This is a genomic window from Pseudomonas putida, from assembly GCF_009883635.2.
GTDB classification, from domain to species: Bacteria; Pseudomonadota; Gammaproteobacteria; order Pseudomonadales; family Pseudomonadaceae; genus Aquipseudomonas; species Aquipseudomonas putida_W.
This window is the reverse complement of sequence record NZ_CP026115.2, coordinates 1131336-1186186: the sequence shown is the minus strand read 5'-3', so window position 1 is coordinate 1186186 and position 54851 is coordinate 1131336. Positions and strand designations below refer to the sequence as shown.

The 54851-nt window shown below is 63.0% G+C and carries 55 protein-coding genes, 2 tRNA genes and 4 pseudogenes (2 of these 61 cut by a window edge); 36 read left to right on the top strand and 25 right to left on the bottom strand.

The window, feature by feature from the left end:
- The 15 genes from aspS to C2H86_RS05285 all read left to right on the top strand — a co-directional run.
- On the top strand, positions 1 to 956 hold the 3' portion of the coding sequence (aspS, locus tag C2H86_RS05355; RefSeq protein WP_027919959.1) for an aspartate--tRNA ligase. 820 nt of this gene lie to the left of the window's left edge; only the last 956 of its 1776 coding nucleotides appear in the window; its start codon lies off the left edge, out of view; it ends in the stop codon at positions 954 to 956.
- A 109-nt stretch (positions 957 to 1065) separates the two neighbouring features.
- Positions 1066 to 1812, top strand: coding sequence for a YebC/PmpR family DNA-binding transcriptional regulator (locus tag C2H86_RS05350; RefSeq protein WP_159411723.1), 747 nt, complete (start codon positions 1066 to 1068; stop codon positions 1810 to 1812).
- Between the two features lie 140 nt (positions 1813 to 1952).
- Positions 1953 to 2477, top strand: coding sequence for a crossover junction endodeoxyribonuclease RuvC (gene ruvC / locus C2H86_RS05345; protein ID WP_060510186.1), 525 nt, complete (start codon positions 1953 to 1955; stop codon positions 2475 to 2477).
- Between the two features lie 109 nt (positions 2478 to 2586).
- Positions 2587 to 3204 carry a Holliday junction branch migration protein RuvA gene (gene ruvA / locus C2H86_RS05340; protein WP_027919956.1) on the top strand — a complete coding sequence of 206 codons (618 nt, stop codon included), beginning with the start codon at positions 2587 to 2589 and terminating at the stop codon, positions 3202 to 3204.
- Positions 3201 to 4247 carry a Holliday junction branch migration DNA helicase RuvB gene (ruvB, locus tag C2H86_RS05335; protein ID WP_159411722.1) on the top strand — a complete coding sequence of 349 codons (1047 nt, stop codon included), beginning with the start codon at positions 3201 to 3203 and terminating at the stop codon, positions 4245 to 4247. Before ruvA ends, ruvB begins: the two co-directional genes overlap by 4 nt.
- A 125-nt stretch (positions 4248 to 4372) precedes the next feature.
- Positions 4373 to 4825: a tol-pal system-associated acyl-CoA thioesterase gene (gene ybgC, locus C2H86_RS05330; protein ID WP_054883399.1), complete on the top strand. Its 453-nt coding sequence runs from the start codon at positions 4373 to 4375 to the stop codon at positions 4823 to 4825.
- A 2-nt stretch (positions 4826 to 4827) separates the two neighbouring features.
- Entirely contained in the window at positions 4828 to 5523 is a 696-nt protein-coding gene (tolQ, locus tag C2H86_RS05325; protein ID WP_054883398.1) for a protein TolQ, read from the top strand.
- A 14-nt stretch (positions 5524 to 5537) separates the two neighbouring features.
- Entirely contained in the window at positions 5538 to 5990 is a 453-nt protein-coding gene (gene tolR / locus C2H86_RS05320) for a protein TolR (protein ID WP_008090221.1), read from the top strand.
- Complete coding sequence (gene tolA, locus C2H86_RS05315) at positions 5990 to 7066, top strand: cell envelope integrity protein TolA (RefSeq protein ID WP_159411721.1); 1077 nt, start codon at positions 5990 to 5992, stop codon at positions 7064 to 7066. Before tolR ends, tolA begins: the two co-directional genes overlap by 1 nt.
- 17 nt (positions 7067 to 7083) lie before the next feature.
- Complete coding sequence (gene tolB, locus C2H86_RS05310; RefSeq protein ID WP_152955760.1) at positions 7084 to 8364, top strand: Tol-Pal system beta propeller repeat protein TolB; 1281 nt, start codon at positions 7084 to 7086, stop codon at positions 8362 to 8364.
- Positions 8365 to 8419: 55 nt separating this feature from the next.
- Positions 8420 to 8917 (top strand): peptidoglycan-associated lipoprotein Pal, encoded by a 498-nt coding sequence (gene pal / locus C2H86_RS05305; protein ID WP_023381906.1) that lies wholly within the window; start codon positions 8420 to 8422, stop codon positions 8915 to 8917.
- A gap of 6 nt (positions 8918 to 8923) precedes the next feature.
- The gene (gene ybgF / locus C2H86_RS05300) at positions 8924 to 9739 is read left to right on the top strand and encodes a tol-pal system protein YbgF (RefSeq protein WP_110637196.1); all 816 of its coding nucleotides are present in this window, start codon (positions 8924 to 8926) and stop codon (positions 9737 to 9739) included.
- A gap of 159 nt (positions 9740 to 9898) precedes the next feature.
- Positions 9899 to 10546: a 7-carboxy-7-deazaguanine synthase QueE gene (queE, locus tag C2H86_RS05295; protein ID WP_079229347.1), complete on the top strand. Its 648-nt coding sequence runs from the start codon at positions 9899 to 9901 to the stop codon at positions 10544 to 10546.
- Positions 10547 to 10562: 16 nt separating this feature from the next.
- The gene (gene queC / locus C2H86_RS05290) at positions 10563 to 11237 is read left to right on the top strand and encodes a 7-cyano-7-deazaguanine synthase QueC (protein WP_159411720.1); all 675 of its coding nucleotides are present in this window, start codon (positions 10563 to 10565) and stop codon (positions 11235 to 11237) included.
- A gap of 61 nt (positions 11238 to 11298) precedes the next feature.
- Positions 11299 to 11374 (top strand) — tRNA-Lys (locus tag C2H86_RS05285).
- Between the two features lie 91 nt (positions 11375 to 11465).
- On the opposite strand, the gene C2H86_RS05280 is transcribed toward C2H86_RS05285, so the two are convergent.
- The 4 genes and pseudogenes from C2H86_RS05280 to C2H86_RS05270 form a co-directional block, all read right to left on the bottom strand.
- A complete protein-coding gene (locus C2H86_RS05280; protein WP_159411719.1) occupies positions 11466 to 12425 on the bottom strand; it encodes a cation diffusion facilitator family transporter in 960 nt (319 codons plus the stop codon).
- Positions 12426 to 12581: 156 nt separating this feature from the next.
- Positions 12582 to 13118, bottom strand: a pseudogene (locus tag C2H86_RS28625) (methyl-accepting chemotaxis protein); the annotation flags it as partial.
- A 369-nt stretch (positions 13119 to 13487) separates the two neighbouring features.
- Positions 13488 to 14429: pseudogene (locus C2H86_RS28620) on the bottom strand (chemotaxis protein); the annotation flags it as partial.
- 285 nt (positions 14430 to 14714) lie between these two features.
- The gene (locus C2H86_RS05270; RefSeq protein ID WP_159411717.1) at positions 14715 to 16067 is read right to left on the bottom strand and encodes an APC family permease; all 1353 of its coding nucleotides are present in this window, start codon (positions 16065 to 16067) and stop codon (positions 14715 to 14717) included.
- Between the two features lie 449 nt (positions 16068 to 16516).
- Between C2H86_RS05270 and C2H86_RS05265 the strand changes: the two genes are divergently transcribed.
- Both C2H86_RS05265 and nadA read left to right on the top strand, forming a co-directional pair.
- The gene (locus C2H86_RS05265) at positions 16517 to 18025 is read left to right on the top strand and encodes a YdgA family protein (RefSeq protein ID WP_159411716.1); all 1509 of its coding nucleotides are present in this window, start codon (positions 16517 to 16519) and stop codon (positions 18023 to 18025) included.
- Between the two features lie 216 nt (positions 18026 to 18241).
- Positions 18242 to 19300, top strand: a complete 1059-nt coding sequence (gene nadA, locus C2H86_RS05260; protein ID WP_016711984.1) for a quinolinate synthase NadA — start codon at positions 18242 to 18244, stop codon at positions 19298 to 19300.
- Positions 19301 to 19331: 31 nt separating this feature from the next.
- On the opposite strand, the gene C2H86_RS05255 is transcribed toward nadA, so the two are convergent.
- Positions 19332 to 20768, bottom strand: coding sequence for a M48 family metalloprotease (locus C2H86_RS05255; RefSeq protein WP_159411715.1), 1437 nt, complete (start codon positions 20766 to 20768; stop codon positions 19332 to 19334).
- 117 nt (positions 20769 to 20885) lie between these two features.
- Between C2H86_RS05255 and C2H86_RS05250 the strand changes: the two genes are divergently transcribed.
- Together C2H86_RS05250 and C2H86_RS05245 are read left to right on the top strand one after the other, a co-directional pair.
- Positions 20886 to 21125, top strand: coding sequence for a sulfurtransferase TusA family protein (locus C2H86_RS05250; RefSeq protein WP_159411714.1), 240 nt, complete (start codon positions 20886 to 20888; stop codon positions 21123 to 21125).
- Positions 21126 to 21144: 19 nt separating this feature from the next.
- Positions 21145 to 22215, top strand: coding sequence for an AI-2E family transporter (locus C2H86_RS05245; RefSeq protein ID WP_159411713.1), 1071 nt, complete (start codon positions 21145 to 21147; stop codon positions 22213 to 22215).
- 32 nt (positions 22216 to 22247) lie between these two features.
- Here the strand turns inward: C2H86_RS05245 and C2H86_RS05240 are convergent, their stop codons facing one another.
- Positions 22248 to 22721, bottom strand: a complete 474-nt coding sequence (locus tag C2H86_RS05240; protein ID WP_159411712.1) for a peroxiredoxin — start codon at positions 22719 to 22721, stop codon at positions 22248 to 22250.
- 11 nt (positions 22722 to 22732) lie between these two features.
- A complete protein-coding gene (locus tag C2H86_RS05235) occupies positions 22733 to 23293 on the bottom strand; it encodes a glycine cleavage system protein R (RefSeq protein ID WP_013973793.1) in 561 nt (186 codons plus the stop codon).
- Positions 23294 to 23553: 260 nt separating this feature from the next.
- Here C2H86_RS05235 and dapA point away from each other — a divergent pair, with 260 nt between their 5' ends.
- From dapA to C2H86_RS05210, 5 genes are all read left to right on the top strand, one after another.
- On the top strand, positions 23554 to 24441 hold the full coding sequence (gene dapA / locus C2H86_RS05230) for a 4-hydroxy-tetrahydrodipicolinate synthase (protein WP_159411711.1): 888 nt from the start codon (positions 23554 to 23556) through the stop codon (positions 24439 to 24441).
- Positions 24442 to 24456: 15 nt separating this feature from the next.
- Positions 24457 to 25575 (top strand): outer membrane protein assembly factor BamC, encoded by a 1119-nt coding sequence (gene bamC / locus C2H86_RS05225; protein WP_159411710.1) that lies wholly within the window; start codon positions 24457 to 24459, stop codon positions 25573 to 25575.
- Entirely contained in the window at positions 25576 to 26334 is a 759-nt protein-coding gene (locus C2H86_RS05220; RefSeq protein ID WP_103446262.1) for an MBL fold metallo-hydrolase, read from the top strand.
- Positions 26335 to 26363: 29 nt separating this feature from the next.
- Positions 26364 to 27074, top strand: coding sequence for a phosphoribosylaminoimidazolesuccinocarboxamide synthase (gene purC, locus C2H86_RS05215; protein ID WP_011535129.1), 711 nt, complete (start codon positions 26364 to 26366; stop codon positions 27072 to 27074).
- 91 nt (positions 27075 to 27165) lie between these two features.
- Positions 27166 to 27255 (top strand) — tRNA-Ser (locus tag C2H86_RS05210).
- Between the two features lie 123 nt (positions 27256 to 27378).
- Here C2H86_RS05210 and C2H86_RS05205 read toward each other — a convergent pair.
- A pseudogene (locus C2H86_RS05205) lies at positions 27379 to 27543 on the bottom strand (DUF3077 domain-containing protein); the annotation flags it as partial.
- Positions 27544 to 27676: 133 nt separating this feature from the next.
- Between C2H86_RS05205 and C2H86_RS05200 the strand changes: the two are divergent.
- From C2H86_RS05200 to C2H86_RS05185, 4 genes are read left to right on the top strand one after another with little or no spacing between them, the layout of a single operon-like run.
- Positions 27677 to 27874, top strand: a complete 198-nt coding sequence (locus C2H86_RS05200; RefSeq protein ID WP_159411708.1) for a hypothetical protein — start codon at positions 27677 to 27679, stop codon at positions 27872 to 27874.
- The gene (locus C2H86_RS05195) at positions 27867 to 28721 is read left to right on the top strand and encodes an SH3 domain-containing protein (protein WP_159411707.1); all 855 of its coding nucleotides are present in this window, start codon (positions 27867 to 27869) and stop codon (positions 28719 to 28721) included. The genes C2H86_RS05200 and C2H86_RS05195 overlap by 8 nt, the downstream gene beginning before the upstream one ends.
- Positions 28722 to 28729: 8 nt before the next feature.
- Complete coding sequence (locus C2H86_RS05190; protein ID WP_159411706.1) at positions 28730 to 30616, top strand: hypothetical protein; 1887 nt, start codon at positions 28730 to 28732, stop codon at positions 30614 to 30616.
- A 10-nt stretch (positions 30617 to 30626) separates the two neighbouring features.
- A complete protein-coding gene (locus C2H86_RS05185; RefSeq protein ID WP_159411705.1) occupies positions 30627 to 31841 on the top strand; it encodes a hypothetical protein in 1215 nt (404 codons plus the stop codon).
- A gap of 260 nt (positions 31842 to 32101) precedes the next feature.
- On the opposite strand, the pseudogene C2H86_RS05180 reads toward C2H86_RS05185, so the two are convergent.
- Positions 32102 to 32208 (bottom strand): annotated as a pseudogene (locus C2H86_RS05180) (lysine transporter LysE); the annotation flags it as partial.
- 89 nt (positions 32209 to 32297) lie between these two features.
- On the opposite strand from C2H86_RS05180, the gene C2H86_RS05175 reads away from it, so the two are divergent.
- Positions 32298 to 32489, top strand: a complete 192-nt coding sequence (locus tag C2H86_RS05175) for a DUF4223 family protein (protein ID WP_008097338.1) — start codon at positions 32298 to 32300, stop codon at positions 32487 to 32489.
- Positions 32490 to 32566: 77 nt separating this feature from the next.
- On the opposite strand, the gene C2H86_RS05170 is transcribed toward C2H86_RS05175, so the two are convergent.
- Positions 32567 to 33436 carry a LysR family transcriptional regulator gene (locus C2H86_RS05170; protein ID WP_159411704.1) on the bottom strand — a complete coding sequence of 290 codons (870 nt, stop codon included), beginning with the start codon at positions 33434 to 33436 and terminating at the stop codon, positions 32567 to 32569.
- A 58-nt stretch (positions 33437 to 33494) separates the two neighbouring features.
- Positions 33495 to 34547 carry a proline racemase family protein gene (locus C2H86_RS05165; RefSeq protein WP_159411703.1) on the bottom strand — a complete coding sequence of 351 codons (1053 nt, stop codon included), beginning with the start codon at positions 34545 to 34547 and terminating at the stop codon, positions 33495 to 33497.
- 405 nt (positions 34548 to 34952) lie between these two features.
- Here C2H86_RS05165 and mqo point away from each other — a divergent pair, with 405 nt between their 5' ends.
- The gene (mqo, locus tag C2H86_RS05160) at positions 34953 to 36590 is read left to right on the top strand and encodes a malate dehydrogenase (quinone) (protein WP_159411702.1); all 1638 of its coding nucleotides are present in this window, start codon (positions 34953 to 34955) and stop codon (positions 36588 to 36590) included.
- Between the two features lie 49 nt (positions 36591 to 36639).
- Here the strand turns inward: mqo and C2H86_RS05155 are convergent, their stop codons facing one another.
- From C2H86_RS05155 to C2H86_RS05135, 5 genes are read right to left on the bottom strand one after another with little or no spacing between them, the layout of a single operon-like run.
- Complete coding sequence (locus tag C2H86_RS05155) at positions 36640 to 37083, bottom strand: hypothetical protein (protein WP_159411701.1); 444 nt, start codon at positions 37081 to 37083, stop codon at positions 36640 to 36642.
- 26 nt (positions 37084 to 37109) lie between these two features.
- On the bottom strand, positions 37110 to 37430 hold the full coding sequence (locus C2H86_RS05150) for an AzlD domain-containing protein (protein ID WP_159411700.1): 321 nt from the start codon (positions 37428 to 37430) through the stop codon (positions 37110 to 37112).
- Positions 37409 to 38110, bottom strand: a complete 702-nt coding sequence (locus tag C2H86_RS05145; protein ID WP_240349686.1) for an AzlC family ABC transporter permease — start codon at positions 38108 to 38110, stop codon at positions 37409 to 37411. The genes C2H86_RS05150 and C2H86_RS05145 overlap by 22 nt, the downstream gene beginning before the upstream one ends.
- Positions 38107 to 38589 carry a GNAT family N-acetyltransferase gene (locus C2H86_RS05140; RefSeq protein ID WP_159411699.1) on the bottom strand — a complete coding sequence of 161 codons (483 nt, stop codon included), beginning with the start codon at positions 38587 to 38589 and terminating at the stop codon, positions 38107 to 38109. The genes C2H86_RS05145 and C2H86_RS05140 overlap by 4 nt, the downstream gene beginning before the upstream one ends.
- Positions 38573 to 39319 carry a 2OG-Fe dioxygenase family protein gene (locus C2H86_RS05135; protein ID WP_110637149.1) on the bottom strand — a complete coding sequence of 249 codons (747 nt, stop codon included), beginning with the start codon at positions 39317 to 39319 and terminating at the stop codon, positions 38573 to 38575. The genes C2H86_RS05140 and C2H86_RS05135 overlap by 17 nt, the downstream gene beginning before the upstream one ends.
- 204 nt (positions 39320 to 39523) lie before the next feature.
- On the opposite strand from C2H86_RS05135, the gene C2H86_RS05130 reads away from it, so the two are divergent.
- From C2H86_RS05130 to C2H86_RS05120, 3 genes are all read left to right on the top strand, one after another.
- Positions 39524 to 40393 (top strand): LysR family transcriptional regulator, encoded by an 870-nt coding sequence (locus tag C2H86_RS05130; RefSeq protein WP_103446306.1) that lies wholly within the window; start codon positions 39524 to 39526, stop codon positions 40391 to 40393.
- A gap of 157 nt (positions 40394 to 40550) precedes the next feature.
- The gene (locus C2H86_RS05125; RefSeq protein ID WP_159411698.1) at positions 40551 to 41189 is read left to right on the top strand and encodes a hypothetical protein; all 639 of its coding nucleotides are present in this window, start codon (positions 40551 to 40553) and stop codon (positions 41187 to 41189) included.
- On the top strand, positions 41189 to 41806 hold the full coding sequence (locus C2H86_RS05120) for a helix-turn-helix transcriptional regulator (RefSeq protein WP_159411697.1): 618 nt from the start codon (positions 41189 to 41191) through the stop codon (positions 41804 to 41806). The genes C2H86_RS05125 and C2H86_RS05120 overlap by 1 nt, the downstream gene beginning before the upstream one ends.
- Positions 41807 to 41875: 69 nt before the next feature.
- Here C2H86_RS05120 and C2H86_RS05115 read toward each other — a convergent pair whose 3' ends face one another.
- Entirely contained in the window at positions 41876 to 42211 is a 336-nt protein-coding gene (locus C2H86_RS05115) for an ArsR/SmtB family transcription factor (protein ID WP_159411696.1), read from the bottom strand.
- Positions 42212 to 42259: 48 nt separating this feature from the next.
- Here C2H86_RS05115 and xenA point away from each other — a divergent pair, with 48 nt between their 5' ends.
- Entirely contained in the window at positions 42260 to 43351 is a 1092-nt protein-coding gene (xenA, locus tag C2H86_RS05110; RefSeq protein ID WP_159411695.1) for a xenobiotic reductase XenA, read from the top strand.
- A 43-nt stretch (positions 43352 to 43394) separates the two neighbouring features.
- Here xenA and C2H86_RS05105 read toward each other — a convergent pair whose 3' ends face one another.
- A complete protein-coding gene (locus C2H86_RS05105; protein WP_159411694.1) occupies positions 43395 to 44498 on the bottom strand; it encodes a P1 family peptidase in 1104 nt (367 codons plus the stop codon).
- A 30-nt stretch (positions 44499 to 44528) separates the two neighbouring features.
- Positions 44529 to 45878 carry an APC family permease gene (locus C2H86_RS05100; protein ID WP_159411693.1) on the bottom strand — a complete coding sequence of 450 codons (1350 nt, stop codon included), beginning with the start codon at positions 45876 to 45878 and terminating at the stop codon, positions 44529 to 44531.
- 219 nt (positions 45879 to 46097) lie between these two features.
- On the opposite strand from C2H86_RS05100, the gene C2H86_RS05095 reads away from it, so the two are divergent.
- Positions 46098 to 46871, top strand: coding sequence for a response regulator transcription factor (locus C2H86_RS05095; protein ID WP_430738572.1), 774 nt, complete (start codon positions 46098 to 46100; stop codon positions 46869 to 46871).
- Positions 46872 to 46893: 22 nt separating this feature from the next.
- Here the strand turns inward: C2H86_RS05095 and C2H86_RS05090 are convergent, their stop codons facing one another.
- From C2H86_RS05090 to C2H86_RS05070, 5 genes are all read right to left on the bottom strand, one after another.
- Positions 46894 to 48141 (bottom strand): NAD(P)/FAD-dependent oxidoreductase, encoded by a 1248-nt coding sequence (locus C2H86_RS05090; protein WP_159411691.1) that lies wholly within the window; start codon positions 48139 to 48141, stop codon positions 46894 to 46896.
- 2 nt (positions 48142 to 48143) lie between these two features.
- Entirely contained in the window at positions 48144 to 49721 is a 1578-nt protein-coding gene (locus C2H86_RS05085) for an aldehyde dehydrogenase (NADP(+)) (RefSeq protein ID WP_159411690.1), read from the bottom strand.
- Between the two features lie 71 nt (positions 49722 to 49792).
- On the bottom strand, positions 49793 to 50740 hold the full coding sequence (locus C2H86_RS05080; RefSeq protein ID WP_159411689.1) for a dihydrodipicolinate synthase family protein: 948 nt from the start codon (positions 50738 to 50740) through the stop codon (positions 49793 to 49795).
- 43 nt (positions 50741 to 50783) lie between these two features.
- The gene (locus C2H86_RS05075) at positions 50784 to 51710 is read right to left on the bottom strand and encodes a 4-hydroxyproline epimerase (RefSeq protein WP_159411688.1); all 927 of its coding nucleotides are present in this window, start codon (positions 51708 to 51710) and stop codon (positions 50784 to 50786) included.
- A 23-nt stretch (positions 51711 to 51733) separates the two neighbouring features.
- Positions 51734 to 53344, bottom strand: coding sequence for an APC family permease (locus C2H86_RS05070; protein WP_159411687.1), 1611 nt, complete (start codon positions 53342 to 53344; stop codon positions 51734 to 51736).
- A gap of 325 nt (positions 53345 to 53669) precedes the next feature.
- Here C2H86_RS05070 and C2H86_RS05065 point away from each other — a divergent pair, with 325 nt between their 5' ends.
- Positions 53670 to 54452 carry an AraC family transcriptional regulator gene (locus C2H86_RS05065; RefSeq protein ID WP_159411686.1) on the top strand — a complete coding sequence of 261 codons (783 nt, stop codon included), beginning with the start codon at positions 53670 to 53672 and terminating at the stop codon, positions 54450 to 54452.
- Here the strand turns inward: C2H86_RS05065 and C2H86_RS05060 are convergent.
- On the bottom strand, positions 54440 to 54851 hold the 3' portion of the coding sequence (locus tag C2H86_RS05060) for a LysR family transcriptional regulator (RefSeq protein WP_159411685.1). 476 nt of this gene lie beyond the right edge of the window; 412 of the gene's 888 nt are visible here — the last part of the coding sequence; its start codon lies off the right edge, out of view; its stop codon occupies positions 54440 to 54442. The two genes, C2H86_RS05065 and C2H86_RS05060, sit on opposite strands and share 13 nt — an antisense overlap.

Sequence of the window (54851 nt, the reverse complement as noted above, 5' to 3'; positions counted from 1 at the left end):
CCTTCGAAGAGGCCATGCGCCGCTACGGTTCCGACAAGCCTGACCTGCGTATCCCGCTGGAACTGGTCGACGTTGCCGACCAACTGAAGGATGTCGACTTCAAGGTATTCGCCGGCCCGGCCAACGATCCGAAGTGCCGCGTCACCGCCCTGCGCCTGCCAGGCGGCGCCAGCATGCCGCGCAGCAAGATCGACGAGTACACCAAGTTCGTCGGCATCTACGGTGCCAAGGGCCTGGCCTACATCAAGGTCAACGAGCGCGCCAAAGGCGTCGAAGGCCTGCAGTCGCCGATCGTCAAGAACATCCCTGAGGCCAACCTCAACAACATCCTCGACCGCGTTGGTGCTGTCGACGGTGACATCGTGTTCTTCGGTGCCGACAAGTTCAAGGTCGTCAGCGAGGCCCTGGGCGCGCTGCGTATCCGTCTGGGTCACGACTTCGAGCTGCTGACCTGCGAGTGGGCGCCGATGTGGGTCGTCGACTTCCCGATGTTCGAAGAGAACGAAGACGGCAGCTTCACCGCGCTGCACCACCCGTTCACCGCGCCGAAGTGCACCCCGGAAGAGCTCGAGGCCAACCCGGCCACCGCGCTGTCCCGTGCCTACGACATGGTCCTGAACGGTACCGAGCTGGGTGGCGGTTCGATCCGTATCCACCGCAAGGAGATGCAGCAAGCGGTATTCCGCCTGCTGGGTATCGAGGCAGAAGAACAGGAAGAGAAGTTCGGCTTCCTGCTCGACGCCCTGAAGTTCGGTGCACCGCCTCACGGTGGCCTGGCCTTCGGCCTGGACCGCCTGGTCATGCTGATGACCGGCGCTCAGTCGATCCGCGAAGTGATCGCCTTCCCGAAAACCCAGAGCGCCGCGTGCGTCATGACCCAGGCCCCTGGCATGGTCGACGCCAAGGCCCTGCGCGAGCTGCACATCCGTCTGCGCGAGCAGACCAAGGTCGAGTAATCGGCCCCGGGCGCATCCCGGCGGGTGCGCCCCGGCGCTTCGGCGCAGTATTCCCACGTTCCGCCCTTCGGGGCGGAACCTGTTTCTGTTTCAAGGATTCGGAGTCGTTATGGCTGGTCATTCCAAGTGGGCGAACATCAAGCACCGCAAAGAGCGCCAGGATGCCAAGAGAGGCAAGGTCTTTACCAAGTGGATCCGTGAGCTGACCGTCGCTGCCAAGCAGGGTGGTGCCGACCCAGGCTCCAACCCGCGCCTGCGTCTGGCGCTGGACAAGGCCCTGGGCGCCAACATGAGCCGTGACATCATCGATCGCGCCGTGGCCCGTGGTGCTGGCACCAACGAAAGCGACAACGTCGAAGAACTCAGCTACGAAGGCTATGGCCCGGGTGGCGTGGCGATCATGGTCGAGGCCATGACCGACAACCGCAACCGGACTGCCGCCGCCGTGCGCCATGCCTTCACCAAGTGTGGCGGCAACCTCGGTACCGACGGCTCGGTGGCCTATCTGTTCGAGCGCAAGGGCCAGATCAGCTTCGCCCCGGGCATCGATGAAGATGCCCTGATGGAAGCCGCGATGGAGGCAGATGCCGACGACGTGGTGGCCAACGACGATGGTTCGTTCGAGGTGTTCACCTCGTTCAACAGCTTCTACGCCGTGCGTAACGCGCTGGAAGAGGCGGGCTTCAAGGCCGCCGACGCGGAAATCGTCATGCAGCCGACCACCAGCGCCGAACTGGACCAGGAGGGCGCCGAGAAGGTGCTCAAGCTGATCGACATGCTCGAAGACCTGGACGACGTGCAGAACGTCTACTCCAATGCGCAGATCTCCGACGAGATCATGGAAAAACTCGGCTAAGGTTCTTCCGTTGGCTTTGAAGGCCTATTCGCGGGCAAGCCCGCTCCCACCGGTATTGCATCAGGCTCGGGTTTGGTGCGGTCTCTGTGGGAGCGGGCTTGCTCGCGAATAGGCCGGTACATTTTGAACATGCAGGCGCTATGACTCTGATTCTTGGTATCGACCCCGGCTCGCGCATCACCGGCTACGGTGTGGTCCGCCAGACCGCCCGTGGTTGCGAGTACGTGGCGTCGGGCTGTATCCGCACGGGCAGCGGCGAGTTGCCTGAGCGGTTGCAGATTGTTTTTCGCGGTGTCAGCGAGATCATCGCCCAGCACGGTCCGGTGACCATGGGCATCGAGCGGGTGTTCATGGCGCGCAACGCCGATTCTGCGCTCAAGCTGGGCCAGGCTCGCGGTGCGGCCATCGTTGCTGCCGCTGAAGCCGGCCTGGAAATCGCCGAATACAGCGCCAGCCAGGTCAAGCAGGCCGTCGCCGGCAGCGGCGGGGCGAATAAAGAGCAGGTGATGCTGATGGTGATGCACCTGCTCAAGCTGACCCAGAAGCCGCAGATCGATGCCTCGGACGCCCTGGCCATCGCCCTGTGCCATGCCCACACCCGTTCCAGCCTGGTGCCCCACGGCCTGGCCACGGCGCGGCGACGCGGTGGGCGCTTGCGTCTTTAAGCGCTTCATGCGCTGATACACATTTTGTTCGGGTGAAACGTTCACCCGGTGCATTTGCTGATAGGGTTGAGCGGTCTTCGACCGGCTCCCCGAGAGAAAGGATCGGAACGTGATTGGACGTTTGCGCGGCACCCTGGCGGAAAAACAGCCGCCGCACCTGATTATCGATGTCAATGGCGTGGGCTACGAGCTGGAAGTGCCGATGACTACGCTGTATCGCCTGCCCAAGGTTGGCGAGCCGGTGACCGTGCATACCCATCTGGTGGTGCGTGAAGACGCCCACCTGCTCTACGGTTTTGCTGAAAAGCGCGAGCGCGAGCTGTTCCGCGAACTGATCCGCCTGAATGGTGTGGGCCCCAAGCTGGCACTGGCGCTGATGTCCGGCCTGGAAGTGGACGAACTGGTGCGCTGCGTGCAGGCCCAGGACGCCTCGGTGCTGGTGCGCGTGCCCGGTGTCGGCAAGAAAACCGCCGAGCGCCTGCTGGTCGAGCTGAAGGATCGCTTCAAGGCCTGGGAAACCTCTCCGGCCATGTTCACCCTGGTCTCCGATGGCCCGCTGCCGGTGGCCAGCGAGTCGTCTGCCGAGGCCGACGCGGTCAGCGCCCTGGTGTCCTTGGGCTACAAGCCGCAGGAAGCGAGCAAGGCTATCGCAGCGATCAAGGACAAGGCCGGCCTGAGCAGCGAAGAACTCATTCGTCGCAGCCTTAAAGGGATGATTACCAAGTGATCGAAGCCGACCGCCTGATTGCCGCCAGTGGCCGCGACCGAGAAGAGGTTCAGGACCGTGCGATCCGCCCGCTGCGCCTGGACGAGTACATCGGCCAGCCGGTAGTGCGCGAGCAGATGGCGCTGTTCATCCAGGCGGCACGCGGGCGCGGCGAGTCGCTCGATCACACGCTGATCTTCGGTCCTCCCGGGCTGGGCAAGACCACCCTGGCCAATATCATCGCCCAGGAGATGGGCGTGTCGGTCAAGAGCACCTCGGGCCCGATCCTCGAACGGCCGGGCGACCTTGCGGCGATGCTGACCAACCTCGAGCCGCACGATGTGCTGTTCATCGATGAAATTCACCGCCTGTCACCGGTGGTCGAGGAAGTGCTGTATCCGGCGATGGAGGACTTCCAGCTCGACATCATGATTGGCGAAGGCCCTGCGGCCCGGTCGATCAAGCTCGACCTGCCACCGTTTACCCTGGTTGGCGCCACCACTCGCGCAGGCATGCTCACCAACCCGTTGCGTGACCGCTTCGGTATCGTCCAGCGCCTGGAGTTCTACAGCGACAAGGACCTGGCGACCATCGTCAGCCGCTCGGCCAGCATTCTTGGCCTGGCCATCGAGGACCACGGCGCCTACGAGATCGCCCGGCGCGCCCGCGGCACGCCACGTATTGCCAACCGCCTGCTGCGCCGCGTGCGCGACTATGCCGAGGTGCGCGGCAAGGGCCAGATCACCAAGGCCGTGGCCGACATGGCGCTGAACCTGCTGGACGTCGACGAGCGCGGTTTCGACCATTCCGACCGCCGCCTGCTGCTGACCATGATCGAAAAGTTCGACGGTGGCCCGGTGGGCGTGGACAACCTGGCGGCAGCCATCAGCGAGGAGCGCCACACCATCGAGGATGTGCTTGAGCCCTACCTGATCCAGCAGGGTTACATCATGCGCACGCCGCGCGGCCGTGTGGTCACCCGGCACGCCTACCTGCACTTTGGCTTGAATGTGCCTGGCAGCCTGGGAGGCGCAGGTGAATTTTCCGAGCCAGGCGATGAATGACAGATCAAAACCGGCTTTTCGTGGTCCTACCGCTGGCATGCCGATGGCGCGCTGGCAATTCGACATTAATGAAGAAAAAACAGTTGCCGCAGCGGATTGGCAAGCTGAGGAGTAAGCACTAGAGTATGCGCGCGCAAAATGGCCTGGAACCGTTCGCACACCGTTGTCGCGTCTATTACGAGGATACCGATGCCGGTGGCGTGGTGTATTACGTCAATTACCTGAAATTCATGGAGCGCGCGCGCACCGAGCGCCTGCGGCATCTGGGTTTTTCCCAGGCGCAGTTGGCCGAGGACAACCTGCTGTTCGTGGTTCATTCCAGCGAAGCCCGCTATCACGCGCCGGCACGCCTGGACGACGAGCTCAGGGTCACAGCGCAAGTACTTGAACTCAATCGCGCCAGCCTGCGCTTCGTGCAGCAGGTCTGGCGGGAAAAAGATGAAACGCTGCTCTGCGAAGGGCAGTTCCTGGTGGCCGCCGTGCGCGCCGACACTTTCAAACCCCGAGCCATACCCCCGGAGCTGCGCGACGCCTTTGTGGCGGACGGCTCGGGTAATCAATCGAACGCAGGAGAATAAGCGTGGAAGCTAACGTCGTCGACCATACCTCCATGTGGAGTCTGGTCAGCAATGCCAGCGTGGTGGTACAGCTGGTAATGCTGACCCTGGTGGCCGCCTCGGTCACCTCATGGATCATGATCTTCCAGCGCAGCACCATGCTGCGCGCCGGTCGTCGTGCGCTGGATGCCTTCGAGGAGCGCTTCTGGTCGGGTATCGACCTGTCCAAGCTGTATCGTCAGGCAGGCAGCAACCCGGACCCGGATTCCGGTGTGGAGCAGGTCTTCCGTGCCGGCTTCAAGGAGTTCTCGCGCCTGCGCCAGCAGCAGGGCGTTGACCCGGATGCGGTCATGGAAGGCGTGGCGCGTGCCATGCGCGTGGCCATCTCCCGTGAAGAAGAAAAGCTCGAGCAGAGCCTGCCGTTCCTCGCCACCGTGGGTTCGACCAGCCCGTACATCGGCCTGTTCGGTACCGTGTGGGGCATCATGAACTCGTTCCGCGGCCTGGCCAGTGCCCAGCAGGCCACCCTGGCCACCGTGGCCCCGGGTATCGCCGAAGCGCTGGTCGCCACTGCCATCGGCCTGTTCGCGGCCATTCCAGCGGTCATCGCCTACAACCGTTTCGCGGCGCGCAGCGAAGTGCTGATCGGCCGTTACTACACCTTCGCCGACGAGTTCCAGGCGATCCTGCACCGCAAAGTGCACACCAGCGAAGAGTAATCAGGTAGAAGCCCATGGCCCGAGTTCGCCACAAACGCAAGCCCGTCGCCGAGATGAACGTGGTGCCCTACATCGACGTGATGCTGGTGCTGCTGGTCATCTTCATGGTGACGGCGCCCATGCTCAACCAGGGCGTGAAGGTCGACCTGCCCAAGGTTTCCAGCGAAGCCTTGCCGCAGGACAACAACGTCCAGATCCTCACCATCTCCATCAAGGCCGACAAGACCTACTACTGGAACCTCGGCAGCGAAGTCGACACCGACAAGCAGATGGACAAGGCCATGACCTTGCCGGACATGACCAGCGCAGTGACCAAGATCATTGCCGCCGGTCGCGACCAGGGCAAGCAGACCCAGGTCTTCATTCGTGGCGACAAGGCTGTCGACTACGGCGCCGTCATGGGCGCCATGGGCGGGTTGCAGAAGGCCGGTGTCGGTAACGTTGGCCTGATTACCGAGGCGCCCTGATGCAACAGCGAGAGCCATCCGCCTCGGAAAGCTACTTCTGGCCCAGTGTCTGGGCCATCGGCCTGCATGTGCTGGTGTTCGCCCTGCTGTTCGTCAGCTTTGCCATGACGCCTGAACTGCCGCCTTCCAAGCCGATCGTTCAGGCTACCTTGTATCAGCTCAAGTCCAAGAGCCAGGCGACTACCCAGACCAATCAGAAGATTGCCGGGGAAGCGAAGAAAACCGCCTCGCGCCAGACCGAAGTCGAGCAGCTGGAGCAGAAGAAGGTCGAGCAGGAGGCCATCAAGGCCGCGGAACAAAAGAAAGCCGACGCCGCTCAAAAGGCTGAAGAAGCACGCGAAGCCGCCGAAGCCAAGAAGGCCGAGGAAGCTGCGAAAGCTGCCGAAGCGAAGAAAGCCGCCGAGTCCAAGAAGGCCGAAGAGGCGAAGAAGGCCGCCGAGAAGCAACAGGCCGACATCGCCAAGAAGAAGGCCGAGGAAGAGGCGAAGAAGCAGGCCGAGGAAGAAGCCAAGAAAAAAGCAGCCGAGGAGGCCAAGAAGCAGGCCGCCGAGGACGCGAAGAAGAAAGCAGCCGAGGACGCCAAGAAGAAAGCGGCGGCTGAGGATGCGAAGAAGAAGGCAGCTGAAGAGGCCAAGAAAAAGGCCGCTGCAGATGCTCAGAAGAAGAAGGCACAGGAAGCGGCCCGCAAGTCGGCGGAAGACAAGAAAGCCCAGGCCTTGGCCGAGCTGTTGTCCGACACCACCGAGCGGCAGCAGGCCCTGGCTGACGAGCAAGGTGACCAGGTGGCCGGCGACTTCGACGACCTGATCCGCATGCGCGCGGCCGAGGGCTGGGCACGTCCGCCTTCCGCGCGTAAGGGCATGACGGTGACCCTGCAGGTCAACATGTTGCCGGACGGCACCGTCACCGGTGTCAGCGTGATCAAGTCCAGTGGCGATGGTCCGTTCGACAGTTCGGCGGTGGCGGCAGTGAAGAATATCGGTCGTTTGACCGAGATGCAGGGTATGAAGCCGAGCGATTTCAATCGTTATCGTTCGTTCAAGATGACATTTACTCCTGAGGATCTAGCGTTGTGATTAAACTCCTTCGAGGAATGCTGGTCATGCTCTGCTGCGTGGCCGGCATGGCCATGGCAGAGGAAAAGAACATCCTGGTCACCAGCGGCAGCGATCGGGCCACGCCCATCGCGGTAGTGCCGTTCGGTCTGCAGGGTGGCAGTGTGCTGCCAGAAGACATGGCCGATATCATCGGCAACGACCTGCGCAATTCGGGCTACTACTCGCCGATTCCGCGTCAGAACATGATCAGCCAGCCTACCCAGGCCAGCGAAGTCATCTTCCGTGACTGGAAAGCGCTGGGTGCCCAGTACGTGATGGTTGGCAGCATCGTGCCTTCAGGCGGTCGCCTGCAGGTGCAGTACGCGCTGTTCAACGTCGCCACCGAGCAGCAAGTGCTGACCGGTAGCGTAGCGGGCAGCACCGATCAGCTGCGCGACATGGCGCACTACATTGCCGACCAGTCGTTCGAGAAGCTCACCGGCATCAAGGGTGCGTTCTCTACCCGCATGCTGTACGTGACGGCCGAGCGCTTCTCCACCAACAACACTCGCTACACCCTGCAGCGCTCGGACTACGACGGTGCCCGTGCGGTGACCCTGTTGCAGTCGCGTGAGCCGATCCTGTCGCCACGCTTCGCGCCGGATGGCAAGCGTATCGCCTATGTTTCGTTCGAGCAGAAGCGCCCGCGTATCTTCGTCCAGAACATCGATACCGGTCGCCGCGAGCAGGTGACCAACTTCGAAGGCCTGAACGGCGCGCCAGCCTGGTCGCCTGATGGTTCGCGCCTGGCGTTCGTGCTGTCCAAGGACGGCAACCCGGACATCTACGTGATGAACGTGGCTTCGCGCCAGATCAGCCGCGTTACTGCAGGCCCGGGCATCAACACCGAACCGTTCTGGGGCAAGGATGGCAACACCCTGTACTTCACCTCTGACCGTGGCGGCAAGCCGCAGATCTACAAGCAGTCGGTCAGTGGTGGTGGTGCCGAGCGTGTGACATTCGTGGGTAACTACAACGCCAACCCGAAACTGTCGGCGGACGAAAAGACCCTGGTGATGATCCATCGCCAGCAGGGTTTCACCAACTTCAAGGTGGCGGCACAGGACTTGCAGCGCGGAAGTGTAAAGATTCTCTCGGAAACGAGTCTTGATGAGTCGCCCACTGTCGCGCCTAACGGCACCATGCTAATCTACGCCACCCGCCAGCAGGGCCGGGGAGTCTTGATGCTCGTGTCGCTTAACGGCCGTGTGAGGCTCCCACTTCCTACCGCTCAAGGCGAAGTCAGAGAACCGTCCTGGTCCCCTTACCTGAACTGATTGCGGCGTAATACGTTTTTGCTTAACACACTGGGGTTTCATTAGGAGTTTCACGATGGAAATGCTGAAGTTTGGTAAATTTGCTGCGCTGGCTCTGGCCATGGCCGTAGCTGTAGGTTGCTCCTCGAAAGGCGGTGACAACGCTGGTGAAGGCGCTGTTGACCCGAACGCTGGCTACGGTGCCAACACTGGCGCTGTTGACGGTTCCCTGAGCGAAGAAGCCGCCCTGCGCGCAATCACCACCTTCTACTTCGAATACGACAGCTCGGACCTGAAGCCAGAAGCCATGCGCGCTCTGGACGTTCACGCCAAGGACCTGAAAGCCAACGGCAACCGCGTTGTCCTGGAAGGCAACACCGACGAGCGTGGCACCCGCGAGTACAACATGGCTCTGGGTGAGCGTCGTGCGAAAGCCGTTCAGCGCTACCTGGTTCTGCAGGGCGTTTCCCCTGCTCAGCTGGAACTGGTCTCCTACGGCGAAGAGCGTCCAGTTGCCACCGGCAACGACGAGCAGTCCTGGGCTCAGAACCGTCGCGTAGAACTGCGTAAGTAAGTTCTTATGCGTATGTGCCGTCGTGCTGTAACCGTCCTCGCACTCAGCCTGCCGCTTTCGGCGTGGGCTGCGGTTCCTGTAGTTGATGACAACGGGGGTGCTTACCCACCTTCCGGTTATGGCACGAGCGGCGCCTATGCCGGCGCAGGGGCTTCGACCCCTGCCTCGGCACAGGGCCAGCTGTTCATGCAGCTGCAACAGATGCAGGATCAACTTTCCCGTCAGCAAGGCATCATCGAAGAGCTGCAGAACGATGTGTCGCGCATGAAGCAGGAAAACCTGGAGCGTTACCAGGATCTTGATCGTCGCATCAATAGTGGTGGCGCGCCTGCCGCGACCCCCGACAATTCTTCCACCGGTGGTGCATCCAATGCCGCCGCCGGTGCAGCAGCAGGCGCCGCTGGTGCCGCTGCACAACAACCGGCCGCCAGCAGCGAGCCCGGTGATCCGGCGAAAGAAAAGCTCTACTACGACGCGGCTTTCGACCAGATCAAGCAAAAGGACTTCGACAAGGCCAGCCAGGCGTTCAACGCCTTCCTGCGCAAGTACCCGAACAGCCAGTACGCTGGCAACGCCCAGTACTGGTTGGGTGAGGTGAACCTGGCCAAGGGCGACCTGCCAGCGGCCAGCCAGGCCTTCGCCCAGGTCAGTCAGAAGTACCCCAAGCACAGCAAGGTGCCAGATTCGCTGTACAAACTGGCTGACGTCGAGCGCCGCATGGGCCACACCGACAAGGTCAAGGGCATCCTGCAGCAGGTCATCACCCAGTACCCCGGCACCTCCGCCGCGCAACTGGCGCAACGCGACCTGCAGAAGCTCTAAGTTGCACCTTTGCAAGAAACCCGCGCCTGTCGCGGGTTTTTTCGTTAGAATCACTGCCCTTTTTTTATAAACACGCTGTAGCGGATAACGCCATGTCGAGTCCGCGACAGTGCCTGACGGAGGCGGACAGCCTGTTTAGCTGTCACGCCCGTGGCGAGCATGCAAGACACATTACGCATCACCGAAGTCTTTTACTCTTTGCAGGGTGAAACACGAACGGCTGGGCTGCCCACGGTATTCGTGCGCCTGACCGGTTGCCCCCTGCGCTGTCAGTACTGCGACAGTGCCTACGCCTTCACCGGAGGCACCATTCGCACTCTCGATTCGATCCTTGAGCAGGTGGCCGGCTTCAAGCCGCGTTATGTCTGCGTCACCGGAGGCGAGCCGTTGGCCCAGCCGAACGCCTTGCCGCTGTTGCAGCGCCTGTGCGATGCCGGTTACGAGGTCTCGCTGGAGACCAGCGGCGCCCTCGATATCTCGGGCACCGATGTGCGCGTCAGCCGGGTGGTCGACCTCAAGACCCCGGGGTCGGAAGAGTCGCACCGCAACCGCTACGAGAACATCGAGCAGCTGACTCGCAACGACCAGGTCAAGTTCGTCATCTGTTCCCGCGAGGACTACGACTGGGCGGTGTCCAAGCTGATCCAGTACAACCTGGCCGAACGTGCGGGCGAAGTGCTGTTCTCGCCCAGCCACCACCAGGTGAGTGCTACTGACCTGGCCGACTGGATCGTCGCCGACAACCTGCCCGTACGCTTCCAGATGCAGTTGCACAAACTGCTGTGGAACGACGAACCCGGACGTTGATTGAGGAGTAAAAGAGATGACTGAGAAACGCGCGGTAATCCTGCTGTCTGGCGGCCTCGATTCGGCCACGGTCGTGGCCATGGCCAAGGCCGAAGGTTATAGCTGCTACACCATGAGTTTCGACTATGGCCAGCGCCATCGCGCCGAGCTGAATGCCGCCGCCCGCGTCGCCCGTGACCTGGGCGTGGTCGAGCACAAGGTCATTGGCCTCAACCTCGATGGTATCGGCGGCTCGGCCCTGACCGACAGCAGCATCGATGTGCCGGAGACCCCGGGCGAGGGCATTCCGGTGACCTACGTGCCGGCCCGCAACACCGTGTTCCTGTCGCTGGCGCTGGGCTGGGCGGAAGTGCTGGAGGCGCGCGACATCTTCATTGGCGTCAACGCCGTGGATTATTCCGGTTACCCGGATTGCCGCCCGGAATTCGTCGAGGCGTTCGAGCGCATGGCCAACCTGGCTACCAAGGCGGGCGTCGAAGGGCAGGGTTTCCGCATCCAGGCGCCGCTGCAGAACATGAGCAAGGCGCAGATCGTGCAGGCGGGTATTGCCCGTGGCGTGGACTACAGCCTGACGGTCTCCTGCTATCAGGCCAATGATGAAGGCCAGGCGTGTGGCAAGTGCGACAGTTGCCGCCTGCGTGCTGACGGTTTCAAGGCGGCGGGTGTAGAAGACCCGACTCGCTACTTCTGACAAAAGGTTTGCTCAGGTATTGATTTCCCGTTAGAAATCAGTATTATACGCGCCATCCAACGGGTCGTTAGCTCAGTTGGTAGAGCAGTTGGCTTTTAACCAATTGGTCGTAGGTTCGAATCCTACACGACCCACCATATGCAGTAAGACAAAGCCCGCAACCAGTCATGGTCGCGGGCTTTGTCGTTCATGGCTGGCTGGTGCCGGGGCGCAGGGCGCCCCTCCTGATTACTCAGCCCACTCTGGGTCCCCGGTAAACACCACGGTAATCCAGCGGTCCGGCCCTTCGCCGCCTACCGCATCGCCGATCTCATTGCGCCACGCATCCCATTCATCGATGGTCTTCGCCGCCATGGTCTTCGGCACGATGAAGTAAAGCTCGATCTCCCGCGAGCGCCCGACCTTGGCCACATAGGCCCTGTATGACTGCAGGCCGTGCCGCGCCACGAACTCGCGTGCCACCTCGTCCACGTGCAGCTTCAGGTCCCCCGGCGTCACCAGGAAGATCTCCGACAGTGCCTGGCGCACGACCGACAGCGGCAGCGGAATGATCACCAGGCACACCAATGCCAGTACCGCCGGGTCGATGTACGGCGACACCCACTCCCACTGCGTACCTTGCACTGCGTAGCCGAAGCAGAAGGCAATCAACAGCGCGGCGGTGATGCTGGCCGACATCACCCAGCCTTTGACGTCCATGCGCACGAAGTCCGACTTCAGTTTGCGGTTGGCGCGGTTCTCGACCACGGCGATGGTCGCGCAGGCGACCACGGTCAGCAGCGCATAGACCATCGCGATGCCGAACTCCAGGTGGCGACCACCTTGCAGCAGGCTGCTGACCGCGTTGATCAGCGCGTAGATGGCGACGCCGCTGAGCAGGATGCCATTGAGTGCCAGAACCATCGGTTCCAGGTGCCAGAAGCCCATGGTGAAGCGCTCGCGCAGCTTGCGCGAGAGTTGCAGGCTGGTGGCGTGGGAAGTGATCAGTTTGACCACCACCAGTGACAGGCCACTCATGCTGGCATCGACCAGCGAGTAGACGCCGTCGAAGACGATCGAGAACGAGCCGGAGGCCAGGCCGAAGCCGATGCCGATAGTGGCGATGAACAGGGTGACGGCGATCGAGGTGCGTAACAGGCCCTGTTCGCTGGTGATGTCGAAGAAAGAAGATCGGGTTGCGGTTTGCATGTGTTTTGCTCGGTCAATAACGATGTTGCTGTGTTGGCTGTGCCGGCCTCTTCGCGGCGGTTCGGCGCTCCGATAAACCCCACAGGGACAGCGCAACACTCAAGGCTTGCGTTATTCCTGTGGGAGCGGGCTTGCCCGCGAAGAGGCCCTTACAGGCTAGACGCGAAACTGCTCCATCAGCGCCTGTTGTTGGTTGGCCAGTCGATTCAGCGCCTGGCTGATGCGTGCCGATTCATCGGCCTGGCCCGACAGTGACTCGGTCACGTCGCGAATCCCGGCCACATTGCGGTTCACTTCCTCGGCCACCGCACTCTGTTCCTCGGCCGCCGAGGCAATCTGCAGGTTCATGTCGCTGATCACCGCCACGGCCTCGCCGATGCGCTCCAGTGCGGGCAGCGCCTGTTCCATGCGCGTGGCGCTGGCCTGGGCCTGGCGCTGGCCTTCATGCATGGCACCGACCACGTCCTGGGTGCCTTGCTGCAGCCCTTCGATCACTTGGCGAATCTCTTCCACCGACACCTGGGTGCGCTGGGCCAGGCTGCGCACTTCGTCGGCGACCACGGCAAAACCACGCCCGGCCTCGCCTGCGCGTGCGGCTTCGATGGCGGCGTTGAGGGCCAGCAGGTTGGTCTGCTCGGCAATCGCGCGGATCACCTCGAGCACCGAGCCGATCTGTTCGCTGCGCTGCTCCAGCGCACGGGCCTCGTCCATGGCGGTGTCCATGCCGGTTGCCAGCTGGTCGATGGTCTGGCGGGTGCTGGCAATCAGCTGCAAGCCTTCGCGGCTGGCCTGATCGGCACCGCGTGCTGCCTGTGCTGCCTGGGCTGCGTTGTGGGCGACATCCTGGGCGGTAGCGCTCATTTCGTTGGCGGCGGTGGCGACCTGTTCGATTTCCCGTTGCTGTTGCTGCATGCCATTGCTGGTCTGGCTGGCGATTGCGGCGGACTGGTCGGCGGTGCCGCGGGCTTCGAGCAGCGAACCTTTGACCTGGGCGATCACCGGTTGCAGCTTGTCGAGGAAGCGGTTGAACCAGCCCGTCAGCTGGCCCAGTTCGTCCTGGCGGGCGTAGTCCAGGCGGCGGGTCAGGTCGCCTTCGCCGCTGGCGATGTCCTCCAGGCGGGCGGCCACGGCGAGGATCGGCCGGGTAACGCCACGCGCAGTCAGCCAGACCAGCAGCAGGCCGATGATGGCGGCGCCCAGGCCGATCAGCAGGCTGGTCAGGTTGGCGCTCCGATTATGGCTGTCCAGGCGCTGGTTGAGGGCCAGGGCCGGCGCTTGCAGCACTGCTTCTGGCAGTTCCAGTTGCACCTGCCAGGGGGTGGCGTCAGGAATCGGCGCGAACGGCCGTGCCACGCGCAGCAGGCCCTGATCCACCTCCTTGTCAAGTGGCTGGCCCAGCTTGCTGGCGTCACGGCTGTGCCCGGCGAGCAGGCCGGCAGCGCTGACGATGCTGACCTGGCCTTGGCCGTCGAACAGTTCCTGGCGGCCATCCAGGCTCAGTTGCTGGAGGTTGTCCAGGCCGATGTCCAGGCCGACCACACCGACCACCTTGCCGTTTTCCAGCAGGGGCAGGGCGATGCTGGTCATCAGTACCTGGTGACCATTGACGTCGTCGAGGTAAGGCTCGAGTACACAGGCCCTGGCGGTTTCCTGCGGGCAGGTCAGCCAGCGGTTCTTGGCCAGGCCATTGGTGCCAGGGCTGCTGTCGTTCAGCATCGATTCGGGCATCGCCTCAAGGTCCAGGGTGCCTGGGCGAGGTTGCGACCAATACAGTGAGAAGCGCCCGCTTTCGTTGCTGCCGCTGGTCTCCTGGCCGATGAACTGGTTATCCAGGTGGTCGAGCGCATTGGGCTGGAACACCAGGTACAGGCCGATCACGTCCGGGTTGCCGGCCAGGCTGGCGTGGGCCTGACGGGTCAATTCGGCACGCAGGTCGGTGCCGCCCTTGGCCTTGAGCACCTGTACCAGGCGGGCGAAGCCGTTGCCGTACTGGTAGGCGTCCATGAAGTAGCGCTGGATGCGCAACGCCTGGGTCTCGGCGTGGGCCTGCAGGCGCAGGCGTGCGCTGTGTTCGAGCATTTCGGTACTGGCCTGGTTGACCAGCGCCGCGCTACGCCGCGACTGAGTCAGTGAGCTGGCGACCAGCAAGGCGACGATGACCAGCAGGCAGAGGCCGGTGAGCAGGGTGATCTTCCACTGGATGGACAGGCGACGCAGCAGCATGAGGACTTTCCTTATCGTTCAACAACAACGCCCGCGTTCAGGCGCGGGCGTTGTCGGTGGCTGGTGTCAATCAGCGACGTAGTTCGGTGGCGAGACCCGGAAGGCCTTGGTCAGCCAGGCCAGGTGCAGCAGCCCCGCCAGTGCCCAGAGGCCGCCGAAGATCAACGAGTTCTCGTTGAGGTCGAGCCAGAGCTTGGCGATGATGCAGAAGCCGATGGTCGGCAGCACCAGGTACTTCATCTTGTTGGCCAGCCCCTGGCGTTTACCCTCGCGCAGATAGCAGTGGTTGATCACCGACAAGTTGACGAAGCTGAACGCGACCAGAGCGCCGAAGTTGATGATCGAGGTGGCGGTGACCAGGTCGAAGAAGATTGCCGAAAGGGCGATAACGCCGACCACGGCAATGTTCACGATCGGGGTCTTGTAGCGCGGGTGCAGGCGGGCGAACACGCTGCTCGGGATCACGTTGTCGCGGCCCATGACGTACAGCAGGCGCGACACGCTGGTTTGCGAAGCCAGGCCCGAGGCGATGGTATTGATCACCGTGCAGGCGATGAAGATCGACTGGAACAGCTTGCCACCGACATACAAGGCGATTTCAGGCAATGCTGCTTCCGGGTCCTGGAAGCGTGCGTTGGTCGGGAAGTACGCCTGCATGAAATACGACACAGCGATGAACACCACGCCGCCGATCAGGGCAGTGAGGAAGATTGCCCGTGGGATGATCTTGCCCGGGTCCTTGGTTTCTTCGGACAGGCAGGTGACAGCGTCGAAGCCCAGGAACGAGAAGCACAGGATGGTTGCGCCGGCAGCCAGGGCGCTGAGGTGCGTCTGCGAGTCGGCGAATGGCAGCAGGCTCCAGGTGGTTCCCAGCCCTTCGCCCTGGTCCAGGCCACGAACGCAGAGGTAGATGAACACCGACATGATCATCAGCTGCACGACCACGAACAGCAGGTTGAAATGCGCGACCAGGTTGATACTGCGCATGTTGATCAGGCTGATCAGGGTGACGAAGCCGGCCACCCACATCCATGCCGGCACTTCAGGGAACATGGCCGAAAGGTAGAGTTTGGCCAGCAGCGCGTTGACCATGGGCAGCAAGAGGTAATCCAGCAGCGAAGACCAGCCGACCAGAAAGCCCACGTGCGGGTTGATGGCGCGTTGGGTGTAGGTGTAGGCGGAGCCGGACTGCGGGAAGCGGCGGACCAGTGTGCCGTAGCTCACTGCGGTGAACAGAACGCCGGCCAGGGCCAGCAGGTAGGCGCTGGGGACGTGGCCGTTGGTAACGCCGGACACGATGCCGAAAGTGTCGAACACGGTCATGGGCGTAAGGTACGCCAGACCGATGATGACCACGTGCCAGAGGCGCAGGGATTTACGGAATTGGCCGTTGCCGGTGGCGTTGTGGTCATGCTGCATGCTGGTGTGGCTCCATGTTGTTCACCTTTTTGTTTGGAGCAGAGATAGGCGCGTGCTAGGCGCCGGCGTCAGGCTGGCAGTGCCTTGGCGAGGAGGTTGAAGTGTGCGGGCAGGGGCATCCGAGCATCATGACGGCGCGACTTTTTCTTCTTCGTGGATCGGGCGCTGGGCGAGGTGGTGAAAATAAAAAACGATTGATAGGTAGGCGTCAAGTTAAACATGACAAGATGTTGCTAAATTGAAATATTTATCGGTTAAACGGCTTGAATGTTCGGTTTTTGCGCGTTTTTTTGCGGTTTCGATCGACTTGAATGTTCGTAAAAATTAACGATCTGCTGGATTGTCGGACATTTCCCAAATCGCCATTTCTGCCCAGGCGTCGTCACCCGCCTGTCACCGCAGTGATATCCTTTTGCACCCGCCCATATGGACATCGATCGGTTCTATTCATGAAGAAATCAGTAGGCATCCTTTCCGGCCTGGCCATCGCCATCGCCGTCGTGACCACCGCTGGCGCCTGGTACACCGGCAAACAGCTGCCTGGCGAGCTGGACAACGCCGTTAGCCGCAGCAACGAACAGCTCAAGAAGGCGCTGACCAACTATGGCGGCAGCATGACCGTCGAGCTGGTCTCGCTCGATCAGCATTTCTTCAGCAGTACTGCGCAGTATCGGCTCAAGGCCAAGGACATCAACCTTGGCCACGGCGAAGTGGTCAGTTTTGACCTCGGCATGACCGACCAGATCGAGCATGGCCCGTTCCCGTGGTCGCGGGTCAAGGCGCTGAAACTGGTGCCGGTGCTGGCCGCGAGCAGCAGTAGCCTGCAGAAGGATGACCTCACTGCGCCGTGGTTCGCTGCCGCAGGCGAGCAGTCGCCGATCAGTGCGCATACCAGCCTGGGCTTCTCGGGCAACGTCGACAGCAACATTACCGTGGCACCGCTCAAGCGTACCGATGCCGACGGCAGCAGCCTGGATTTCTCGGGGATGTCGCTGGAGGTCAGCGGCGATCAGGAAGGCAAGGCGTCGAAGTTCCATGGCAGCGCGGATCGCTTCGTGATGAAGCTGGTTGGCGAGGACCATCCGCCGGCCACCCTCGAGCTCTCGGGGTTGAAGGTGGGTGGCAACCTGGCGGCCAGCAAGCATGACGCCGTGTACGTCGGCAATGTCGACCTGCTGCTGGCCGAGGCCAAGGCGACCTTGGGTGACAAGCAGCAGGTGCTGGTGCTCAAGGGCCTGGAGCAGAACCTTCTGCAAACCTTGGATGGCCCGGACACCGTGGGTGGCCGCGTGGACTACCGGGTCGCGGACATCACCTGGGATGGCCGCGCAGTGGGTAATGCGCAGATGGGTGTGAGCATCAAGTCGCTCAATGCCCCAGCCTTGCAGTCGCTGTCGAAGTGGTACCAGGCCCACCTGCCGGAGTTCGAAGCGGCTCAGGCGGCCGGGCAGCCGGTGCCGGAAATCCAGATGGATGAGGCGGAAAAAGCCAGGTTCCACGGCGACCTGCAACAATTGCTGGCCTCCAAGCCCAAGCTGGCCATTGAAAACCTGGCGTTCCGCACTGCCAATGGCGAGAGCCGTTTCGACCTGTCGATGGATTTCGCCAGCCCGGCCTCGTTCGACCTGCCGCCTGACCAGTTGAGCAAGCAGCTGATCACCGAGGTGAAGAGCAAGCTGTCGTTGTCCAAGCCGATGATCGGTGACCTGGCGACCTTGCAGGCGCTGCTGGAAGGGCAGACCGATGCCCAGGCGATTGCTTCGCAATCGAGCCAGGCTGGGGAGATGGTCGGCATGATGGCGGTGCAGAGCGGCATGGCCACCGTGCAGGGCAACGATGTGGTGTCGAGCCTGCACTATGCCGATGGCATGGTCGACTTCAACGGCAAGAAGATGACCGTCGAAGAGTTCGCCATGCTGCTGGCCGCACATTTTGCCGCCATGCAGCCGCAGGGCTGATGTTCTGCCTGTGCTGGCTTCTTCGCGGCCAGCACAGGCATCACAAAAACCGCTTTTGAATTCTCCTGATTGTCTGTAGCCTTCGGCGTCCGATAATAATCCGCGCCCGCAGAGGGCCGTGGCGGCACGCCTGCCGTCCGGCACCCCTAGCCGATCTGCCAGGGCCGGGTGATACACTCGATTTGACGCGCACGCGCGCCTGCAGGTCCAGCGATCATGACCCAGATTTCCGAACGCCTGTTGGTTCAGGCCCACCTTGACGCCAAGCAGCCCAACCCGCTGACCGCCGAGCAGGAGGCCGAATACCGTGCGGCCATTGCTGCCGAGCTGAAAGCGCAGAATGCCGTGCTGGTAGCCCATTATTACTGCGACCCGGTCATCCAGGCGCTGGCCGAAGAAACCGGCGGCTGCGTGTCCGACTCGCTGGAAATGGCCCGCTTCGGCAAGAACCACCCGGCCGAGACGGTGATCGTCGCCGGTGTGCGCTTCATGGGCGAAACCGCCAAGATCCTTACCCCGGAAAAGCGCGTGCTGATGCCGACCCTGGAGGCCACCTGTTCGCTCGACCTGGGCTGCCCGGTCGAGGAATTCTCGGCCTTCTGCGACCAGCACCCTGAGCGTACCGTGGTGGTTTATGCCAACACCTCCGCTGCGGTGAAGGCGCGGGCGGACTGGGTGGTGACGTCGAGCTGCGCGCTGGAAATCGTCGAAAGCCTGATGGACAACGGTGAGACCATCATCTGGGGCCCGGACCAGCACCTGGGCCGCTACATCCAGAAGCAGACCGGTGCCGACATGCTGTTGTGGGACGGTGCCTGCATCGTTCACGAAGAGTTCAAGTCGCGCCAGCTGGCCGATATGAAGGCGCTGTATCCGGATGCTGCCATCCTGGTACACCCGGAGTCGCCGGAAGCGGTAATCGAGCTGGCCGACGCGGTGGGCTCCACCAGCCAGCTGATCAAGGCGGCGCAGACCCTGCCGAACAAGACCTTCATCGTCGCCACCGACCGCGGCATCTTCTACAAGATGCAGCAGCTGTGCCCGGACAAGGAATTCGTCGAAGCGCCGACAGCCGGTAACGGCGCGGCGTGCCGCAGCTGTGCGCACTGCCCGTGGATGGCGATGAATACCCTGGAGCGGGTGTTGCATTGCCTGCGCAATGGGGGGGACGAGATTTTCGTTGACCCAGCGTTGGTACCGAAGGCAATCAAGCCACTGAACCGCATGCTGGACTTTACCCAGGCGGCTCGCCTGAAACTCTCCGGTAACGCCTGAAATTGCTGGGGGCGCAAGCGCCCCCAAATTATCAGCGCCCCATCATTTCCTGAACCATGCGCTTCTGTTCCATGACCTCGCGCTGGCGCTGGTCGATCTGCGAGGCCAGCGGGAAGTTGCTGCCTGCCCGACGCTTGGCGTAATCCAGCTGCTGTACCGCCTGGTCGAAATCCCCTACTAACGTGAAGTATTCGGCACGCGCGCGGTGCAGACCGATGGTGTTGCCCGACAACCCGCGCACTTCAGCCATGTCGTACCAGACGTCCGGGTCATCCGGCCGGCTCTTGAGCAGGTCGTCCAGCACCTTCTCCGCTTCGGCCGGCTTGTTCTGTTTGACCAGCAGGTCGGCGCGCACCTGTTTCAGCGGGTAGTTGCCCGGGTACAACCCCTGCATGCGCTCCGCGCGTTGCTGCGCGTCGGCCAGGCGGTTGTTGGTGATGTCCAGGTCGATCTGCGCCAGGTTGTAGGTGATGTCGTTGGGGGCCTTGGCCAGCAGCGGCTTGAGGTTTTCCCGCGCTTCGTTGAGCTGCCCACCCTTGATCTGCGCCAGGGCCAGGCCGTAGCGCGCAGCGTCCAGTTTCGGGTCTTCGTCGAGCTGGGCGCGGAAGCGCTTGGCTGCCAGGCCCGGGGTGCCCTCGTAGGTGAGTGCCACGCGGGCGCGGATCAGTTGGTAGCGCTGGCTATCCTCGACGCCACCCTTGGGCGCCTGTTCGGCGCGGTTGCGGGTGTCGGCAATACGCGATTCGGTTACTGGGTGAGTCAACAGGAATTCTGGCGGCTTGGCGTCGAAGCGGTACTGGCGAGCCAGGCGTTCGAACATGGTCGGCATATTACGCGGATCGTAACCGGCCCTTTCCAGGTTCTGGATGCCGACGCGGTCGGCTTCCTGTTCGTTCTGCCGCGAGAAGCGCCGTTGTTCCTGGATTGCCGCCGCCTGCGTGCCGGCGATCATGCCGATGCCGGCATCGCCTGCGCCGCCTGCCGCCAGCACAATGCCGGCCAGCAGCGCCGCCATCATCGGCAGCTGCATACGCTGCTGGGCCTCGACGCCGCGGGCGAAGTGGCGTTGCGACAAGTGCGCGAGTTCGTGCGCCAGTACCGAGGCGTACTCGCCTTCGGTCTGGGCATTGAGGAACAGGCCGCCGTTGACGCCGACGATGCCGCCAGGCGCAGCAAAGGCGTTGAGCTCGCGGCTGTCGATGAGGATGAACTCCAGGCGACGGTCCTGCAGCTGGCTGGTTTCGGCCAGGCGGTAGACGGTGGTCTCGACGTAATCCTTGAGCTGTGGGTCATTGAGCTGGTTGACCTGGCCACGCAGCAAGCTCAGCCAGGCTCGGCCGAGGTCGTGCTCCTGCTTGGGTGAAACGATCGCGGAACTGGCGTCGCCCAGTGACGGCAGGTCGTCGGCGTGGCCAGGAAGGGCCATCAGGCAGGCCAGCGCCAGCAGGGTGGGGCGCAGTAGATTCATGCAGAAGCTCGCGTCGATGAAAAAGCCTTACTGTAGCCGGGTCGCGCGGAGCAGACCAGTGGCGGTATGCTACCGAGCTTTTCCCAAGACTTACGCCCCGCCCCGGAGACGCGCCCGATGAGTGACACCCTGACCTGCGACGCCGAACTCGACGCCAGCGGGCTGAACTGCCCGCTGCCGCTGCTCAAGGCGAAGATGGAACTCAACCGCCTGGCCAGCGGCGCGATCCTGAAAGTCATCGCCACCGATGCCGGTTCGCAGCGCGACTTCCGCACTTTCGCCCAGCTTGCCGGTCATACCCTGCTGCAAGAAACGGCCGAGGCCGGTACCTACACCTACTGGCTCCGCAAGGCCTGAGCCAACCCAAGGATCGTCAATGTTCAAAGTGCTTCGCGACTGGATAGAGCGCTACTTCTCCGATGAGGAAGCAGTGGTGCTGGCGGTCCTGCTGTTCCTCGCCTTTACTGCGGTGCTCACCCTCGGAGGCATGCTCGCGCCGGTGCTGGCGGGCATGGTCCTGGCGTTCCTGATGCAGGGCCTGGTCAATGCCCTGGAGCGCTTGCGCGTGCCGACCCGGCTGGCGGTGACGCTGGTGTTCGCCCTGTTCATGGGGGCGCTGGCGGTGTTCCTGCTGGTGCTGGTGCCGCTGCTCTGGCACCAGCTGATTACCCTGTTCAACGAGCTGCCGGGGATGCTCGGCAAGTGGCAGTCGCTGCTCTTGCTGCTGCCTGAACGATATCCGCATCTGGTCTCGGATGAACAGGTGTTGCATGCGATCGAATCGGTACGTGGCGAAATCGGCAAGTTCGGCCAATGGGCGCTGACTTTCTCGCTGTCGAGCCTGCCGCTGTTGGTCAATGCGATGATCTATCTGGTGTTGGTGCCGATCCTGGTGTTCTTCTTCCTCAAGGACCGGGTGCTGATCGGACGCTGGGTTAGCAGTTACCTGCCGCGTCAGCGCACCTTGCTGAACCGGGTGGGTAGCGAGATGAACCGGCAGATCGCCAACTACATCCGCGGCAAGGGTATCGAAATCCTGATCTGCGGGATTGCCACCTACATCGCCTTCATCAGCCTGGGGCTCAATTACGCCGCGTTGCTGGCGCTGCTGGTGGGGCTGTCGGTGGTGGTGCCCTATGTGGGCGCGGTGGTGGTGACCGTGCCGGTAACGCTGATCGCGCTGTTCCAGTGGGGCTGGGGTGACCAGTTCATCTACCTGATGACGGTGTACGCGATCATCCAGGGGCTGGATGGCAACGTGCTGGTGCCGTTGCTGTTCTCCGAGGCGGTGAGCCTGCACCCGGTGGCGATCATCTGTGCGGTGCTGCTGTTTGGCGGGCTTTGGGGGTTCTGGGGGATCTTCTTTGCGATCCCGCTGGCGACCTTGATCAAGGCCGTGCTGGATGCCTGGCCCAGGCAGGAAGCCAGCGTCTCACCGATGCTTTGATGCAATTGGGGCCGCAAAGCGGCCCCAAAATCTCAGGCCTTGTTCAGCGCCTGGGCCGCAGCCAACACGGCATCCACATGCCCAGGCACCTTCACCCCACGCCATTCCTGGCGCAGCACACCGCCTTTGTCGATCAGGAAGGTGCTGCGGTCGACGCCCATGTATTCCTTGCCATACAGCTTCTTCAGCTTGATCACGTCGAACAGCTGGCACAGGGCCTCGTCCTTGTCGCTGATCAGCTCGAACGGGAAACCTTGCTTGGCCTTGAAGTTCTCGTGCGATTTGATGCCGTCGCGCGACACGCCGAACACCACGGTGTTGGCGGCGGCAAAGGCGTCATGCTGGTCGCGGAAGCCCTGGCCTTCGGTGGTGCAGCCCGGGGTGCTGTCCTTCGGGTAGAAGTACACCACCACCTGCTGGCCCTTGAGCTCGGCCAGGCTGACGGTCTGGCCGCTGGTGGCCTGGGCCTGGAAATCGGCGACGGGTTGGTCGAGTGCTACTGCCATGGTCGGTTTCCTTACATGGGGTTCTGTGGACGCCACGGCTCGATCAGGGCATCGAGGTTCAGGGCATCGGCGAAGTCCAGGAACTGGTCGCGCAGCCAGCTGATCTGGGTGCCGGCCGGCAGGATCACGGTGAACTGGGCGTTGAGCATGCTGCTGCCGGTCTGCGGCGCGAGGTAGGTGTCGCAGGTCATGGCTTCGAGCTCGACGCGGTGGTCGAGGAAGAACTGGCACAGTTCGTTGATGATGTCCGGGCGATAGGCGGCGCTGACGTACGCCACGTAGGGCAGGGCCTGCGGGCGCACTTCCTGGTCGGCGCTGCGCACCACGTCGAGGGTCAGGCCGTGTTTCTTGCCCAGGCCCGGCAGCATGGCTTCGAGGCGCGCCAGGGCATCCCAGCTGCCGCCTACCTGCAGCACCAGGGCGCTGGTCTCGCCGTGGCGGCTCAGGCGCGAGGTGACCACCGCGCAGCGGTTTTCGAAGGCGGCGCGGCTGAGGACGTTGGCCAGCTCCATGGGGTTGGGGCCCAGGGCGCTGATGACAAGGAATTGTTCGCGGACGGTGGGGGTGGACATGCAGCATTCCTAAAGCGATGAGCGGTCGGTGCAGGACGGGCGAAAGCCTCCTGTCGGCAGGGCCCGGGGCTCGCATGCGAGGACGTGGACGCTGGCCGGGGAGCAGGGTCGACGGCCCGGCGGGCCGCGCTGCACCGATCAAAGGATCAAGGGTAGCGAAATAAGGCGCCGAGGGGAATGCTCCGCCTGCCTGCTTCGCTTGTGCAAGGCCGATGCCCCCAGTACCATTACCGCTCTCTTTTTCCGGCAGGAGCAGTTACATGATTGCGGGCAGTATGGTGGCGTTGGTCACACCCATGGATGCACAAGGGCGTCTGGACTGGGACAGCCTCGACAAACTTGTAGACTTCCACCTGGAAAACGGCACCCACGCGATCGTCGCTGTCGGCACCACCGGTGAGTCGGCCACGCTGGATGTCGAAGAACACATCCTGGTCATCAAGCATGTAGTCGAACGCGTCAAGCACAGCAACAAGCGTATTCCGGTCATCGCCGGCACCGGTGCGAACTCCACTGCCGAAGCCGTGCACCTGACCCAGAACGCCAAGAATGCCGGTGCCGACGCCTGCCTGCTGGTGGTGCCGTACTACAACAAGCCGACCCAGGAAGGCCTGTACCAGCACTTCAAGCACATCGCCGAAGCCGTCGACATTCCGCAGATCCTCTACAACGTGCCGGGCCGCACTTCCTGTGACATGCAGGCCGAGACCGTGATCCGCCTGTCGACCGTGCCGAACATCATCGGCATCAAGGAAGCCACTGGCGACCTGGTCCGTGCCAAGGCGATTCTCGATGGCGTCAGCAAGGACTTCATCGTCATGTCCGGCGACGACCCGACTGCCGTCGAGCTGATCCTGATGGGCGGCAAGGGCAACATCTCCGTCACCGCCAACGTCGCCCCGCGCGAAATGGCCGACCTGTGCGAGGCCGCCCTTGAGGGCAATGCCGAGAAGGCCCGCGCAATCAACGAAAAACTGATGCCGCTGCACAAAGACCTGTTCTGCGAAGCCAACCCGATCCCTGTGAAGTGGGCGCTGGTGGAAATGGGCCTGATGCACAAAGGCATTCGCCTGCCACTGACCTGGCTGAGCGAAGGTTGCCACGAAAAAGTCCGTACTGCCTTGCGCCAGTCCGGCGTACTGGTTTAAGAGGAAGTACACCGCATGAAGCGACTGGCTGGTCTTTCCGCGCTCGCCCTGATCATTTCCAGCACCAGTGGGTGTGGCTGGCTGTGGGGCGAGGATGGCTATTTCCGCGACCGCGGCAGCGATTACCTGCAGGCGCACCCGACTGCGCCGATGCAACTGCCGCCGGACGCAGGCAACGTCAAGCGTCTTGACCCGTTGCTGCCGATCCCGCGCAACGTTGCCGACGATCGTGCCACTGGCGAGTTCGAAGTGCCGCGTCCGCAACCGCTGACCGCTGGCGCCGAAGCCAGCGACTACACCCTGCAGCGCAGCGGCAGCAGCCGCTGGGTTCTGGCCCAGCACTCGCCGGCCGAAGTGTGGCCGGTGGCGCACCAGTTCTTCGAGGACAATGGCTTCCGCATCGCTGAAGAACGCCCGCAGACTGGTGAATTCAACACCACCTGGCAGCGTTTCGACGAACTGTCGGCATCGCTCGGCCAGCGTCTGTCGAGCACGGCCAGCAGTGGCGACAGCGAAGTGCGCGTCCGTGTGCGCATCGAGCCTGGCGTGCAGCGCAACACCTCCGAGGTATACATCGTCAGCGTCGAACGCCCGGCCGGCAGCACCGCCGACACCGCATTCCCGTCCACGTCGGCCAACACCGGTGCCGACGCGCTGCTGGTCGACGAAATGCTTGCCAGCATGAGCCGCAGCGCCGAGAAGGGCGGTTCGGTCTCCCTGTTGGCTGCGCGTGACTTCGACGCCCCTAGCCGTGTCAGCCTGAGCGAAGACGGCAGCGGCAACCCGGTGCTGTTCCTCGGCTCGGACCTGGACCGCGCCTGGTCCGGCGTGGGCCGTGCGCTTGAGCAGGGCGGCCAGTGGCGCGTCGAGGACATCAACCGCAGCCTGGGCCTGTACTACATCAACCTGTCGGAAAAGCCTGACGACAAGCAGAACGAGCCTGGCTTCTTCAGCCGCATGTTCGGCAGCGCACCGACCAAGGAAGAGCGTGAAGCCCGTGCCGAGCGTTATCAGGTGCGCCTGAGCAAGGTCGGCGAAAGCGTGCAGGTTACCGTCGAGAAGAACATCAACACCGTGGCCCCGGCCGATGTCGCCCGCCGCGTGCTGAGCGCCATTCAGGACCATCTGGGCTAAGTGCGCTTCGCGGTACTCGGAAGCGGCAGCCAGGGAAATGGCACGCTGATCGCCAGTGGTGACACGTTCATCCTGGTCGATTGCGGCTTTTCCCTGCGTGAAACCGAGCGGCGCCTGGCGCTGCTCGGGGTGTCGGCGGCACAACTGAGCGCCGTGCTGGTCACCCACGAACATGCCGACCACGTGCATGGGGTGGGGTTGCTGTCACGGCGCTACAATGTACCGGTCTACCTCAGCCAAGGCACATTGCGCGGCATGCGCAAGCCGGTGGAGGTGGCCGGTTTTCTCGCTTGTGGCGAGCGGCTGCAGATCGGTGGCCTGGAAGTGAGCGCGGCGCGGGTCGAACACGACGCCTACGAGCCGCTGCAGTACGTGTTCAGCGACGGCAAGCGGCGTTTCGGCATGCTCACCGACCTGGGTTCGTACGATGCGCTGCTGCTCGAGCGCTACCAGGGCCTGGACGCACTGCTGATCGAAGCCAACCACTGCCGCGACCTGCTCGCACGCGGCCACTACCCGGCTTTCCTCAAGCAGCGGGTGGGTGGCATGCAAGGACATTTGAACAACCACCAGGCCGCGCGCCTGGTGCAAGAGTTGGGCTGGAACAACCTGCAGCACCTGGTGCTGGCCCACCTCAGTAGCAAGAACAACCTGCCACACTTGGCCCGCCAGTGCTTCGTCGACACCCTCGGGTGCGACCCGGACTGGCTCCAGGTGGCGAATCAGGAACACGGGCTCGACTGGCGCGAAATCGCCTAGCCCAACACCTCAGCAAGCGGAGCCCAATCATGGAAAAACGCGACGAACTCTACCGCGGCAAGGCCAAATCGGTTTACAAGACCGACGACGCCGACCGCTTGATCCTGCTGTTCCGTAACGACACTTCGGCGTTCGACGGCAAGCGCATCGAACAGCTCGACCGCAAAGGCATGGTGAACAACAAGTTCAACGCCTTCATCATGCAGAAGCTCGAAGAAGCCGGCGTGCCGACCCAGTTCGACAAGCTGCTGGGCGACAACGAGTGCCTGGTGAAGAAGCTGGACATGATCCCGGTCGAGTGCGTGGTGCGCAACTACGCCGCCGGCAGCCTGGTCAAGCGCCTGGGCGTGGAGGAGGGCATCAAGCTGGAGCCGTCCACCTTCGAACTGTTCCTGAAGAACGACGAGAAGGGCGACCCGTTCATCAACGAATCCCACGTTGTCGCCTTCGGCTGGGGCACCGCCGAGCAGCTGGTCGAGATGAAAAAGCTGTCGCTGAAGGTCAACGAAGTGCTGAGCAAGCTGTTCGATGACGCCGGCCTGCTGCTGGTCGACTTCAAGCTGGAGTTCGGCGTGTTCCACGGCCAGATCGTCCTGGGTGACGAGTTCAGCCCGGACGGCTGCCGCCTGTGGGACAAAGAAACCCGCAAGAAGATGGACAAGGACCGCTTCCGCCAGGGTCTGGGCGACGTGATCGAAGCCTACGAAGAAGTTGCCAAGCGCCTGGGCGTGCCGCTGTAAGGCGCGCGTTCACGCAAGCGTCTGATACCACGCGATTTTTTTTGAAAAAAGATTTGCCTTTCAAGAAAACGCTGGTATGATGCGCGGCATTGGAGAGATGCCGGAGTGGTCGAACGGGACGGATTCGAAATCCGTTGTACTGGCAACAGTACCTAGGGTTCAAATCCCTATCTCTCCGCCATACAAGATGAAGCCCCGCAGATTAACGTCTGCGGGGCTTTTTCGTTTCTGGCTTTCTATAACCCGCTTGTCCGATACGGGGGGCTGAATGTAGCGCGGCTCCAGGGATTTTCAACATCTGGTGTTAGTATTTCATCATCCCTAGCTCAGCATCGTCCAGCAGTGTCTTGGACAGTGCATTCAGGTAATGCGAGGCCCAGATAAGCTTCTGGTTGTCTTCCAGCAAACCGGTCAGGGTCAGGTCGTGGGCGTAGCTCATGAGTTCTGACGCTTGCTCGCGGGCAGCTTGGTCTGAAGTAAAACTGTAAGCGAAGTTGTATTGCGCTAGAATGCGCCGGCAAAACGCTACTAGCGCCCAGGCTCCCCACGTGTAATGACTACGCGTCCTGGTCGATCACCTTGTTCTGACATGGATTGGTTGGATGCTTCTCGCCGTACTGGTTCTCATCAATGCCCGCTGCTTGCCGGGCAGATTGTCGCTCAACGCCCAGCCGTTGCCGCGCACCAGTGCCGCCATCCCCTTGCAGATTCCTCACAACATCACCACGCCCGGCCTGTCGTTGGCCGTCGCGCGCGTGCGCCTGTTCACCCAATGGAAATGGAGTGCTCCACTTGCGTAAGAAATTCGTCGCTTCCCTCTTGGCGGTCGCCATCGCCTCTACCACGGCCTGTGCACCGCTCGGGATCAGCAAAGAGCAAGCGGGCACCGTGATCGGTGGCCTGGCCGGTGTGGCCATCGGCTCAACCCTGGGCAGTGGCAACGGCAAGATCGCCGCCGCCCTGATCGCTGGCGGTATCGGCGCCTACGTCGGCAACCGCATCGGCCATCACCTCGACGAGAAGGACCAGCAGGCGCTGGCGCTGCGCACTCAGGAAGTGCTGAGCCAGCCGACTGCCAGCGCCCAGCCGGTGACCTGGAAGTCCGACCACTCCGGTGCCACCGCGCAGATCACCCCCGGCAAGGAATTCACCAAGACCAAACAGGTCGAGGTCAAGCGCGCGCCGAAGATCCAGGCGGTGCCGTCGATGAAGCTGATCAACGAGCCTTACGTCACCATCAGCGACAACCTCAACGTGCGTGCTGCGCCCAACGCCAATGGCGAGAAGGTGGGTAGCCTGAAGAACCACACCGAGTTCACCGCTGTGGGCTCTACCGGTGATTGGGTGCTGGTCGGTCGCAAGGGCGTGACCGTCGGCTACGTGCACAAGAACTTCGTCGAGCCCAAGGCCCAGGCCGTTGCCAAGCGCGTGACCCCAGCCGTCAACCTGGACGAGCTGGACGTTGCCGCCAGCAAGGAAACCCAGGGCTTCGACCTCGACTCCATCCAGTCGCTGCCGACCCAGACCGTGGCCGCCGAGGCCGCTTGCCGTCCGGTCACCGTCAGCCTGCAGTCGCAAGGCGGGCAAACCGAGCAGGAGCAGAACACGTTCTGCAAACAAGCCAACGGCACCTGGGAACTGATCTGAGGAACTCCATGAAAAAGCACGCGCTCACGCTGGCTGTGATCGGCGCTTGTGGTCTGGTACCGCAGGCGTTCGCCCACGAGCTGGCCTTCTCGAAGAAAGACAACATCAAGGTCGAAGTACCAGGGGACGCCAGCAACTGGTGCAAACCTGACGTCGAAATGACCATCACCCGCCCAGCCTGGGACGATCAGGCGCTGCTCTCGGGCCTGCTGACCAAGCTGCCGTTCGTGTTCGCCAAGGACTGCGCGACGGCCAAGGTCTCGTGGAAGGCGGTTGACGGCACCGGCAAGCTGTTCGCCAGCGGCTCGGGCAACGCGTCCAACCTGGGCCTGGTGACACTCGCGGCGGCGCCTGCCGCAGCGCCTGCCGCGGCCGAAGCGCCAGCCCCGGCCCCGGCAGCATCCGCGCCAGCTCCGGCGCCGGAGCCCGCTCCGGTTCCAGCCCCAGCCCCTGCTGCCGAGCCGGCCAAGGTAGAAGCACCGGCTGCGCCTGCATCCGTAGCCACAGCGCCAGCGCCGGTCCCAGCCCCTGCTGCTGAGCCAGCCAAGGCAGAAGCACCGGCGGCTCCAGCTCCGGTAGCCGAAGCGTCAGCACCTGCACCAGATCCGGCACCGGCTTCGGCCGTAGCCGCTGCCCCCACCGCAGATTTCGGCCGTTCACTGGTCCTGCAGAACCCGAAGCTGATGCAAATCACCGACGCCGCCGGCTGTAAATGGGTGCTCAGCACTTCGACCATCAGCGATGGTGACAACCTGGCATTCGGCGCCACCCCGGCCATGCCGTGTCCGGCGTCCGGCTTTGCCGAGGGCAGCTTCGAGAAACTGTCGTGGAAAGTGCCCGGCACCTACCGTGGCGATAACTGGAGCCGTGTCTACGTTCACCCGAGCACCCTGGTCTTCAACAAGAACTTCGAAGCTGCGGTAAAGAACAAGGCGGTGGCCTACGTGTCGCCGGAAGCGGACCAGGCAGCCTTCCTGGTGGGTGAGATCCCCGGCCGGCAGATGAAGGTGTATCTGACCTTCCAGCGTTCGAACTGGGGCGCGCTGCGGCCGTTCAGCAGCGACCCTTACTACGTTGCGGTAACCCCCGACGAGTCGTTTGCCCTGGATGCTGCCAAGTACCGCGAGGCGGCGGTCGAAGTGTTCGAGCTGATCAAGGCCACTTCGCCGAGCACCACCGACGTGGCCACCTTGCTCATCGCGAAGAGCCTGTCGGCGATCGCGGCTAATGGCTGGAACGACAACCAGCAGAAGATCGTCCGCAACCGCATCGGCCTCAACCGCAATGGCTTGTTCTTCGATGTGCGCGAAGGCACTAACTGGACGGTCGAGCGTGAACGGCAGAGGCTGCGCGAAGAGCGTGAGCGCCAGGCCGAACTCGCCCGCGTGCACACCCGTGTGCTGGCGCGCTACGAGCAGTTGCAGGCCGGCATGAACGAATACAAGGGGCGTGAAACCGAAGCCCTGGCGCAGATGGCTGGTATCAAGGTGCGCATCGACTCGCCGCTGGCCCTGCAGAACCCAGGTTCGTTGGCCACCGTAGTGCCGATGATGGTGCACGTCACCGGCAACAAGGGCGACTTCTACACCATCGACTTCCCGAGCAAGGGCCGCCTCGTCTCAGATGAAGAATACGCCGAGGGCTGGTACGTCGCCCGGGTGGCCAACGCCACGCCGTACTATCCGCTGGAAGATGGCCGGGCCATTCCGACCTACCGTGCCTACGGCATCGGCGTGCCACAGGCCTGCAAGCAGGACAAGTGTGCCGATCAGGTCTCCTTCGGTGCAGTGCTGGCCAAGGAATTTCCGGGTGCAGGCATCGACTTCAGCTGGACCCCAGAGGTCTCCCAACGGTTCGTGAACGACTGGAAGAACGCTTCCGCCCAGGTCCAGTGAGGCAAACACCATGACAATTCAGATGAACAAGAAGCAGCTGCTGATCGGCGGTGTTGCGGCAGCGGTGCTGGTACTTGGCGGTGGCTACGCGATGCTGTCCAGCTCCGGCAAAAAGGCCGCGATGGCCTATTACGAGGACTTCAAGGAGCGCTATTTCCTTGAGGATGTGCTGTCGGAGGGCGACATCTCCTATTCGGCGTTTTCCGGCAACCTGACCGTGGCCGACCCGGAGATCCGCATGGCCGCAGCGCAGACCAATGGCGCCGAGCAGTTCATGCGCAGCCTGTCGGGGATGTTGGAGTCGGCCCGTGGCGGTTCACCGGAAGAGGGCCTGGCCGGCTGGGCCAAGTACCAGCTCGATGCCACGGCCAGCCGCTACACCGCAGGCGTGTACCTGAAGGCCGATGCGCTGAAGCTGGCCCACGAGGGCGACAGCAAGGACGGCAAGATCCACATCCAGCTGATCGGCATGCAGATGGGCAACCCCTACCTGTCGCGCAAAGGTGCCGAGCTGGTGCTGGTGTCGGATGTCAACGACGAGATCCAGCCACGTGCCGAGCTGACCGCAAACGGCCGTGCCACCCAGTCGGACTTCGCCTGGGGCGCCAACCTGGCGGTACGCCAGCCGGTGACCGGGGCGTTTCTGGTCAGCAGCACCGGTGCTTATGGCACCACGGTCGATCTCGACTTCACCCTGCAGCGGTCCAGCGATGGCGAGGGGTCGATGGAGTTCGTGGTGACCCACCGCAATGATGGCTCGAAAGTCGGCGAAATCGTGCGCAAGACTGACTTCCAGTCGCTGCCGGAGCTAGATGATGTGGAGCTTCAGCTCAAGAATGCCCTGAGCGGCCTGATCGTCGGCGCCTACAGCTCGTTCACGGGTCAGGCGGTGCTGGCCGAAGCGGTGAGTGGCTTTGCGCGCAAGGCCAAGGTCGAGCACTACAGTGTCAGCTACAGCGGCTTCAAACCACTCAAGGAAGCCTACAGCGCCTTCCAGGAAGGCGCGCCGAAGGCCAAGTTCGCGGCGTTCTGTGACGAGGTCGGGCTTTCCACCTGGAGCAGTGACTTCGGGGCCAAGGGCAAGAACCACAGCGATTCGGAATGTGCCATCGGGCAGAAGCTGGTCGAGGATGGCACGTTCGAGGAGGCTTACAAATTCAAGGAAGGCAAGAGCCTGTTCGCGGCGTTGTTCGTGAGCAAGGCGTACGAGCTGGAAACCGACTGACTTTTACTGCGTAATGACAAAGCCCCTGGAAATGATCTGTTTCCAGGGGCTTTTTTGCTGCTGCTCTGAGTGGACTGCCCGTCTTGGCATTCGTGTGGAGGCGGACATCGAGCGCCGCCCGCGCGGCGCATCGCGAGCTGCGCTCGCTCCTACGTTTGTTTCCGGCCAGTAACGCCTGTGACAGACGCGCGCGACCGCCTGGTTAGTACGACAGAATATCGAGTCATGCGCCAAGGCGTAAGCGCGAAAATCCCCAAGGGAGCGCCAAGCCACTTCACCACATGGAAGGCGGCGGGTAGGCGGCCAGCAGGGTGGCGACGCCGGCCACGGCCAGCCACAACAGCACCTGGTCACCGAGGATCAGGCTTATTGCAGCTTGGATCCAATGCTTGGGTTCTGTATCATCCCGCCGCCATCAGAAAGATGGCCGAAGATGAAGCATTTAAAGGACTTAGTATGAAAAAGCTGTTCAAGGCCACTGTCGCCGTTGCTGTAGTTTCCGGCGTTGCCCTGCTGTCGGGCTGCACTGGCCAAGTCTACAACCAGCAGAAAAACTGCTCGTACGACTACCTGTTCCACCCTTCGGTTTCCATCTCCAAGGTCATCGGCGGCTGCGGCCCGATCGATAAGCTGCCTCAGCCGCAGTAAAGCCTGGTGATCCCCAGATCTCGCCGCTAGCGGCCTGATCCGAAACCCCCGGTCATGCAAATGGCCGGGGGTTTTTGTTAGCTGAAGCTTTTGCCCTGGGTGTAGAAGGGGATCGATTGCAACCCCTCGACAGCCTTCAACGTTTCTGGCGAGCGCTCGCGCAAGGTGGAAAACGCAAGGTAGGTGCGCACGCTCAGCTCCGGCGCACCGGCCACGGTGTGCAGGCGCCCGTCGGCCAAATGCTCTTTGACCATGAACTGCGAGAAATACGCCGAACCGCCGTGCTTGAGGATGTACTCCAGGGCGATGGTTTCCTGGGTAATCGAAAGCCGATGGCGCCGGGTGCCGGGGAAGGCGTCGTTGTGCTGCTCGCTGAACGAGCGGCCCCAGCTGATGTATACGTAACCTTCGCCGTGCCCTGCGAACACGGTATCGGCCTGGGTCGATACCAGTTGCAGCGGTTCTTCGAGAAACGGTTCGAGGATCACGTCGGGCCAGTGGTGCGGCTCATAGAGGATCGCCAGGTCCAGCAACCCTTCGCGCAGTTCGTTCATCAGCAGGATCGAATAGTCCGATTGCACCTGGGTGGCGACTCGCGGCTGGTGCTGCTCCATCCACTCTACCCAGTCGGCAGTGATACTGCCCCAGTGGTTCATTGGCAGGCCCAGGCTGACCGTGCTGCGCATGTCGGTGGGCAATGCCACGTCCTGCTGGGCACGCTCCCAGGCACTGATCACCGACACCGCATGGCGGTAGAACAGGTTGCCGCCGGAGGTCAGGGTGACGCCGTGGCGACTGCGGCTGAACAGCGGGCGGTTGAGGCGCTCTTCGAGGGCCTTGATCCGTGCGCTGACCGAAGACTGGGTGATGTGCAGGCGCTCGGCAGCCTTGTGGAAGCTGCCGCTGGCGGCCACTTCGATGAAGGCCCGCAGGTGCTCGATGTTCATGATGTGACCGTCGTCAGAGGGCGAGCCGGCTGGCCCGACTCGCCGATACTATCTGCACTCAGGCCCAGATGTCGCCGATGGTGAAGCCTTCCGGGAACGGGTCGTCGTGGTCGAGGACGAAGGTGTTCAGGCCGTAGATCCAGCTCTTGCCGGTGATGGTCGGGACCACGGCCGGTTTGCCGCCAATGGTGGTTTCATCGATCAGGCGGCCGGTGTAGACATTGCCCAGTAGCCCCTGGTGGCGGAAGTCGCGGTGCAGCGGCAGCTCGCTCTTGGCGTGCAGCGTGGCCATTTTCGCCGAGGTGCCGGTGCCGCAGGGGCAGCGGTCCAGGGCCCCCGTCCAGGTGCTCGGGTCGTCCCAGGAAAACGCGCCGCTGGCCATGGTAACGGCATTCTTCCAGTCGGCGTTGGGGTCTTCGCTGGGGCCGGACAGCTGGGAAATGGTGATGCCAATGCCGGGGTAGTCAGGGTGGACAACCGGCAACTGCTCGATGGCGGCCTGGCGGATCATCGACGATACCCGGGCGATCTCGCCGCCGTGCTCGGGGATCAGTTGCAAGCCCTTGAACTGGCGCACGTCGGCAATTACGTAGAACATGCCGCCCCAGCCCACGTCCACGCGTACCTTGCCCAGGTGCGGCACGTCGATTTCGGCGTCGATATGCGCAGCGAACGCCGGCACGTTCTGGAAGGTGACCGCCTTGACCTTGCCACCTTGGCATTGCGCCTGGATGCGGATCAGCCCGGCCGGCGCTTCCAGTACCAGCTCGGTGAGCGGCTCGCGCATCGGCAACATACCCATTTCCAGCAGCACGGTGACTACCGAGATGGTATTGCCGCCGGACATCACCGGGTACTCGATCTGCTCCATGATGATGTAGCCGGCGTCGGCTTCGGGGTGGCTGGGCGGGACGATGATATTGCAGCAGTGGGCCGGGTAGCCGCGCGGTTCGCGCAGCATCAGCTTGCGCAGCTGATCGTCGTTGGCTTCCAGCCATTTCATCCTGGCGTGCACGCTGTCGCCGGGGATATGCGGGATGCCACCGGTGATCACGCGCATGGGCGTGCCGGCGTGGGTGTCTACGGCGTGGATGGTACGTTTGAATGACATGCGGGGCGGCCCTTTATTGTGGTGTTTGAGCGGGGTCTTGGCCGCAGGATAAAGGGGCGGGGTGGGGCTGTAAGGCGAATAATTCCGATCGGGTGATCGCTTTTTTGAATGGGCATTGGTGTTTGCCTGCACGGGCCTCTTCGCGCTGCTATGGCTTCCATCAGCGTTTGGCCAGCATGAGACAACCTGTCGTCTTGCCTATTGCTGTGCAATTTGTATGTGCTGGCATTTCGGTTACAATCAGCGAAACGATTCAGCCTTGTCGGTCAATTCGACAAAAGCCTGGGGCGTTATCTGGTTCTCTGGCTGCTGAACAATTATCAACAACAAGCCTGCGCTGAAGAACAAGGAATATTTTGGGTCAGCCACAGGCCCACCCTCCGTTCTACTGACTGGAATTGATCAATGTTCAAGAAAGCTGGCAAGACCTTGCTGGGTCTGGCTGTCGCTGCGAGCTTCATGCAAGCGCACGCCGCAGAAACCAAGAAAGTCGATGTGCTGCTGGTCGGCGGCGGCATCATGAGCTCCACCCTGGCCGTGTGGTTGCACGAGCTGGAGCCAAGCTGGTCGATGGAAATGGTCGAGCGCCTGGACGGCGTCGCCGAAGAAAGCTCCAACGGCTGGAACAACGCCGGTACCGGCCACTCCGCGCTGGCCGAGCTGAACTACACCCCGGAAGACAAAGACGGCAAGGTCAACATCTCCAAGGCCATCGAAATCAACGAAGCCTTCCAGATCTCCCGCCAGTTCTGGTCGTGGCAGGTTCGCCAGGGCGTGCTGAAGAACCCGCACTCGTTCATCAACACCACCCCGCACATGAGCTTCGTGTGGGGCGATGACAACATCAAGTTCCTCAAGAAGCGTTACGACGCGCTGCAGGCCAGCCCGCTGTTCCGCCCGATGCAGTACTCCGAGGACCACGCGCAGATCGCCAAGTGGGTCCCGCTGATGATGGAAGGCCGTGACCCGAACCAGAAGCTGGCGGTCACCTGGACGCCCATCGGCACCGACGTCAACTTCGGCGAAATCACCCGCCAGTTCGTTGGCCACCTGCAGACCCAGAAAGGCTTCGACCTGAAGCTGTCCAGCGAAGTGCAGGACATCACCCGCAACAAAGACGGCTCCTGGCACGTCGAGTACAAGAACCTCAAGGACGGTACCGAATCGGCCACCGACGCCAAGTTCCTGTTCATCGGTGCCGGCGGCGGCGCGCTGAAGCTGCTGCAGAAGTCGGGCATTCCTGAAGCCAAGGAATATGCAGGCTTCCCGGTGGGCGGTTCGTTCCTGGTAACCGAAAACCCGACCATTGCCATGCAGCACATGGCCAAGGCCTACGGCATCGCCTCGACCGGCGCGCCACCCATGTCGGTACCGCACCTGGACACCCGCGTGCTGGACGGCAAGCGCGTGATCCTGTTCGGCCCATTCGCCACCTTCTCGACCAAGTTCCTGAAGAACGGTTCGTACCTGGACCTGCTGAGCAGCACCACCACCCACAACGTGTGGCCGATGACCAAGGTCGGTATCGACCAGTACCCGCTGGTCGAGTACCTCGCCGGCCAGCTGATGCTGTCGGATGACGATCGCTTCGAAGCCCTGCGCACCTACTTCCCGAACGCCAAGAAGGAAGACTGGAAACTGTGGCAGGCTGGTCAGCGCGTGCAGATCATCAAGCGTGACGAAGAGAAGGGCGGCGTGCTGAAACTGGGCACCGAAGTGGTGGCTTCCCAGGACCGCACCATCGCCGGCCTGCTGGGCGCCTCGCCAGGTGCTTCGACCGCCGCGCCGATCATGCTGAACGTGCTGGAAACCGTGTTCAAGGAAAAGGTCGCTACCCCTGAGTGGCAGGCCAAGATCAAGGAAATCGTACCGAGCTACGGTACCAAGCTGAACGACTCGGCGGCGGCCACCCAGAAAGAGTGGAACTACACCGCTGAAGTGCTGCAGCTGGAGAAGCCACCGGTGATCGACGACAGCGTCGGCACCACTGTGGCGCCGAGCAAGCCGGTTGAAAGCAAGCCAGAGAACGACATGGCGCTGTAATCAGGCGATGTGGGTCAGAAAGAGCCACGGGTGATCCCCGTGGCTTTTTTTATTGCGGTTTCGGCAAGGGGCTGTCGATGGCAAGCTCCTGCAGCACCTCGGTCAGGTCGAGGTCCACGGCCAGCGCCAGGAAACTCACGTCACCTGCGTCACTGACGGGGAACACTTTCGCTTCGGTGGCAGCCCTGAGCACCACCTGATCGCCGTGCATGATGTGCAGTTCCGAGCCATCGGGCATTTCCAGCTTCAAGCTTCCCGAGGTGGCGAAGAGCAGCAGGTCGTTGCCCGGGCTCAAGTGTGCAGCCGCATGCAGATGGCGATACTCGGCAATCCAGCCATCGCGCAGAAACGTCTTGCTCAAGGCATAGGCCAGCGAGCATTCCAGTGACAGGTCAGCCATTTCTTCGATCACCCGGTCACGTGGAACCTGGGGCATCAGGCGGGAAAACTCACTCAGGTTGGTCAGGGTGACTTTCCGGCGGGCAAGGCTCATAGCGGTTTCCTTTTCAGATCCGGGCCTCAAGCCAGCAGCGTGATCGCCACGTGCCCGGCGACACCGGCGCACACGCTGTAGATCAGGCTGCGCGACCAGTACGCGACAATGACCACCGGAATCGCTGCCAGCAGGTCGGCATTCAGGCCCAGCAGCGAGCCGTCCTTGGCCACCAGCAGGGCGGGTACGGTGATGCTGGCGATGATTGCCACCGGCAGGTATTCAATGACGTCATTGAACCACTTGGGGGACTTCTCCATCTTCAGCAGAAACGGCGTCGCGCGGGTCAGGTAGGTGATGGCGGCCATCAGCATCACCGCTGCGATCAGGTAGTTCTTTTCAGGCATAACCCTGCTCCACAGCCAACGGCAGTTGCGATGAATACGTTCAAGGGCGAGGGCGCAAACATGTTCAACAGGCAGGTGGTCACGATCACTACCAGGGCGATGACGGCTTTGGTGAAGGTGCTGCACAGCGATATCAGCACGAAGATCATCATGGCCGTCAGGGCATAATCCAGCTTGAACTGGGAAAACCGGTTCAAGGCATCCGATGCCACCGCGCCAAACACCGCGCCGGCGATCCAGCTGGCATGGCAATAGGTATTGAACTGCAGCAGATAGCCAGGCGAGGTCGGCCTGCCGTTCTCCAGGCGTTGGCTGTGAAAGGCAAAGGACTCATCGGTCAGGCCGAATGCGTACAGCAACTTCTGCGGCTTGCTGATCGGCAGTTGCGCGCTGCGTTTGGACATGTACATCGCCATCAGCATGTGCCGCGAATTGATCAGCAAGGTCGACAACGCAATGGTGATCAGCGGCGCGCTGGTGGTCATCAGTGCCAGTGCGGCGAACTGCGCCGCCCCGGCATAGACGAACAGGCACATGGCGGCCGGCAGCCACAAAGGCAGGCCGGCATTGATGCACATGACACCGAACACGAAGCTGACCACGAAGTAGCCGGTGACGATCGGCAGGGCATCGACCAGGCTTTCCTTGCGCGAGGTGGTTAGCAGCACCGACGAGGTCACAGGTCGACCTCGCAGGTGATTTCACCACGGGTTTGCAGGAAGCCTTGTTTCTGCCAGAAGCTCAGTGCGTTGGGGTTGTCATCTTCTACGAACAGGAACACCCGGCGAATACCGTGCTGGCGGAAATCGCTGAGAATCGAATTGGCCAGTGAAGTGCCAATCCGGCTCTGCCGATAGTCCGGCGCCACTGCCATGTGATTGATGGTGCCCCGTGTGCCCATCAAGCCCCCTGCGACCGCGCCGACGATGGTGCCGGTATGGTTTTCGGCCATGTAGCAGTAGGTATGCTCCGAGCCGAGCAAGCCTTTGAGCAGCCCCTCATCCTGCCAGTCGCAGAACGAGGTCTCCTCGAAGCGACGGAAGAAGTCGACGATCTTGCGGGCATGGAAGGGCGTGGCTTTCTTGATGCTCAGGCCATTGATATGTTCACTCGGAAACAACTTCGGCACCGGGCCGATGTAACTAGTCGATAATGTCATGCTCGCTGCCCGGTCGAGAGAAGGAAATTGCAATGATCTGCCGATAGCCCATTTCCGAAGGGCTCGGGTTGATCGCCGGAGTGACATAGTGTTGCAGTTCGCGGTCGAGGAAGTAAGTGGTGTCGAGAATGTTCAGGTAGGTACCGGAGTCGATTACATTCGACTGTTTGTCGTAGATGTTGCTGGTAGCACCCTCGACGTTGTGACGGCCCCAGAAGTGCACGCCGCTGAACGGGTAACCGTCGCAGTGAATACCTTCAGGGGTAATTTCGATCTGCGCCCCCGGTTTGATTTCGATACGGATCTGGTGCACTTGGCACTGCCAGGTGACTGTATGCAGTTCTTCAGGCAATACCGCCTTGTACACGTCGAAATCCAGGCGAATCAACGCGCGCAGAATCGGTGAGTTGAACACATCGGCACTGATGTCATCGAAATGACGTGCCATGCCACCGACATAGTTGTTGTGCGCTTCGGATTGTTCATAGGCGCGGTGATTGAGTTGGCACAGTTCGCCGGTGACCGGGTTGAAGTCGAAGTCGCTGTAACGGCGATAGCGGGTGCCTTTTTCGGCCTGGCCGTAATAACGGTCGACGCCCATAGTTTCCCAACTTTTGGAAAACTCGACAAACTCGTTGAACCCCCCGTTCAACGCATAATCGCTACCCAGGACGTTAACGGTCTTGTTTTGTCGCAGGGCAGTATCGATGTTTCTATTCAGTGTCAGCATGGTAAATCTCTTTTTATGTAAAAGCTGACAAAAATCTAACAGTTGAATCGCCCGCCGAAACTTCACTTTTTTTTGACGTGCCTCAACCGTTGCTTGCTACCCAGGCGGCGTGCACCGTTATCGGGCAGACAGTGCCGGCGGTTGTGCGATATCCTCATGCCTTTCGTTGACGGCCTGCGTCAACGGAACGGGGAGGGAGAGTGAATGGACATCAAGGTGCTTAAAAACATCGTGACCGTAGCCCGCACGGGCTCGATCACCGATGCGGCCGAACAGGTACACGTCACGGTCCAGGCCTTGGCTGCTCAGTTGAAAAAGCTCGAAGATCATTGCGGCTTCAAATTGTTCGACCGGACCAACAAAGGGGTATCGCTGACCCAGGAGGGCATGGGCATCCTGCCGCATGTCCTGGAAATCGTGCGTTCGTCCGAGCGCATGCAGCTGAAGATCAACCAGTTGCGCCAGAGCCGCAACCAGCGCCTGCCGTTGCGGGTTGCCTTGAACAGCACACTGTCGATGGAAATCAACCAGCAGATCATGGGCGCCGTGGTCAGCAAGTTGTCCGGCTACAATCCGATCTTCAGTTGCTCGGAGTCGCCCGACAACCTGGTCAAGCTGGCCAAGGATGAGGCGGACATGGTGGTGGTGCTGGGCGACAGCATGGGCGAGAACTACCATTCGGTACCGCTGAAGGGCTTGCGCATCGAGGTCGTTGCCTCGTCAACCAGCAATGACCGCTCGGCGCCCTGCGCGGTGATCAAGCCTTTGCCGGAGTGCCCGTATCATTCGATCTTCACCCGCTTCGCCGAGCGCCGGCCAGGCATGCTGGACGGGGCAACCGTGTTCCATTCCGGCAGCGAGATCGTCAGCGTCTCGATGATCAAGAGTTTTGGCGGCGTGGGCGTGCTGTCGCGGGCGGTTGCCGAGGCCAATGACCTGTTCATCTGGCCGGGTTTCTCCGACTTTCTCGATGTTTACCTGGTCATGAAAGAACCGTGGATCATCGAAGAGGAGTTCCCGCTGTTCTGTGCGGTTCCCACACCCATCCGCAGCCTGGACGCCATCAGCGCCTGACCTGGCAGCGCCGGGCGCATAAGCCACGGGAAGCATCCCGTGGCTGTTGTTTTCAATAGGCAAACCATTGATCGGAATTCCGCCGACGGCCGAATAAAAACATATTTTGATGCTTAAATTAATCTTGTCAGTCGATCCCCTCCAGGAGGGTGCCGTCATGAACATCAAGATTGCCGCCTTGTTGCTGCTCGCCCTGTGTGCCCAGCCGGCATGGAGCCAAAGCTACTCCTCCGCAACCCCCGCCGCCAAACCCGCCGAATCTGCAGCGATGACCACGCGCATGGCCTTGCGCGACCTGTGGGTCGAGCACATTTTCTGGGTTCGCAACTATGCCGTCGCCAACCAGGCGGGCAACGCCAAACAGGCCGCAGTCGCGGCCAATGAAGTTGTCAGTGATGCCACCAGAATCGCCAACAGCATCGCCCCGCTGTACGGCCAACCCGCCGCCGACCAATTGTTCAAGCTGCTCGCCAGCCACTGGGGCGCGATCAAGCACTACAGCGATGCCACCGTGGCCAAGGACAAGAAAGGGCAGCAAGCTGCCGTCAACGACCTGGGCAGCAATGCCAAGGCCATCGCCGCCTTCCTGGCCAAGGCCAACCCGAACCTGCCGGAGCAGACCTTGCTGACCTTGCTCAGCGCCCACGGTGGCCATCACGTGGCGCAGATCGACCAGCTGGCCGCCGGTGACTACGCCGGCGAGGCACGTACCTGGGCGATGATGCGCGAGCATATCCTGACCTTGTCCGACGCCCTCACTGCGGCGCTGGTCAAGCAGTTTCCGGACAAGTTCTGATGCTCGAAGGCCTTGGCCGTACCCAACAGGACCTGCTCCATGCGTTGCTGCATCAGCCGGCCGGCATGAGCATCGACGAACTGGCGCAGGCCCTGGCCATCACCCGCACGGCGGTGCGCCAGCACCTGGCCGCCCTGGAGCGTGACGGCCTGGTCAAGCGCGGTGCTACCCGGCCCACCGGGCGTCGGCCGGAGCAACTGCATCAGCTGACCGAGCATGGCCGCGAACTGTTCCCTCGGCAGTATCCGCTGCTGGCCAACCTGCTGATTGGTGAAGTGGCAGGCTTGATGGGGCAGGAGGCGTTGCTGGCGCTGATGCGGCAGCTTGGGCGCAAGCTGGCGACGGGCCTGGAGGCCGAAGTGGTGGATGAAGGGCGGATCGTCGAACACATGAATGCGGCGGGGTATGAGGCCGAAGTGTTCTTCCGTTCTTCAGGCGAACCACAGATCGTGGCGCACAACTGTGTGTTCCATCATCTGGCCAAGGCGCATCCGGTGGTGTGTGAGCTGGACCTGGCCTTGATTGGCACGCTTGGCGGCGCTGAAGTCAGCCATGAGGAATGCATGCTCAGGGGAGGGCAGGTGTGCCGCTTTGCCCTGCGCAAGGACCAGCATTGATCTTCACCTAGCGCCATGCACTACCTGTAGGAGCGGGCTTGCCCCGCGAAGAGGCCGGCACAGGAATAATCAGTTCTGCTTCAAAATGCAGTCCAGCAACCCGGGAAACCGCTCGCCCAGCATTTCGCTGCGCAGCGAATTCATGTGGGTGGTGCCGACATTGCGGGTATGCACCAACCCCGCATCACGCAACACGCGGAAATGGTGCGACATGCTCGACTTCGGTCGCCCGCCATCGAGCTCGCCACAGCTGGCCTCGGCCACGCCGGCCAGGTGGCGGACGATGCCCAGGCGCACCGGGTCGCTCAGTGCGTAGAGCACGCGCTCGAGAATCAGGTCTTCAGGGTTGGGATGTTGGTAGGCTCGCATGGCCGACATGATAACGGGGGTTTCATCAATTGCCATAGTTCGATTATGATCGAACAATCGTATGCAAATGATCCGGAGCTGCCCATGTCTGCCCTGTTCCAACCTTACACTCTCAAAGATGTCACTTTGCGTAACCGCATCGCTATCCCGCCGATGTGCCAGTACATGGCCGAGGACGGCATGATCAACGACTGGCACCATGTGCACCTGGCCGGCCTGGCCCGGGGCGGTGCCGGCCTGCTGGTAGTCGAGGCCACCGCGGTGGCGCCGGAAGGGCGCATTACCCCCGGTTGCGCCGGGATCTGGAGCGACGCCCATGCCCAGGCCTTCGTGCCGGTGGTGCAGGCGATCAAGGCCGCAGGATCCGTGCCGGGCATCCAGATTGCCCATGCCGGGCGCAAGGCCAGCGCCAACCGCCCGTGGGAAGGGGATGACCACATCACCGGCGACGATGCCCGTGGTTGGGACACTATCGCGCCGTCGGCAATCGCTTTTGGCGCGCACCTGCCGAAAGTACCGCGCGCGATGACCCTGGACGACATCGCCCGGGTCAAACAGGATTTCGTCGACGCCGCGCGCCGTGCGCGTGATGCCGGTTTCGAGTGGATCGAGCTGCACTTCGCCCATGGCTACCTGGGGCAGAGCTTCTTCTCCGAGCACTCCAACCAGCGCACCGATGCCTACGGTGGCAGCTTCGACAACCGTAGCCGCTTCCTGCTGGAAACCCTGGCCGCCGTGCGTGAGGTCTGGCCGGAGAACCTGCCGCTGACCGCGCGCTTTGGTGTGCTGGAATATGACGGTCGCGATGAGCAGACCCTGGAAGAATCGATCGAACTGGCGCGCCGCTTCAAGGCGGGCGGGTTGGACCTGCTGAGCGTCAGTGTCGGCTTCACCATTCCTGAAACCAACATTCCATGGGGCCCTGCATTCATGGGCCCGATTGCCGAGCGCGTACGTCGTGAGGCAGGGCTGCCGGTGACTTCGGCGTGGGGCTTTGGTACGCCGCAACTCGCCGAGGAAGCGCTGCAGTCACGTCAGCTGGACCTGGTTTCGGTTGGCCGTGCGCACCTGGCCGACCCGCACTGGGCGTACTTCGCAGCCAAGGAGCTGGGCGTGGACAAGGCCTCCTGGACCTTGCCGGCACCGTATGCGCACTGGCTCGAGCGTTATCGCTGAGCCTTGAGCAACCCCCAGGCACTGCAGTGCCCGGGGGCGCCGACTACTCGCCGATGCGCCAGCCAACCTGGCGCATCGCGCTCAGCAAGCGTTGCCCACCCAACCCCGGCACCAGAACCCCATCCGCTGTAAGCATGTCTTGGCCTGCAACCAGTGCGTTGACGATCGCTTCCTCCACCGCCTCTGCCGCCGCCATGAAAAGCGGCGTGATATGGTCATTGGCGAGCATCTGTACCGGCTGACTGAATGGCACCCCCTTGCGCCCATAGGCCGCAGGCGGCAGTTGCTGGTCGGCAGTGGAAAACGCCACGAACAGATCGCCGCTGGCATCTTCGGTACCGCCCCCGGTCCGGGCGATGCCGATCGAGGCCCGCTGCGCCAGACGCTGGCACTGGTGGGGCAGCAACGGGGCATCGGTGGCGATGATCACCACGATCGAACCCATGCCCGGCTCGCCCCGTTCGGCGAAAGGCGAGGGGATCTCGTCGAGCACCCGGCCGACAGGGTAGCCATCGACCCGCAGCTCCCGCCGCTGGCCGTGGTTGGCCTGCAGCAGCACGCCCACCGTCCAGCCCCCCTGGTCAGGTGGCAGGCGCCGTGAAGCCGTGCCGATACCGCCCTTGAACTCATGGCAGATCATGCCGGTGCCACCGCCCACCGCACCTTCGGCAACCGGCCCGGATTCGGCGCGGGCCAGCGCTTCGTTCACCTGATCGGGCCCTACGTGCTGGCCCCAGATATCGTTGAGCAGGCCATCGTAGGTTTCCAGCACCACGGGCATGCACCAGTACACCGACGGGTCGGCCAGGGTGTCGCGTTCTGCGGCGATCAATGCGTCGCGCACCACCCCGACACTGTGGGTGTTGGTGATGGCAATCGGCGTGGTCAGCAGGCCGGCTTCGCGGATCCACTCAAGGCCGGTGGCGTCGCCGTTGCCGTTGAGTACGTGGACCCCGGCAAAGCAAGGCGCCAGGCGGGCCGCAGCCGGGCGTGGCTGGATCACCGTCACGCCGGTGCGTACCTGCTGGCCGGCACCGTCGGCCATCAAGGTGCTGTGGCCGACACGGATGCCGGGTACATCAGTGATGGCGTTGAATTCACCGGGCAGGCCATGGCCCAGGCTGATACCAAGTTGACGAGCGCGCATAGGGACTCCTGTGGGTCAGAGCGTTGTGGGTCAGAGTTTCTGGAAGGCTGGGCTGAACTTGCCGTAGGTGCTGTAGAGCATCACCGAGACGGCCAGCAGCACGAGAATGATGAGGATGTCGCGAAGGGGCGCGGCCAGCAGGCCGCTGAGCAGCAGGTAACCCGCGCCGACCACCGCCAGCAGCGCTGGCAACGGCCACAGGGGCATGCGATAGGGGTGTTCGCGGTCGCTGCGCAGCACACGGCTGAACAGAGCGCACAGCGCGACCGCCAGGTACACCATCAGGAGCAGCAGCACGGTGAACGAGGTCATCTCTTCCAGATTGGAGCTGAAGCTCAGGGCAGCGGACGGTATGGCCAGCAGCAGGGTGGCCAGCCAGGGCGAATCCCAGCGTGGGTGGATGCGGGTGAACAGGCGGTTCAGGGTTGGCGTCCACAGTTGATCGCGGCCACTGCTGAAGATCACCCGGCCGGACTGGATGACAATGGCGATGATGGCATTGAACACCGAAAGGAAAATGCCCGCGCTCACCAGCCGTGACAGCATCGGGTTGCCGTGGGCGTTGAGCAGGTAGCCGATGGGGTCGCTGCTGGCCAGCATCGCCTCCAGCGATGGCGCGCCCAGCAACAGTGCGCAGATGGGCACCAGCTCGATGGCCACCACCAGCGCCAGGGACCAGAGCACTGCCCGATGGGTGCTGCGGCCACCGTCCTTCATGTCTTCGGCCAGCACCACGGCGGCGCCGAAGCCGTTGTAGGCGAACAGGGCCGTGCCGATCGAGGCGAACACCAGCGCCCAGGGGGCGGCGCTGAGCAGGCCGTGGTCCATGTGCTGGGGCGTGATCAACACGCTCAGCGGCTGGCTCACGTTACCCAGGCCCAGCGCCACGATGACCAGCACCGCCGCCATTTCGCACAACAGGAACACGCCCGTGACCCAGGCGTTGAGGCGGATGTTGAGGATGCCGAGGGCATAGCTGCCGGCGACGATCGCCAGGGCCACGGCCTGGGTATCGAAGGCCGTGCCCAGGGCGCTGTTCAGGTAGGTAGCAGCCCCGGTGGCCAGCACCGGTGGAATGAACAGCAGCGAGACCAGCACCGTGACAAAGGTGGCGTAGCCGGCCAGGCCGCCGAACACGCGCTTGGCATACACATATTCGCCACCGGCCGAACTATGGGCGCGGCCCAGTTCGGCATAGCACCAGGCGAACATCAGCGCCAGCACTGCCGCCAGCACGAAGGCCAGCACCGCGCCGCTGCCAGCCTGGGCAATGGCGAAGGGTGCAATCACAAATACGGAACTGGCCGGAGTCACCGCCGAAACGGTGATCGCAACCACATCGAGCATGCCCAGGCTGGGCTTTAGCGCACTGTCGTGCATGTCGTTTTCCTCGAATTGTTATTGGGGTTGAGGCAGTGACGAAAGGCGCGAACACCCTGCGGATGGGGTGTTGCATGGGCTGCAATCTAGGCCTGGCGCAGTGGCCGGCCAATTACCATTTGGGGTTACGCCCCTTGACGTGGGCGCTGCAAAGGAGGGAAATCGCATCACCTTTTCAGGGGAGCCGGCACGGTGCACAACGTTTTTCATGAAGTCGGCATGCATGCCAATCTTGGCCGCACCATCGAACAGATCGGTCAGCCACGCTTCTGGAAGCAACTGATCCTGTTGCTGCATCGCTGGTTGCCGTTCGATAACGCCCTGGCGGCGTACTACCCCGGCAGCGGTACCCCGGTGGTGCTGGAAGAGCACGATGCGACGCCGCAGGCGGGGCCTGTGGCGATGTCCATGTACCTGAGCGGGCTGTATCAGCTCGACCCGTTCTACCTGGCGTGCCAGGACGGTGTGGGCAGTGGCTTGTATCGGCTTGACGAAGTGGCGCCGGACCAGTTCCACGAGAGCGAGTACTACATCAGCTGGTTCCAGGCCCATGTGCTGGCGGATGAGGTGCAGTTCATCCTGCAGCTCCCAGGCCAGGGCGCGCTGAGCTTGTCGCTGGGGCGGGGGGTCGCCTTCGATGCCGAGCAGTGCGGCTTGCTGGCGATGCTCTGCCCGTGGGTGCTGGCGCTGATGCAGCAGCATTGGCAGGCCGGTAGCAAGCACGTGCTGGCGCAGGATGAGCCGGTGGCGGTGCAGGTGCGTGACGCCCTCAGCCAGTTCGGCGCTGGGGTGTTGTCCGAGCGCGAGCTGGAGATTGCCCGGCTGATCTTGCGCGGGTTTTCCTCGAAGGCCATGGCCGAGCGCCTGGCGATTTCACCCGAGACGATCAAGGTTCATCGTCGCCACCTGTATGCCAAGCTGGATATCTCGTCGCAGCCAGAGCTGTTTTCATTGTTCCTGCAGTCATTGGGGCACGACCCGCAGCACCCTTGAATGCCGGGCGTGCCCCTGAGCATCAGAAGCGATCCAGCCGGTAGGCCCCCAGGTCGGGGGCACCGGCCAGCCCAGCCAGACGCCCCACCCATTCCGCCGTCACCGCTGCCTGGGTCAAGCCCAGATGCTGATGCCCGAACGCCAGCAGTACCCGCCCATCACACACCTGGTCGATCACCGGCAACGAGTCCGGCAACGATGGCCTGAAACCCATCCATGGCGTTGCGCCTTCTACGCTCAGGTCCTGGCGGAACAAGCCTTTGCTCAACCGGTGCAACTGCCACGCCCGCTGCATGCTGGGCGGCGCATCGAGGCCGGCGAACTCCACCGTGCCGGCCAGGCGCAGCCCATCAGCCATGGGCGTCATGATGAACTTGCGCTCCAGTGAGGTGACCGCGAACGGCAGGCGCTGACGTTCCTGCGGCAGCATCAGGTGATAGCCGCGCTCGGTGTCCAGCGGTACGCGCTTGCCGGTCAGTGCTGCGGTCAGCTGCGCAGAATGTGCGCCGCAACTGAGCAGCACCTGGCGCGCTTTGAACGTCCCCTGGTCACTGGCCAGGCGGACTCCGTCGCCCTGCAGTTGCCCACCCGAAACCCGCGCCTGGACGAAACGCACACCGCTGGACTTGGCTGCCTCGAACAGCGCGCAGACCACCTGGTACGGGTCGATGAAGTGCCCGGTACGCGGGAAGAACAAACCGCCCAACAGCGCAGGGTTCAGTTGCGGTGCGGCCTCGCGCACGTGCTCGGCCGGCCAGAAATCGACCGCCACGTTCTGTTGCTGCATGCGCGCCTGCAAGGCTTGCAGCGCCTGGCGTGACTCGGGTCGTTCAAACACCAGCAACGAGCCATCTTCCTTGAACAGCTCGCTGCGCCCGATCGAGCCCAGCAGGCGCTGCCAGGCCTCCAGGCTGCCTTCGTTCAGCGCCCGGATACCGGCCACGCTGCGCTGGAACGGCGCCGGGCGCAGGTTGAGCAGCAGGTGGATGAACCATGGCATGGCCTTGGGCAGGTACTTCCAGTCCAGGCGCAGCGGGCCCATCGGGTCGAGCAGCATGCGCGGCAGGCGCTTGAGGATCGACAGGTCAGCGATCGGGAAGACCTGCTCGGTGGCCAGGTGCCCGGCGTTGCCGTAGGAGGCGCCCTGGCCGGGCGCCTGGTGATCGAGCAGCAGCACCCGACGGCCCTGGCGGGCCAGTTGCAGGGCGCAGGCCACGCCGACGATGCCGGCGCCGACCACGGCGATATCGGTTTCAGGGGTGTCGACCATGCTCAGGCTTCCCGTTTACCGTCGAGCAAGCGCCGCAGCTGCAGCGGGTTGCCGTGCTGGAGCGCCTGGGGCAGCAGGGCATCGGGGAAGTCCTGGTAGCACACCGGGCGCAGGAAGCGCAGGATCGCCGCCGTGCCGACCGAGGTGGTGCGGGCATCGGAAGTGGCCGGGAACGGCCCGCCGTGGACCATCGCATCACATACTTCGACACCGGTCGGCCAGCCGTTGACCAGGATGCGCCCGGCCTTGCGTTCCAAGGTTGGCAGCAGGGCGCGGGCGCTGTCGATGTCGGCATCGTCCAGTTGCAGCGTGGCGGTCAGTTGGCCTTCAAGGTGCTCGGCCACCTGGCGGACCTGCTCGTCGCTGGCGCAGGCCACCACCAGCGAAGCGGCGCCGAACACTTCGGCCTGCAACGCCGGGTCGCTGAGAAACGCTTCGGCCTGAGTCACGAACAGCTGTGCCTGGCATTGGTTCGGCCCTTGCTGCGTCTGGCCGCTGGCGGCAATCGTAGCGTTGGCGTTGTTGGCCAAGGCGCCGACGCCAGTGGCATAGGCGCTGGCAATGCCCGGGGTGAGCATGGTCTGCGCGGCGGCCTGGCGTACATGTTCGCTGGCAGCCTCGATGAAGCGCTGCAGCGCTGGCCCCTGGCGGGCGATCACCAGGCCTGGGTTGGTGCAGAACTGCCCGGCGCCCTGGGTCAGCGAGGCGACGAAGCCTTGCGCCAGGGCTGCGCCACGGGCCTGCAGCGCGGCGTCGAAAAGGAACACCGGGTTGATCGAGCTCATTTCGGCGTACACCGGAATTGGCTCCGGGCGGGCCTGGGCCGCCTGGCACAGGGCGATTCCACCGCTGCGCGAGCCGGTGAAGCCTACCGCCTTGATGCGTGGGTCGCTGACCAGAGCAATGCCGACTTCACGGCCGGCACCATACAGCAACGAGAACACGCCCTCAGGCAGGCCGCAGGGTTTGACCGCGCGGGCCACGGCCTGGCCGACCAGTTCACTGGTGCCGGGGTGCGCGGCGTGGGCCTTGACCACCACCGGGCATCCGGCAGCCAGTGCCGAGGCGGTGTCGCCGCCGGCTACCGAAAAGGCCAGGGGGAAGTTGCTGGCGCCGAACACCGCCACCGGGCCGAGGGCCACCTGGCGCTGGCGCAGGTCAGCGCGCGGCAGCGGCTGGCGTTCGGCCAGGGCATTGTTGACCCGCACATCGAGCCATTCGCCGCTGCGGACCACCCGGGCAAAGGTGCGCAGTTGCGTGCAGGTGCGGCCACGCTCGCCCTGGATGCGCGCCTTGGGCAGGCCGCTTTCGGCCACGGCGCGGTCGATCAGTGCATCGCCCAGCGCTTCGATTTCGCTGGCGATGGTTTCGAGGAAATGGGCGCGCTGCTCCAGCGAGGTTTCGCGGTAGGCATCGAACGCCGCCCAGGCCAGTGCGCAGGCCTGGGCCACGTGTTCGCCTGTGCCGCCGGCGTAGGCGGGTTCGAGGGCCTGGTTGGTGGCCGGGTCGATGGCGCGGATCGCGTCGCGGCTGCCGGGTACGGCGCGCTGGCCGATCAGCAGGTTGCCTGTCAGGGTCATGGAGCCTCCTTCGTAATCAGTTTCTGGATCGGGGGGCGCTTTGCGCCCCTTTCGCGACGCAGCCCCGGGGGTCAGGTCAGGTTCTGCTCGGCCGACCAGCTGGCGTACCACTTGCGGAACAACCCGTACTGCTGCTCGGCAAAGTTGCGCTGGGCATCGGTGAGCACGTCGGTTTCGTTGAAGTGCAGGCTGTACTCGCTGTCGCCGTTGAGCACCATCAGGTGCTTGTAGTACAGCACCAGGTCGCAGCCTTCATCGAACGACGACAGCACCGCCAGCGCCGCTTCCAGTTCGCGAGCCAGGCGGCGGGCCTTGGCGTCGCCCTTGGCGGCCTGCTTGCTCAGGCTAACCAGCTGCAGCACTTCACGCGGCAGGGCGTTGCCGATACCGGTGATGGCACCGGTGGCGGCGCAGTTGACGAAGCCATGCACCACCTGGGTGTCGACGCCGACCATCAGGGTCACGTCGTCATCCTTCGAGGTGATGTGCTCGGCGGCGTAGCGCAGGTCGGCGCCGCCGCCGAACTCCTTGAAGCCGATCAGGTTGGGGAATTCGCGACGCAGTTCGAAGAACAGGTCGGCGCGGGTGGCGAAGCCGTAGTAGGGGCTGTTGTAGATCACCGCCGGCAACTTCGGCGCGGCGGCGAGAATGGCCGAGAAGTGGTGTTTCTGGGCGATCAGCGATGCACCGCGGCTGAGCACGCGGGGGATGACCATCAAGCCAGCGGCACCCACCTTGGCAGCATGGGCCGCGTGGGCGACGGCTTCGCGGGTGTTCACCGCACCGGTGCCGACGATGGTCGGGATGCCGGCGGCCACCAGGCGGGCCACGCCTTCCTGGCGTTCGGCTTCGGTCAGCAGCGGCCAGTCGCCCATCGAACCGCAGTAGACCACGGCGCTCATGCCGGCTTCGATCAACTCGAGGCCCTTGCGCACCAGTGCGTCGAAATCAGGCTTGCGCGCGGCAGTGCACGGGGTCATCAGGGCAGGCATGGTGCCGGTGAAGATGTTGTCAGTCATTGTTGTCACTCCTGGCGATATTCAGTGGTTCAAGAAGCCGGGTTCAGATGCCCCAGGCGAATGGATCCTGTTCGTCGATCAGCAGAGTGCTGTCGGCGGTCATGTAGGCGCGGCCGGTGATGAACGGGCGAATGCGCTCGCCGTCGCGCTCGTAGCGGCCGTGGAACTGGCTACCGGTGATGCTGGCCTGGACCCAGGTCTGGCCTTCTTCGAGCTTGCCGTCGGCGGCCAGGCACGCCAGCTTGGCGCTGGTGCCGGTGCCACAGGGCGAGCGGTCGTAGGCCTTGCCCGGGCACATGACGAAGTTGCGGCTGTCGGCATGGGCGTCGTCGGCGAACAACTCGACATGGTCGATTGGCGCACCGTGCTCGCCGGTGATGCCCTGGGCTTCGAGGGCCTTGAGCATGGCCCAGGTGTACTCGGTGAGGGCTTCGCGGTTGTCCAGTTCGATGCGCTGGCCGTGTTCAGAGACCAGGAAGAACCAGTTGCCGCCCCAGGCGATGTCGCCACGCACCACGCCATGGCCGGGCACCTCCACCGCCACCTGCTGGCGGTAGCGGTAGGACGGCACGTTGCCGACGGTGATGGCGCCGTCTTCATGCAGGGTGGCGCTGACCGGGCCGACCGGGGTGTCGATCTTGTGCACGCCGGGCTCGATCAGGCCCAGGTGCTGCAGCGAGGCAATCAGGCCGATGGTGCCGTGGCCGCACATGTTCAGGTAGCCGGCGTTGTTGAAGAAGATCACCCCGCAGGTGGCGTCGGCCGACACCGGTGGGCAATACAGCGCGCCGACCAGCACATCGTTGCCGCGTGGTTCCAGCAGGCAGGCACGGCGCCATTGATCGTGCAGCTCGCGCAGTTCGTCGCGCTGCTCGGCCATGCTGCGCCCCTGCAGCGGCGGGAAGCCTTTCATCACCAGGCGGGTCGGTTCGCCGCCGGTATGCGAGTCGATGACGTGAATCTGTTTCATGGGCTTGTCCATTGCTAAGAGGGTCAGGAGGCGACGGCGGGGCGGCCGCTGTAGGTTTCAGCCGAGGCTTCGCTTTCGTCTTCACCTTCCAGGCGTACCAGGTGCGCCGGCACCCCGGTGGCGGCGCCCCAGTAGTAGATGCCCAGGGCGCAGGCAGCCACGGCCAGGGTGTCGAGCGGGTGGCCGAGCACGCCCAGGCCGCCGAAGCTGCCCAGCCAGGACAACAGGATGGTCACGGCGTAGAAGCCGATCAGCCAGGCCGACGAACGCACTTGCTGGGCCAACGACAGGTGCTGGGTCGGGACGAAGCGGCCGCACAGCAGGTACAGCACGAACATCACGATCTGCAGGGCCAGCAGCCAGGACACGGTGCTCCAGCCGGACCAGTAGACGATCAGCGCGGCGATGATGAACGACAGCGGGCCGAGCACGCCCATGCCCTTGACCCGGAACGGGCGCGGCATGTCTGGCGCATTGCGGCGCAGGGCGGCGACGGTAACCGGGGCCACCGCGTAGCTCAGCACCAGGGCGGCGGACACCACGTTGATCAGCGCTTCCCAGGAGGGGAACGGCAGGGTCCAGAACACCGACAGGCCGAAGGTCAGCCACAGTGCCGGGCGCGGAATGCCGGACTCGGCGTCGATGCGGGTGAAGTACTTGAAGAAGGTGCCGGTCTGCGCCCAACCATAAACCACGCGTGGGGTGGCGTTCATGTAGATGTTGCCGCAGCCGCTGGGCGAGATCACCGCATCGGCCACCACCAGGTAGGCCAGCCAGCCCACACCCAGGGCCAGGGCGATGTCACGGTAGGGCAGGGCCAGTTCCTTGGTCACCGCGGCCCAGCCGTTGGTGAGCATTTCGGTTGGCACGCTGCCGAGGAAGGCCAGTTGCAGCAGGGCGTAGATAGCAGTGGACAACAGCACCGAGAGGATCAGCGCGATCGGGATGGTGCGCTGCGGGTTCTTCACTTCGCTGGCCACCGAGATGATCGGCGTCAGCCCCAGGTAGGCGAAGATGATGCCACCGGCCGACACCGCCATTTCCACGCCAGACAGGCCGAACGGGGCGAAGCCCTGGACCTCGAAGTTCTCCGGCTTGAAGAAGGTGAACAGCACGCCGATCACCAGCAGCGGAACGATGAACTTGAACACGCTGACCAGGTTGTTGGCCTTGGCGAAGGTCTTCACGCTGCGGTAGTTGAGGAAGAAGAACAGCCCCAGCAAGGCGAACTGCACCAGCCAGCCGAGCACCGTCGGGTCGCTGGAGCCGGCCTTGGTCAGCCCGGGGAACCAGGCCGCGGCGTACTGGCGCGAGGCGACCACTTCGATGGCGATCAGGCTGGAGAAGGCGATAAGGGTGATGAAACCCATCAGGTAGCCGAGCAGCGGGCCGTGGGAGTACACCGGGTAGCGCACCACGCCACCGGCACGCGGCAGGGCGGCGCCGAGTTCGCAGTAGACGATGCCCAGCAACAACACGGCGAACCCGCCGAGGAACCAGGAGAGGATACCGGCCGGGCCGGCGATGGCCGAGACGTGGCTGGCGGCGAACAGCCAGCCGGAGCCGAAGATGGCGCCGAGGCCGATGAAGGTGAGGTCGAGCAATGACAGCTGTTTCTTGAATTTGCCTGACATGGGGGCGCCTTTTTGTAGGTTTTGGATAGGCAGGTCTGATGTCACGTGTTGCGGCTTGCGTGGGGCATAGAGTGGACCCGAACGGGGCGGGGGTTCTTGATGGTTTTCTGCAGGGGGTATGACGAAATCGGCACAGTTGCAAAAAATACTGGCGGCCTTAAAGGCTGGGTAGGTAGGCTGCAGGGCCTGCCGCACAAGGGCTTTAGCAGTTCATGGGCATTGATGGCCCTTTCGCGGGGCAAGCCCGCTCCTACAGGTACTGCGCAGTCCTGCAGGAGCGGGCTTGCCCCGCGAAAGGGCCAGTACTTCAACCAAGAGCATGCAGATGACACAAGACTCCCTGGCAACCCTGTACCAGTCCCTCGACCAGCACCGGCCAGCCACCCTCGAGGCCCTGCTGGCCGGTGTGTCGCTGCTGCTGCCAATCCTCGACGCCATCCCCAACGCGGCGATCTTCATCAAGGACCCTGCCGCCCGTTATGTGCTGGCCAACACCACCCTGGTCCAGCGTTGTGGCCTCAAGCGCCTGCAGCCGCTGCTGGGCAAGACCAGCGCCGAGGTGTTCCCGGCGCAACTGGGCCCCGGCTACACCGAGCAGGACCGCCGCGTGCTCAAGGATGGGCTGGTGCTGGAAGACCAGCTCGAACTGCACCTGTACGGCAGCCGTGAACCGGGCTGGTGCCTGACCCACAAGCGCCCGCTGCGCAACCCGGCGGGCGAGATCATCGGCCTGGTGGGCATCTCCGTCGACCTGCAGTCAGCCGCCGACACCCACCCCGCCTACCAGCGACTGGCGGCCGTGGATGAGCACATCCGCCGCCATTTCCACCAGCCGATCAGCATGAATGAATTGACCCGCATCGCCGGGATTTCCGTGGCGCAACTGGAGCGCTACTGCAAGCGGGTGTTCCACCTCACCCCACGGCAGATGATCCACAAGGCGCGCCTGGAGCACGCCCACCGGCTGCTGCATTCTGATTTGCCGATCACCGAAGTGGCGCTGCGCTGCGGCTACACCGACCACAGCGCGTTCAGCCGCCAGTTCAAGCAATTGACCGGTTTCACTCCCCGCCAGTACCGCCAGGCAACGGCGGATCAGGCCGGTTGAAACAGCCGCTTGGCCTCGTCGAAACATTGCTCGGCAATCGCCGAACGCGGCTCGCTGCGGCGCAGCAGCAGGCCGATCGGGCTGTGGATGCTGGCTTCGACGATGGGGATGATGCGCATGTGTTCGCTGAGGTCTTCCAGGCCGCAGCCCAGCGGCATGATCGCGCAGCACACGCCGGTATTGATGGCCTGCACCAGCTGGAAGGTCGAGTCGCTTTCCAACACGGCATTGGGCTCGAGGCCGCGGCTGCGGAAGCTCAGGTCCAGTGACTGGCGGTAGTGCATGCCCTTGCTCAGCAGGCCCAGGGGAATGTCGCCGAGTTCGTCCCAGCGCAGGCTGTCGGTGTCGAACTGGAAGTGCTGGGTGTCGAATAGCAGGCCCATGGTGGTGGTGCCTAGC

Bases quoted from the DNA above. Each gene is read 5' to 3' on its own strand.
- C2H86_RS05350 (WP_159411723.1), top strand. From the start codon at position 1,066: ATGGCTGGTCATTCCAAGTGGGCGAACATCAAGCACCGCAAAGAGCGC.
- ruvC (WP_060510186.1), top strand. From the start codon at position 1,953: ATGACTCTGATTCTTGGTATCGACCCCGGCTCGCGCATCACCGGCTAC.
- ybgC (WP_054883399.1), top strand. From the start codon at position 4,373: ATGCGCGCGCAAAATGGCCTGGAACCGTTCGCACACCGTTGTCGCGTC.
- tolR (WP_008090221.1), top strand. From the start codon at position 5,538: ATGGCCCGAGTTCGCCACAAACGCAAGCCCGTCGCCGAGATGAACGTG.
- tolA (WP_159411721.1), top strand. From the start codon at position 5,990: ATGCAACAGCGAGAGCCATCCGCCTCGGAAAGCTACTTCTGGCCCAGT.
- tolB (WP_152955760.1), top strand. From the start codon at position 7,084: ATGCTGGTCATGCTCTGCTGCGTGGCCGGCATGGCCATGGCAGAGGAA.
- pal (WP_023381906.1), top strand. From the start codon at position 8,420: ATGGAAATGCTGAAGTTTGGTAAATTTGCTGCGCTGGCTCTGGCCATG.
- ybgF (WP_110637196.1), top strand. From the start codon at position 8,924: ATGCGTATGTGCCGTCGTGCTGTAACCGTCCTCGCACTCAGCCTGCCG.
- queE (WP_079229347.1), top strand. From the start codon at position 9,899: ATGCAAGACACATTACGCATCACCGAAGTCTTTTACTCTTTGCAGGGT.
- queC (WP_159411720.1), top strand. From the start codon at position 10,563: ATGACTGAGAAACGCGCGGTAATCCTGCTGTCTGGCGGCCTCGATTCG.
- C2H86_RS05280 (WP_159411719.1), bottom strand. From the start codon at position 12,425: ATGCAAACCGCAACCCGATCTTCTTTCTTCGACATCACCAGCGAACAG.
- C2H86_RS05270 (WP_159411717.1), bottom strand. From the start codon at position 16,067: ATGCAGCATGACCACAACGCCACCGGCAACGGCCAATTCCGTAAATCC.
- C2H86_RS05265 (WP_159411716.1), top strand. From the start codon at position 16,517: ATGAAGAAATCAGTAGGCATCCTTTCCGGCCTGGCCATCGCCATCGCC.
- nadA (WP_016711984.1), top strand. From the start codon at position 18,242: ATGACCCAGATTTCCGAACGCCTGTTGGTTCAGGCCCACCTTGACGCC.
- C2H86_RS05255 (WP_159411715.1), bottom strand. From the start codon at position 20,768: ATGAATCTACTGCGCCCCACCCTGCTGGCGCTGGCCTGCCTGATGGCC.
- C2H86_RS05250 (WP_159411714.1), top strand. From the start codon at position 20,886: ATGAGTGACACCCTGACCTGCGACGCCGAACTCGACGCCAGCGGGCTG.
- C2H86_RS05245 (WP_159411713.1), top strand. From the start codon at position 21,145: ATGTTCAAAGTGCTTCGCGACTGGATAGAGCGCTACTTCTCCGATGAG.
- C2H86_RS05240 (WP_159411712.1), bottom strand. From the start codon at position 22,721: ATGGCAGTAGCACTCGACCAACCCGTCGCCGATTTCCAGGCCCAGGCC.
- C2H86_RS05235 (WP_013973793.1), bottom strand. From the start codon at position 23,293: ATGTCCACCCCCACCGTCCGCGAACAATTCCTTGTCATCAGCGCCCTG.
- dapA (WP_159411711.1), top strand. From the start codon at position 23,554: ATGATTGCGGGCAGTATGGTGGCGTTGGTCACACCCATGGATGCACAA.
- bamC (WP_159411710.1), top strand. From the start codon at position 24,457: ATGAAGCGACTGGCTGGTCTTTCCGCGCTCGCCCTGATCATTTCCAGC.
- purC (WP_011535129.1), top strand. From the start codon at position 26,364: ATGGAAAAACGCGACGAACTCTACCGCGGCAAGGCCAAATCGGTTTAC.
- C2H86_RS05200 (WP_159411708.1), top strand. From the start codon at position 27,677: ATGCTTCTCGCCGTACTGGTTCTCATCAATGCCCGCTGCTTGCCGGGC.
- C2H86_RS05190 (WP_159411706.1), top strand. From the start codon at position 28,730: ATGAAAAAGCACGCGCTCACGCTGGCTGTGATCGGCGCTTGTGGTCTG.
- C2H86_RS05185 (WP_159411705.1), top strand. From the start codon at position 30,627: ATGACAATTCAGATGAACAAGAAGCAGCTGCTGATCGGCGGTGTTGCG.
- C2H86_RS05175 (WP_008097338.1), top strand. From the start codon at position 32,298: ATGAAAAAGCTGTTCAAGGCCACTGTCGCCGTTGCTGTAGTTTCCGGC.
- C2H86_RS05170 (WP_159411704.1), bottom strand. From the start codon at position 33,436: ATGAACATCGAGCACCTGCGGGCCTTCATCGAAGTGGCCGCCAGCGGC.
- C2H86_RS05165 (WP_159411703.1), bottom strand. From the start codon at position 34,547: ATGTCATTCAAACGTACCATCCACGCCGTAGACACCCACGCCGGCACG.
- mqo (WP_159411702.1), top strand. From the start codon at position 34,953: ATGTTCAAGAAAGCTGGCAAGACCTTGCTGGGTCTGGCTGTCGCTGCG.
- C2H86_RS05155 (WP_159411701.1), bottom strand. From the start codon at position 37,083: ATGAGCCTTGCCCGCCGGAAAGTCACCCTGACCAACCTGAGTGAGTTT.
- C2H86_RS05150 (WP_159411700.1), bottom strand. From the start codon at position 37,430: ATGCCTGAAAAGAACTACCTGATCGCAGCGGTGATGCTGATGGCCGCC.
- C2H86_RS05140 (WP_159411699.1), bottom strand. From the start codon at position 38,589: ATGACATTATCGACTAGTTACATCGGCCCGGTGCCGAAGTTGTTTCCG.
- C2H86_RS05135 (WP_110637149.1), bottom strand. From the start codon at position 39,319: ATGCTGACACTGAATAGAAACATCGATACTGCCCTGCGACAAAACAAG.
- C2H86_RS05130 (WP_103446306.1), top strand. From the start codon at position 39,524: ATGGACATCAAGGTGCTTAAAAACATCGTGACCGTAGCCCGCACGGGC.
- C2H86_RS05125 (WP_159411698.1), top strand. From the start codon at position 40,551: ATGAACATCAAGATTGCCGCCTTGTTGCTGCTCGCCCTGTGTGCCCAG.
- C2H86_RS05120 (WP_159411697.1), top strand. From the start codon at position 41,189: ATGCTCGAAGGCCTTGGCCGTACCCAACAGGACCTGCTCCATGCGTTG.
- C2H86_RS05115 (WP_159411696.1), bottom strand. From the start codon at position 42,211: ATGGCAATTGATGAAACCCCCGTTATCATGTCGGCCATGCGAGCCTAC.
- xenA (WP_159411695.1), top strand. From the start codon at position 42,260: ATGTCTGCCCTGTTCCAACCTTACACTCTCAAAGATGTCACTTTGCGT.
- C2H86_RS05105 (WP_159411694.1), bottom strand. From the start codon at position 44,498: ATGCGCGCTCGTCAACTTGGTATCAGCCTGGGCCATGGCCTGCCCGGT.
- C2H86_RS05100 (WP_159411693.1), bottom strand. From the start codon at position 45,878: ATGCACGACAGTGCGCTAAAGCCCAGCCTGGGCATGCTCGATGTGGTT.
- C2H86_RS05095 (WP_430738572.1), top strand. From the start codon at position 46,098: ATGCATGCCAATCTTGGCCGCACCATCGAACAGATCGGTCAGCCACGC.
- C2H86_RS05090 (WP_159411691.1), bottom strand. From the start codon at position 48,141: ATGGTCGACACCCCTGAAACCGATATCGCCGTGGTCGGCGCCGGCATC.
- C2H86_RS05085 (WP_159411690.1), bottom strand. From the start codon at position 49,721: ATGACCCTGACAGGCAACCTGCTGATCGGCCAGCGCGCCGTACCCGGC.
- C2H86_RS05080 (WP_159411689.1), bottom strand. From the start codon at position 50,740: ATGACTGACAACATCTTCACCGGCACCATGCCTGCCCTGATGACCCCG.
- C2H86_RS05075 (WP_159411688.1), bottom strand. From the start codon at position 51,710: ATGAAACAGATTCACGTCATCGACTCGCATACCGGCGGCGAACCGACC.
- C2H86_RS05070 (WP_159411687.1), bottom strand. From the start codon at position 53,344: ATGTCAGGCAAATTCAAGAAACAGCTGTCATTGCTCGACCTCACCTTC.
- C2H86_RS05065 (WP_159411686.1), top strand. From the start codon at position 53,670: ATGACACAAGACTCCCTGGCAACCCTGTACCAGTCCCTCGACCAGCAC.